The sequence below is a fragment of the Aliidiomarina sp. genome (genome assembly GCF_047920995.1).
In the GTDB taxonomy this organism is placed as follows: domain Bacteria; phylum Pseudomonadota; class Gammaproteobacteria; order Enterobacterales; family Alteromonadaceae; genus Aliidiomarina.
Map to the genome: position 1 here is coordinate 1 of NZ_JBLRWZ010000016.1, position 56939 is coordinate 56939.

Consider the following 56939-nt stretch of genomic DNA (forward strand, 5'->3'; position numbering starts at 1 on the left):
GCTGGTGTAGGCTATGGTGATTACGCTGGGTTTAGTTTGAATGGCTCAATTAGCCAAGAAAACTTCCTGGGCAGTGGTAACCGAGTGGCGTTTACAGTGGATAGCAACCGCTTCCAGCGCAGCGTGCAACTGCAATATATTGATAATTACTTTACCGATGATGGCATAAGCTTGGGTGGTTCAATTTACTACCAAGATTTTGATGCTCGCCAAGCAAATTTACAGCAGTATAACCAGCGTTCATGGGGTATTGCTGGAGACCTCGGTTTCCCAATCAACGAATATAATCGGTTGAACTTTGGGGTTGGTTATTCTAGCAGTGATATTACGCAATTAAATCCTTACGATCAGATACGTGCGTTTTATGACAAATATCGCGACGCTGATGGCAATGGTACGGCACTTAACTTTCAAGCCTTTAACCTTTCTGCGGCATGGCAGCGCGTTACGTTAAACCGTGGTATGTTCCCTACAGCTGGTACTAGCAATCGCTTGAGTGGTAAAATTACGGTTCCGGGTAGTGATTTACAATATTTTAAAATTGATTATCGTTTCCGCCATTATAAGCCGTTAGATAGTGACCATAAGTGGGTACTATTAACACGGGTGAATGCTGGTTATGGTAATGGTTATGGCCGTGATGGCGATCTGGAGTACACCTTACCGTTTTGGGAGAACTTTTACGGTGGTGGTTCGGATAGTTTACGGGGCTTTGAGCAAAACCGTGCTGGACCACGTGGTTTGATTCGCCGTTCGCAATCGATTCAAGGGCCTCCGGATGCTGATGGTAATCCAACAACTATTACCTTGGGCCCAGAGTTTGATCGTATTGAAGTAGCCCGTTTTGCTTCTATTGGTGGTAATGCAACTCTTACGGGTGGCTTGGAATTAATTGTACCTACGCCGCTGGTTGGTGAAGATAGCCGTAATTCGGTGCGCACCAGCCTGTTCTTAGATGTTGGAGCGGTTTGGGATACGGAGTTTAATTACAATGAGTACCGTGATCTACAAACCACCGGTAGCGGTGTGTTGTGGGATTACAGTGATCCAGGGAACTATCAGGCATCTTACGGTGTCTCGGTACAGTGGCTATCGCCTATGGGTGTTTTAACCTTTAGTTTTGGTATTCCATTGAAATCATTGGATTCATCTGCTGAGGATCGATTTACCTTTAATATTGGTGCATCGTTCTAAAGAAAGGATAGCGCTTGCATTCAGTTGAACGCAGCGCTACCGTTATAGGGAGTTTTTAACTAATTTAAACCAGAATAAACAAGTTAGAGGCAACAGCCTTTAATTTGTAAAACCAAAATTTTATGAGAGAGGATATAACTTTGAAAGCAGTAGCTATTACATTTGCAGCGCTTATCGCTTTAGTAGCCAGTGTAGCACCAGCGCAGGCACAAAATGCTTCACCAAAAATTGCCGTTATTGATGTGGCGCGGGTGTTTGCAGAAATGCCAGAGCGTGATGCTATCTCTCAGCGTTTGGAAGAAGAGTTTGCCGAGCCTTTAGCGCAGTTGCAGCAGTTAGAAACTGAGTTTGAACAATTGCGTGAGCGTATGCAACGTGACCAGGCTATAATGACTGAAGAAGAACTAGCCGCTGGCCAAGAAGAGTTGCGCCAACGTGCAGCTGGTTTACAGCGTGGTGGTGAGCAAATCAATCAATACATGCAGCAACGTGAAAGCGAAGAGCGTAATCAGTTGCTAGAGAAAATGTTTGTGGTTGTAGACGCATATGCTGCAGAAAACGGCTATGATTTAATCATGGACAAAGGGCGCATGTTGTTTAGCTCTGCAGCGATGGATATTTCTGACCAAATCATCGAGCGTATCGTTGATTAAAATGGTTGATTAACATTGCTGGATACTCCAGCAATGTGTTTTAGTAACCGAAAGGTAATTATACGAGTGCAGTAAGCGCAGAAGGATAAATAATGACGCTGAATGAGTTAGCGGCAAAAATCGGTGCTGAAGTTCGCGGAAATGGCGAGCTTCAGGTAACCGGGCTAGCCACACTCGCGAATGCCGGCCCTCAACAGGTCGGCTTTCTTGCGAATGAGAAGTACAAATCACATCTTAGCAGCACCCAAGCGGCTGCGGTTATATTACACCCTCAGCATGATGACCCAGCTAAACTAGGCAATGCGTTACTCTCGAGTAACCCGTATCTTGCTTATGCATATGCAGCGCAAGCATTTGATGATGCGCCGAAAGCAACGATTGGCGTAGATGCGAGTGCGAATGTGGCCCCTAGCGCCGTAATTGGCAATAATGTAAGTATTGGGCCATTTGCCGTGATTTCCGAGCGCGCAGAAATTGGTGATGGTGCCATTATTGGCGCCCACTGTTTTGTTGGAGAAGATGCAGTGATTGGCGCTCATACGCGCTTATGGCAGGGTGTTAATATTTACCATAAGGTGCAAATTGGCGAACACTGCACAGTGCATTCTGGTGCCGTAATTGGCGCTGATGGCTTTGGTTGGGCCAGTGAACGTGGAAAATGGGTTAAAATCCCCCAACTGGGTCGAGTTGTGATTGGTAACCATGTAGACATTGGTGCCAATACTACTATCGATCGAGGAGCACTCGACGACACCGTGATCAGTGACAACTGTATTATCGATAATTTGGTAATGATTGCCCATAATGTGCATATTGGCGAAGGCACTGCGATTGCAGGCCAAACCGGTATTGCGGGTAGTGCTAGCATCGGCAAACATTGTTTGATTGGCGGTGCTACCGGAATTAATGGCCATATTGAGATTGCCGATGGGGTACAAATTCACGGCATGACAATGGTTACCAAAAGCCTTGAAAAGGGCGTGTACGCATCTTCATTACCGGTAGTTGATCAATCTACTTGGGCTAAATCTGGCGCTCGTGTGCGTCAGTTGCCGGAGCTGTTTATGCGGGTTCGAGCTATTGAGAAAAAATTGGAAAACCCGAAAGGGTAGTTGGAGGAATTTAGTTTGAACAACACAGCAACCGAAGCCCAAGCGATGCCAGGCTTTGATATTCAAGAAATTCAGAAAATTTTGCCACATCGTTATCCGTTTGCGTTAATTGATCGTGTTATTTCATATGTGCCCGGTAAATCATTGCATGCGATTAAAAATATCACCATGAATGAGCCTGTATTTATGGGGCATTTCCCTGGCAATCCAATCTTTCCTGGTGTTTTGCTGCTGGAAGCTATGGCCCAAGCAACCGGGCTATTGGGTTTCAAAATGATGGAAAATGCAGCAGGCAGCGATGAAATTTATTTGTTTGCGGGCATTGATAATGCACGCTTTAAACGCCAAGTAATTCCCGGCGATCGCGTTGATTTTCATGTGGAATTTGTGAAAGAAAAGCGCGGCATTTGGAAATTTACTGGGCGCGCCGAAGTAGATGGCAAGCTTGCTTGTGCGGCGGAAATTATGTGTGCAAGAAGGACAACCTAATTGATTCACGAAACAGCGATTATTGATAGCAAAGCCCGTATTGGTGCCAATGTAAGTATTGGTGCTTATACGGTGATTGGCCCAAACGTTGAGGTTGGTGATGATTGTATTATCCATTCTCATGTTGTGCTGAAAGGGCCTACGCGAATTGGTAAAGCGAACCATATTTTTCAATTCTGCTCAATTGGTGAAGATTGTCAGGATAAGAAATTTAAGGGCGAGCCAACAGAGTTAGTTATTGGTGATCGCAATGTATTTCGAGAAGCTTGTACTATTCACCGTGGCACAATTCAAGACAACAGCCTAACGCAAATAGGTAGCGATAACTTATTTATGGCGTATGTGCATGTTGCCCATGATTGTATGATTGGCAACCATAATATTTTAGCGAATAACACTACATTGGCCGGCCACGTACATTTGGGCGATTTCGTAATTTTGGGTGGTTTCACCGGTGTGCATCAATTTTGTAAAATTGGTTCCCATTCGTTTGCGGCAGTAAGCTCTGTAGTGGTGCAAGATATACCACCCTATGTGATGGCCCAAGGGCATAATGCCGTACCACGCACTATTAATAGCGAAGGGTTACGTAGACGTGGTTTCACCGCTGAGCAAATTCAGAATATTAAGCGAGCCTACAAACTATTGTATCGGAGCTCGCTTACAACAGCAGAATCTTTACCGCAAATCGCGGCATTAAACGAACCGTTACTAGCTGGCTTTATTGAATTTATTGAGAACTCTGAGCGCGGTATCATTCGCCCTTAAGTTCTTTATGCCGGCCTGTATTAAGGCCTTGATTTAAGACCTTAAGGATTCCCTGCTTCGTAGTTGCACAAGAAGGCACATTTAGGGTGGTAGAATTGCATTCGAACATGAATGAAGCTCAACAAGTTGCGGATAAGGGCGCTTTACAGCGCCCTTTGCTTATTGGCATTGTTGCGGGTGAGGCTTCTGGCGATATTCTTGGTGCTAGTTTAATGGCGGGCTTAAAACAGTTGCAACCGCAAGTGCGCTTTATTGGCGTGGGTGGGCCGCGGATGCAGGAGGAGGGTTTGCAAAGCTTATTTGCAATGGAAACTCTTTCTGTGATGGGTTTTGTAGATGTACTAAAACAACTACCGAGTTTATTACGGGCCCGCAAGCAGGTGGTGAGCCGTATGTTGGCAGAACAGCCTGATGCGTTTATTGGTATTGATGCACCAGATTTTAATCTACCGATAGAGAAAAAATTGAAAAAGGCCGGCATTCGTACACTCCATTATGTTTCGCCATCGGTGTGGGCATGGCGGCCGAAGCGCATTTATGGCATTGCAGAAGCCACTAACATGGTGCTTGGCATTCTGCCATTTGAAGCTGATTTTTATGCTCAGTATCAGGTGCCATACACCTTTGTGGGGCATCCATTGGCAGATAAGTTTCCCCGCGAATCAAGCAAACGAGCTGCGCGCGTGAGCTTGCAGCTGGATGAAACAAAGCAATATGTGGGGATTCTTCCTGGTAGCCGCGGTAGCGAGGTGGGGCATTTGGCCGGGCCTTTTATTGATGCAGCTATTGCTTTGCAAAAACAGTATCCGGAACTACAGTTTTTAGTGCCACTAGTGAACGAGGCGCGCAAGGCGCAGTTTCTAGCAGCTTTAACCGAGCGCAATGCACAGTTGAATTTGCACTTATTCGCCGGCCAAAGCCATGCAGTAATTGCTGCTAGCGATGCTACCATTCTTGCCTCTGGCACAGTAGCGCTGGAAGCCATGTTGATTAAACGGCCAATGGTGGTGTGTTACCGCTTTGGTTGGTTAAATTTTCAACTTATTAAACATTTTGTGAAAGTGCGCTTTTTCTCCTTACCAAACTTACTGCATACTGCTGCATCAGGCGTAGAGCATGGCGAAAAACCTTATCAACAACCATTGGTAAAAGAATTACTGCAAAACGAAGTGAGTGGCGCCAACATTGCCGCAACGGTAGAACAGCTGCTCACTGGCGATAATACTCAACTATACCAACGTTATCAGCAGCTTCACGCGCAACTGCAGCAAGATGCTAGCTCGATATCGGCACAAACGGTGCTCGATACCATTCGTTAGTGTTTTCTGTAAGGTGCTTCAGCGGTAATAAATAGCTGATCAGTGCAGAGTTAGAGCTGCTTACACCTACTGGTTTCTTGTATACATCTTACCACTATTCATTTTTCGATTAATAAAAATTATCGCTATGCACTAAATGAATATGCGCTTTGCAGCCAGCGATTTGTGCCGCCGTTTACATCTTCCTATACTGCACACATTGAAAAAAAGGAGAGCATTATGGGATTATTAGTAGATGGCCAATGGCAAGATAAATGGTATGACACCAGCAAATCAGGTGGCCGCTTTGAGCGCTCTGAAGCACAATTTCGGAACTGGGTAACGGCTGACGGTAGTGCCGGCTCAACCGGTAGCGGTGGCTTCAAGGCTGAATCGGGCAGATATCATTTGTATGTTTCTTTCGCTTGCCCTTGGGCTCACCGAACGCTCATTTTTCGAAAACTTAAGGGTTTAGAGGAGCACATTACTTTCTCCGCTGTGGCCCCGGAAATGTTGGCAAATGGCTGGGAGTTCCGAACGGGAACTGAACTTGCAGATCCGTTATATGATCTTGAGTTCATGTATCAAATTTATACCAAAGCCAACCCAGATTACAGTGGTAGAGTAACCGTGCCGGTGTTGTGGGATAAGCAACAGAAAACCGTTGTAAGTAATGAATCGGCAGATATTATTCGGATGTTGAACAGTGCTTTCAATGAAGTAACTGGCAATCAGGATGATTACTATCCGGAACATCTGCGTACGGCGATTGATGAAGTAAATAACATGGTGTACGACAACGTGAACAACGGTGTATACAAGAGCGGCTTCGCCACCTCGCAAGAGGCTTATGAAGAAGCATTTACCAGTTTATTTGCTGCGCTAGATGAGCTTGAACACACTCTTGCGGGAAGCCGTTATTTAACGGGCAATACCCTTACCGAGGCGGATTGGCGTTTATTTACCACACTGGTTCGTTTTGATGCGGTTTATGTAGGGCACTTTAAATGTAATCAAAAACGTATTGTTGATTACCCCAACTTGTGGGGCTTTGTGCGCGACCTTTATCAAGTTGAGGGGGTAGTGGAAACCGTAAACATGCACCACATTAAAACGCATTATTACGTAAGCCACGACATGATCAACCCTACGGGTGTAGTGCCAAAAGGGCCAGAAATCGATTTTATGGCCCCACATGATAGACAAAAATTCGCTTAATACTTAATAGTTTTCATGATTTATAAAGCGGCTCCTTAACCTTGTTAGTGAGCCGCGCGAGGGTGTATTTATGGCCAGTGCAATTATTAAGCATCGCGTACGTGGCATGCCAGCACAAGATGGTGCGGGTGTTAAGCTAAAGCGCGTTATTAATCAACCAGCGTTTCGCCATCGAGATCCAATTCTGATGCTGGATGAATTTAAATCTGATGACCCCAATGATTATATTGCCGGTTTCCCACCGCATCCACATCGTGGTTTTTGCACACTAACGTACATGTTAGCTGGCAATATGGCGCACGAAGATTCGAAAGGAAACACGGGTGAAATTAGCACGGGTGGGTTACAGTGGATGAAAGCAGCCCGGGGCATGATTCATTCAGAAATGCCAAAACAGAAAGACGGCTTAATGTGGGGCTTTCAACTTTGGCTTAACTTGCCTGCAGCGGAAAAAATGAGTGACCCGGAATATGCGGATATTCCGGGTGACACGGTGCCAGAAGTGGCCGTTGAGGGTGGCATTGTGCGGGTATTAAGTGGTGATTTTAATGGCCGAACTGGGCCAGTAAAAGCGCCAGGTCGTGATTTCCTATATTTGGATTATCGTTTGCCTGGTGGTGTGAGTTTAGTACTGCCCCAACAAGGCCAGCAAACTCGCTTAGTGTATGTATACCAAGGAGCCATTCAAGTGGCGGGTGTAGAAGTACAAGCGGGCGAACTAATTGAGCTTGATGCGGATGCTGAGGTAAGCTTAGTAACGGGTGCAGAAGGGCATTTCTTACTGATGGCAGCCAAGCCTATTGGCGAGCCGATCGCCCAGTATGGTCCATTTGTGATGAACACAGAGGCAGAGTTACGGCAAGCCTTTATGGATTACCAAAGTGGTAAATTAACCGCCTAATGCGTAATGTAGCGCAGTATTTAGGAGCTCATGGATCTCGATCTTTTTCTTGATAAGTTATGGTTGCAGCAGGGTGTAAGTAAACACACCCTGGCTGCTTATCGTTCTGATTTACGCCATTTCGCCGAGTGGTTAGAGCCGCAATCATGTGCGCTTGCCGATGCTAACCGTGAGCATTTGGAAAACTATCTGGCGTATCTGCGCCAATCAGGAAAACACCCCCGCACCCAAGCACGTTTTTTAAGTGCTGCGCGCAAATACTTCGGTTGGTTAATGCAGCAACATGGGCGCACTGATGATCCTTGTGCGCACTTGCAGAGCCCAAAACAACCCGCTTCTTTACCGAAATCACTATCAGAAGACGCGGTAGCAACGCTATTGGCGGCGCCAGATGTGCATACCAGCTTGGGTTTACGCGATAAAGCGATGTTGGAAGTATTGTATGCAACAGGCTTACGGGTTACTGAATTGGTGCAACTGAAGTTGAATGAGCTTAGTGTGCGGCAAGGTTTAGTGCGCGTAGTAGGTAAGGGCAATAAAGAGCGTTTGGTACCTCTGGGTGAAGAAGCATTGCATTGGCTTGGAGAGTACTTACGCCATGGCCGGCCTGATCTACTAAAAACCAATCACGATGTGGTATTTGTATCGAATCGTGGCAAGCAAATGACCCGGCAAACATTTTGGCATCGAATTCGTATTTATGCGCAACAAGCCGGGTTGCCGGAAGGTATATCACCACATCGGTTACGCCATGCATTTGCTACACATTTATTAAACCATGGCGCTGATCTCCGTGCCTTACAAATGCTTTTAGGGCATAGCGATATTGCCACTACACAAATCTACACTGAAGTGGCCAAGGCTCGTTTGAAGCAGTTGCATGAAACACATCATCCACGGGGCTAGTTACCGTGTAGGCAGAAGCCCATGCTAATGCTAGAATGCTCTGTGTTCGTGCGCAATTGCGTAGCTAGTTTTGAATTTCCCGATTGTTCTTCACGGTCGTTGCATATGAGTGAGATACGCAGTGAGCTCTCCGATACAAATTCGCCGGCGTGAGCCGCGCACCACTACTAATTTCCCGAGCCATATTCCGAGCGTTTTGCAGCGCGTGTATGCCAATCGCGGTGTTGAACACGCAGATCAGCTGGATTTATCCGCCAAAGGCCTTGTTCATTATCAACAACTTACGGATTGCGAACGTGCGGCAGCGCGGATTGCTACGGCAATTATGCAGGGCGAAAGTATCTGCATTTGTGGGGATTTTGATGCTGATGGCGCCACCAGTGTTGCGCTGTTAATGAGTTTCTTTCGCGACATACAGCACGCGCGAGCGTTTTATTTAGTGCCGAATCGATTTGCTGATGGTTACGGATTATCGGCAAATCTTGCCGAATATGCGCACAAAGAGGGTGCTAACTTACTGATTACCGTTGATAACGGCATTAGTAGCCATGCTGGTGTGCAACGGGCGAATGATGTAGGCATGAACGTAATTGTTACGGATCATCATTTACCGGGCAAAGAGTTACCAAATGCGTATGCTATCGTGAATCCAAATCGTATTGATTGTAGCTTTCCTTCCAAGCAGCTGGCGGGGGTGGGTGTTGCTTTTTATATTTTACTTGCGCTACGCGCATGGTTTCGCGAACACAACCCCGAGCATCAAGCTGCCCAGATTAATATTGCTGAATATCTTGATTTAGTAGCACTGGGCACTGTTGCCGATGTAGTGCCGCTAGATTACAACAATCGCATTCTAGTGCGCCAAGGATTAGCGCGAATTCGCGAACAGCGATGTCGGCCAGGAATTCTGGCGCTACTGGCGGTGGGCCGCAGAGAAGCACAGCAAATTACCGCTACCGATCTCGGTTTTATTGTGGGGCCACGGATTAACGCGGCGGGGCGGCTGGATGATATTCAACAAGGCATTGAATGTTTGTTAGCACAAGATTATCCACGGGCACAAATGATTGCCTTACGCCTTGATGAGCTGAATCAACAGCGGCGCAGCATTGAAACAGATATGCAAGCGGAAGCGCAACAATGTATTGCGCGATTGCAGCTTAACGAACAAAGTTTGCCGCCAATTCTTACGGTTTATGATGAGCATTTCCATCAAGGCGTAATTGGCATCGTGGCGGGCCGGTTAAAAGAACAATTTTATCGGCCTACGATGGTATTCGCGAAGGGCGAAGATGGCTGCTTTAAAGGATCTTGCCGTTCGGTACAGGGCGTGCATATTCGTGATTTGTTGGAACAAGTAGCTGCGGAAGCTCCTGAGGTGATTAGCAAGTTCGGTGGCCATGCGATGGCGGCAGGTTTAAGTGTTCCGGAACAACACTGGGAAGCCTTTAATCAAGCCTTGCAAAACGTAGCTGCCCGCTGGGTTCCACAAGAAGTATTGGCGCGTGTGGTGTGGAGTGATGGCGAACTTGCGGCACATGAGTTTAATCTTGATGTAGCCACCGCATTACAGCACGGTGGCCCTTGGGGGCAAGGGTTTCCCCAGCCTTTGTTTGACGGGGAGTTTACCATTCTGCAAGAGCGTTGGTTGAAAGAGGTGCATTTGAAACTGGTACTGCAACCACATGGCAGCAGGGAAACCTTCGATGCGATCGCATTCAATGTGCCACGTGCCGGATGGCAATGGCACTCTCCTAGTAGCGCGAGAATGGTATATAGGCTCGATATTAATGAGTTTCGTGGGCATCGGAATGTACAACTATTGATTGAACATGTAGAGGCTTAGGCCTGTTGTTTATGAGCGAAATCCGTTAAACTATCGCGTTAATATGAAGGGTGTCAGAGGCTAGGCCGCTGACACCAATTTGTTCATAGCCATCGAATAATATGTAATTCAGGAAGCGTTAATGTCTGAGAGAATGCTGGAAAGCAACGCCATTGCCCATCAAATAGACGACCTCAAGCAGCGTTCAGCGCAGCTTAGGGGGTATCTTTGACTTAGAGGTGAAAACAGAACGCCTCGAAGAAGTTGAACGTGAGCTTGAAGACCCCGATGTTTGGAACAACCCAGAGAAAGCTCAAGCATTGGGCAAAGAGCGCGCTGCTTTAGAAGCTCTAGTGAATACTATGCGCAATCTCACTCAGGGTTTAGAAGATGCCGAAGGGTTTTTAGAGCTTGCCAGTGAAGAAAGTGACGATGACATGCTCACGGAAGCTGGCGATGAAGTACAACGCCTTACTTCTGATCTGGAAAAGCTCGAGTTTCGCCGTATGTTCTCTGGCCCGAACGATGCCTCAGATTGCTACTTAGATTTGCAATCGGGTTCTGGCGGTACGGAAGCGCAAGATTGGTGCAGCATGTTGTTACGCATGTATTTGCGCTGGGGCGAAGCAAACGGCATGAAAACCGAAATCACCGAACTCTCTGAAGGCGAAGTTGCGGGCATAAAATCTGCTACTATTCGCTTTTCTGGTGAATATGCGTTTGGTTGGTTACGTACAGAAACTGGCGTACATCGCCTAGTTCGTAAATCGCCATTTGATTCCGGTAGCCGGCGGCACACTTCATTTGCTTCGGCATTTGTTTATCCAGAAATTGATGATGATATCGAAATTGATATTAATCCTGCTGATTTACGCGTAGATACCTACCGTGCCTCTGGCGCAGGTGGTCAGCACGTTAACCGAACTGATTCGGCGATTCGTATTACCCACGAGCCTAGCGGAATTGTAGTGCAGTGCCAAAGCGATCGTTCGCAACATAAAAACCGCGATGCAGCAATGAAACAGCTTCGCGCCAAGTTGTATGAAATGGAATTACAGAAGCAGAATGAAGCGAAGCAAGCTCTTGAAGATAGCAAATCAGACATTGGTTGGGGCAGCCAAATACGCTCGTATGTGTTGGATGATTCGCGTATTAAAGATTTACGTACTGGTGTGGAAACACGCAATACGCAGGCCGTACTTGACGGTGATTTGAACAAATTTTTACAGGCCAGTTTGAAATCAGGCTTGTAAGTAAGGTTAATGAATTGCTGGCTCGCGTAATGTGTTAGCACCAACGAATTGAATGAAGGATTTTTTATGAGTGATAAGCAGCCCGAAGTGCAGGATGTAAACCAGCAAATTCGCGAGCGTAAGCAAAAGTTGCAGCAATTACGTGATGCTGGTAATCCGTTCCCAAATGATTTTCGCCGCGAAAATTTAGCGGCTGAATTGCACGAGGCTCACGGCGCCGCTGAAGGTGAAGCGCTAGAAGAGCAGGGTGTACGCGTAAGTGTTGCCGGCCGTATGATGCTGCGCCGTATTATGGGTAAAGCGAGCTTCGCTACCTTGCAGGATATGAGCGGCCAGGTGCAAATTTATGTGGCTCGGGATAACTTGGCTGAAGGCCTGTACAACGATGGCTTCAAAAAGTGGGATCTCGGCGATATCGTTGGCGTTACCGGTACATTGTTTAAAACGCGTACGGGTGAGCTTACCATTCAAGCGGATGAAATTAAGCTATTAACGAAAGCTTTGCGCCCATTACCAGACAAATTTCATGGCTTAGCAGATCAAGAAACCCGTTATCGCCAACGTTACCTTGATTTGATTGTAAACCAACAAGCGCGTGAAACATTTGTGATGCGCAGTAAAGCTATTGAGTATATCCGCCAATTCTTGAATAAAAGAGCGTTTTTAGAAGTAGAAACGCCGATGATGCAAACCATTCCTGGTGGTGCATCAGCGCGGCCATTTGTAACTCATCATAATGCGTTGGATATGGATTTGTATTTGCGAATAGCGCCAGAGCTTTACCTTAAGCGGCTGGTAGTAGGCGGTTTTGAAAAAGTATTCGAAATAAACCGCAACTTCCGTAATGAAGGGCTTTCTACGCGCCATAACCCAGAGTTCACCATGCTTGAGTTCTATTGGGGCTATGCTGATTACCACGATTTGATGAACCTTACGGAAGAAATGATTCGTGGTTTGTGTTCTGAGCTACTCGGCACCACTTCGGTAAATTACCAAGGTGAGCAGTTTGATTTTGGCCAACCGTTTGCGCGTTTATCTGTTGTTGATGCGATTTTGCAGTATAACCCTGAGCTAACAGAAGCCGATGTGAACGATATGGCAACTGCTTCTGCTTACGCTGAAAAACTCGGTATTAAAGTTCAAAAAAGCTGGGGTTTGGGCAAAGTACAAATTGAGATTTTCGAAGAAACAGCGGAACACAAACTGCTGCAGCCAACGTTTATAACGGCTTACCCTGCAGAGGTTTCGCCTTTAGCGCGGCGTAATAACGATAATCCATTTGTTACTGATAGATTTGAGTTTTTTGTGGGTGGCAGAGAAATCGCTAATGGCTTCTCTGAGTTGAATGATGCGGAAGATCAGGCAGCTCGCTTCCAAGAACAAATGCAGCAAAAAGAGGCCGGGGATGCTGAGGCCATGTTCTATGATGCGGATTATGTAACTGCGTTGGAGTATGGTTTGCCGCCAACGGCGGGTGAGGGAATCGGTATTGATCGGTTAGTAATGTTATTAACAGATTCACCTTCCATTCGTGACGTGCTGCTGTTTCCACATATGCGGCCACAGAAGCAAGAGAGTTAATCTCTAATTGCCCACAACAACCCTCAAATAGCTACGCTGTTTGGGGGTTTTTATTTTCTGCAACCCAAGTACATAGTTCGGCAATAGTTAACGGCCTACTAATTTGAAACCCTTGAATGATATCAAACCCTAATTCAGCAACCGTATTGAGTGTGGCGATATCTTCAATTCCTTCGGCGGTAACCAAAACACCGGTTTGATGCGCGAGGCGCATTACTGCTTTGGCTAAGAATTCCGCTTCTTTCGAGCTGTGAATATTGGCAATAACAGAAATATCCACTTTTATTTGATGCAGGTGCATTTGCGCTAGTGTGGTTGCGGTGGCATCAGCGGTGCCAAAATCATCGAGTGCTACTTTAAAGCCTGCTTTGCGGAATTTCTCGAGCAGCCCAATGAAATGATTAATTTGATTGAATACAACAGACTCAGGGAATTCTAAAATTAACTGGTTCGGATGAATGCCATGCTGCTTACATTGTTCGATAAGTACCGTTAAGAAGCTTGGATGTTGAAAGGATGCTGGGCTTACGTTCACCGATAAGCTTAAATTTGCATCATGCTCACACAGTAATTTAAACTCTGGTAAGGCTTGCTGCAAAATGCGTACGGTGAGTTCATCAATAATGCCGCGTTCTTCTGCTAGTTCGATTAATTCTGGTGCACTCAGTTCGCCGTAGTGTGGATGTGACCAGCGCGCAAATATCTCCACACCAATAAAGCGACGAGAATTCACCAACTGCATGGGTTGGTAGGCAACCGAGCAATGTTCTAGCAATAGCTGATTGGCAATGCTTTGCTTGTTGCGCGGTAAGTGTATAACTCCATTTGTAGACTCTGCCATTTCCTATTTGCTACCTTGGTTTACTGTACTGTTAGAACACTTCGAGTTGTTGATTACATTTTGGTCTAAAATACTCAATAGTGCAATTACTACTAGGTTAGGATAAACGCAAGTTTTTAGCGCTATTTGTGCGCTTTGCATAAAGCTAGAAGGTAAGTTTAGAAAATTCCATTGGCATAGGGATAGATAAAAAAGAGCCGCAATCATCAGATTGCGGCTCTTTTTAACATTTTACAGAATAACGTTTCACACAGTAGTGTTGCAGGTTTATCTGATGGAATCAGATTTCCCGATTGCAGTGCTTAGTGATCAACGCCGCCCGGACCATGCACATGGCCATGGTCAAGCTCTTCTGCAGTGGCTTCGCGCACATCGATAACCTTCACTTCAAAGCTTAAATCAACGCCCGCAAGTGGGTGGTTGCCGTCTACAGTTACTTCAGTATCAGTAACTTCTACAACCATTACTGATTGCTCACCATGATCGGTAGTTGCACGAAATTGCATGCCAGGGTTTACATCCTGGTCACCAAATAGGTTCCGCGGAACTGTTTGTACTAGACCATCATGGCGTTCACCGTAAGCATCTGCCGCAGTGATATCTGCATTAAGCTCTTCGCCAGCAGTTTTACCTTCTAACACCTTCTCAAGGCCAGGAATTAACATGCCACGGCCGAAAATGAAGGCGAGAGGACGCTCTTCAGAAGATTGGTCCAAGGTTACACCTTCACCATTTTTTACGGTGTAGTGGATGGTTACTGCTTTGTCTTGACTGATGGTTTCACTCATTGATTGATTCCGTTTCGTCTGGTTTTTGGCAGGGGGTGAATTTGCTGTCGTCCTGCCCTTTAATGCGCAATTGGGCAGTAGCTTCGATATCGCTTGGAAGCACTGCCTGAATTGCAATGACATCGTTATCATAACGCACTGCGCTGATAACTGCACCTGCGCGGCGCCAATTTTCGCCCAGTTTTACTTCTAACTGGTTTGTTGGCGTCGGCGTAGATTTCGCTAACCCGGTAAGCTGAAACAACCGGCGCTTGTTCATTCCTTTGTAGTGCATTCGCGCTACGGTTTCTTGGCCGATATAGCAACCTTTCTTAAAGCTAATCGCACCTAACGTATCTAGATTAAGCATCTGTGGAATAAATGTTTCTTGGTGCACATCTTCCATAATAGGCCAATCGTGTTCTATTTGCAGAGCCTGCCAATAGCGCTCGTTTTGGCTAGGCTCGGGCGAGGCTATGTTGTTCGGTTGTACCAGTAAGTATGCGTTTTCTGTAAGCGCAAACACACTGGTTTGCTGTTGGTAGTGATAAGGCTCTTCAATGGTAAAACCAAGTTGCGCAGCTACAGCAGATTTGGCATTAGCGCCTACTACAACAGAGGTACTGAACTGCTCGCTTACATCAGTAAAGTTAACTTGGCTGAACACCGAAAATTTCTGCAGTTGAGCTAAGCTTTTTGCTAGCGTACTGCGGTTTTGCATGAGTATGAAGCCTGCTTCATTACGCGCGATACGCGATACACTCCAAAGCTTGCCCTTCGCATCGCAATGGCCACAAAGCTGCCAGTTATTTTGCGTGAGTTGCTTTAAATCGCAGGTAAGCTGGCCCTGTAAGAACGGCTCTGCATCGCTACCTGATACCTGTATCACCGCCAAACTCTGCACGGCAATGTTCGTAGTGGTAGGCGATGTGGTTAACGTGTTTGGCAATAACGACACAAAGGCTCCTGAGCAGTAATTTATTTGCATAATTAACAGTGGGGATTCGTAGGTGATTTTTCAAGGTTTACGATTAGGGTTCTTAATGAAAAACATCAGCTAAAGCGCTTTTTAATAGAATCAATTGGGTTCAGTGATGCCTTACTGATAAAATGCGCGTATATCTAGGTGAGTATAATTGATAGGCATAGCCCATGGCCGTTCGGCGGGCCTCACTATGTACTGTGCGCAGTGCGGCTTAATGCGGTACTATTACATTCAGTGCAAGCGAGCGCAGTGTTAGTAAACTGTGGTAGTTAATAAGAGTGGAGTAGTTATGAGTTTTCCAAGGCAATCAGAAGAAGCGTTAAAAGATAAACGAAGAATGCGTTGGGCTTGTCGGCGCGGAATGTTGGAATTAGATGTTTTATTTGCGCCCTTCGTGGAAGAAGCATATGACGATTTGAATGATCAACAACAAGCCGTATTCAGACGTTTACTAACGTGCGATGACCCTGATTTATTTGCTTGGTTTATGGGCCATGAAAAGTGCGCAGATGCAGAGCTTGCAGAAATGGTTGCATTAATGCTGCGCCGCGTAAAAGTGTAACGGTTATATTCTAAAAAGAGCCTTGGTTTTACCGGGCTCTGCTCGCATGAGGCTACGGATGGCCACCTACTTGTTCAAATTCCGAGCATCGGCAATTAGCCAGCAGTTGCTTAACACCGGCTATCTAGCCTGCAGTTTACTTGCTGTTTTCACTGTGTTGGTTGATCTTTTAATCCTCTGTAGTGCGATAACGCTATGGTGGGTATTACGTGAGCTAGAAAAGCGCACACCTGCAGAAGGTTTCAGTTGTAATGAAGTGGGTGAGGGGAGTTACCAAGGTGATGAGGTTGCCATACAAGCTGGAGTAATTCTAACACCTTGGCTAATGATCTTGCAGTTTAAGCGAATAGCTAGGTTGGCTCCATATTCTCTTCGTACCGCCTACATCAGGCGAACTATTTTCGTAGATCAAGTGAGCGCCCAAGATTGGGCGCGTTTGCAACGTATTGGCCTAACCTTGAATGCCCGGCGGCGCTAATTTTTCGGGGTTGGCGTTAGAATAGTTGGCCCGGAATTAGGCAGAAGACCCGGGTAATCCAAGGTATAGTGTAAGCCACGGCTTTCTTTTCTGAGCATCGCACTTTCGATAATCAATTGGGCTACTTGCGCAAGATTTCGTAGCTCTAATAAGTTATTCGTTACCCGGAAGTTGGCGTAGTAATCATGAATCTCCTGCTGCAGTAACTCTACTCTTCGTAAGGCACGTTCTAGGCGTTTGGTAGTGCGAACAATACCAACGTAATCCCACATAAATAAACGTAGCTCATGCCAGTTATGCTGAATAATTACTTCTTCATCGGAATCGGCTACTTGGCTTTCATCCCAAGGTCGAATATCAGTACACAAGTGCGTATTTGCCATTTTTGCCGTGATATCTGCGGCTGCAGCGCGGGCAAACACTACACATTCAAGCAACGAGTTACTGGCCATGCGATTAGCCCCATGCAGGCCGGTGTAAGCCACTTCGCCAATCGCATATAGATTCGCTACATCAGTAGCAGCGTTTTCATTGGTAACAACGCCACCACAGGTGTAATGAGCGGCTGGCACAATTGGCATGGCTTCCTTGGTGATATCGATACCTAAGCCTAAGCACTTTTCATAGATGGTAGGAAAGTGCTGCATGATAAATTCAGCTGGCTTATGGGAGATATCTAAGAACATGCAATCTGCTCCCAAGCGCTTCATTTCATAATCGATTGCACGGGCCACTACATCTCGTGGTGCGAGCTCTGCACGTTCATGAAAATCGGGCATAAAGCGGCTGCCATCAGGACGTTTCAAGAAAGCACCTTCACCACGCAAGGCTTCAGAGATGAGAAAGTTGCGGGCGTTTGGGTGAAATAAGCAGGTAGGATGGAACTGATTAAATTCCATATTGCCTACCCGGCAACCAGCGCGCCAGGCCATCGCGATACCATCGCCGCTGGCGATATCAGGATTCGATGTATATTGATATACTTTACTCGCACCACCAGTGCACAAGGCGGTAAATTTTGCCGCTACGGTTATTACCTTCTCTTCACTGCGGCTCCACACATAAGCACCCACGCAACGGGGGCCACTGGCATCATATTCGTTTACCAAATCAACAGCATTACAGTGCTCCAATACCTGAATACTCGGGTGGGATAGGGCTTGGCTGGTTAGTGTGCTTTGTACCGCTCTGCCGGTGGCATCGGCAGCATGCAGGATGCGCCGATGGCTGTGGCCACCTTCGCGGGTTAAATGGTAGCGAGTTTCGCCATTGTGATCGGCTTCGCGATCAAAATCGACGCCAAGCTCTATCAGCCAATTCAAACTTTCTTTGGCCCGCTCAGCGGTGTAACGAACAATATTACTATCGCAAATACCACCACCAGCGATTAGTGTGTCATTAATGTGAGATTCAATACTGTCGTTTTCATCAAATACGGCGGCGATGCCACCTTGTGCATAATAAGTAGAACCTTCAGCTAGTGGACCTTTACTTAAAACCACTACCTGATATTCTTTGGCAAGTTGTAGAGCGAGTGATAAGCCGGCGGCACCGCTCCCAATAATAAGTATATCGCATGCAATCGTGGCGCTTGAAGTCATGATCATTTATCGTAGTTAAAAGTTATTTTTGAATTTTACCTTTGTTCCGATCATTTTTCCGAACTTTTTACACAAAGCTGGGTCTAGTAAGTAGATGATGATACGAGCCCAGATGAAAATACGCGGCAACAAGGGTTGATAAGAGAGTGGGCTCGAATGAGCGAACAAGAAATTGATCAACAGCTGGTAGAACGAGTGCAGCAGGGTGATCAACGGGCTTTTGATGTTTTGGTAAAGAAATACCAGCATAAAATCATGAGCTTAGTGTCACGGTATGTGAAGCACCCCGGTGATGTTCCGGATGTAGCGCAAGAAGCTTTTATTAAAGCGTATCGAGCATTACCGAACTTTCGTGGTGAAAGTGCGTTCTATACATGGCTATATAGAATTGCTGTAAATACAGCAAAAAATTATTTAGTAGCGAAAGGGCGCAAGCCCCCAGCTTCTGATGTAGATGTAGAAGATGCTGAGTTTTTAGATGCAGGACATGGTTTGCGTGATATCGCCTCTCCGGAGCGTATGTTGTTATCCGATGAACTGAAGCGAACTGTGATGGATACCATTGCCGCATTGCCAGACGATTTAAAACAAGCAATTACATTGCGTGAATTAGATGGTTTAGGTTATGAGGAAATAGCAATCACAATGGATTGTCCAATAGGTACGGTAAGATCAAGGATATTTCGGGCACGGGAAGCAATAGATAAAGCAATACAACCTTTGCTCGATGACAATTAAGGCAACTGAGGATACATGCGAATGACGATACACCAGAGAGAAAAACTATCAGCACTGCTCGATGGCCATATTGAAGGCAACGAGATAGTGATGGAGCTGGTGGACAATGCAACTGAGCGCGAACGTTGGTTTCGTTACCAGCTGGCGGGCGCAGTAATGCGTGGCGAAGCAACTACGCAACAGCCGTTTGATATTTCTGCGCAAGTAGCAGCACAAGTAGCTAGTGAAGCAGTTTACTCGCAATCCGGTTCAGCTGCGCAGCAACAATCAGTGTGGTTACGTGTACAACGTTGGCTACAGAATGGTTGGGTGCGCCCAGCCGCGAATGTTGCGGTTGCCGCTGGTGTAGCAATTGTAGCCATTGTTGGGGTGCAAAACTTCCAGCGAGTAGATGATGGTACGGTAGTAAACAACCCAGTTGCCGCCTCTGCCTCGAGCTCGTTACAAGGATTTGAAACCATGCCACTAGGTGGGGTGATTAATCCGGTGAGCTTTAATACCGTGCATCCACAAGCAGAAGTTCAGGATAGCGATCAAGAACGCCGCTTATTACAATCATTTTTTGTTGATCACCATCAGCAGCAGCAGTTAAGTGATCAAGAAAGTGCAGAGAATGAAGACCCAGTAAAGGAAATTGATTAAACACTATGTACGGCCAAAGGTTTTTGCTGGCGAGCGCGGTAATCGCCAGCATGCTAGCAAGTTCTTCCGCGTTTGCTTCTGCACAGCCGCTGGCCTCAGCAAACTTCGCGTCTGCCGCAGCTAATTCCACCCTTTCTTCTGTTGCTAATGACGAACAGCGCGCCCTAGTTGAGGGTGAGCGCTGGTTCGATTTTATGCAAGAGGCGTTGAATAACTACAATTTTAGCGCTTCGTTAGTGCATGTGCAGGGGCAACGGGTAGAGCTATTTCGTTGGTTACGTGGCAGCACTGCGGATAATGAATCATTAGAGTTGTTGCGCAGTTTAAATGGTCCGGAAGTGCAAATTGTGCGCCGCAACCAACATGTTTCCTACTTTCATTCTATGGCTACCCCTTATAGCCTGCGTTCAAATTCAATGTTTGGACCAATTCCAACCGCATTATTTAATGAATTTTCAGCAATTTCCGCAAGTTATTATGCGGTGCCTATGGGCGGCGCACGAGTGTTGGAAAGGCCAACCATTCATTTGCGATTACTTCCCCATGAACAAGATCGTTTTGGCTATTCGCTCTGGATTGATAGAGAATCGGGCTTACCACTGCGCATTGCTACGGTAACCTTGGAAGGTGAAGTGCTTGAACAAGTGCAGGTTACCTCACTAGAAGTGAGTGCCGAACCGCATTCAGATTTAGAACAAATTTTGGAATTAAATCCGCCGCCAGTTGTTACTGATAACCAAGCGCGCGCGCAGCTCGTACATAATTGGCAAATTAACTCGCTGCCAGCAGGCTTTACCCAAATCCGCGCTAATCATCACCGTTTACCTATTACCGGTATCGCGGCAGATTATTATCTGTATACCGATGGTATTACGCGCGTTTCTGTATATGTAACAGAAGACCCTCGCACCAACACGAACCTGCGCTACGATGGCTTAGAATCGCTGTACACCCACGCTTATCGTGATTACAGCGTTACCGTAGTAGGGCGTTTGCCAATGGCAACATTGCAACGCATTGCGATGTCGGTGCGCAGATGATTCGAGAAATTGGCGAAGTTACCGCAGTAAATGAAAATTGGGTAACCATCACTACCCAATTACAGCAAGGCTGCGGTGGTTGTAAGCAGCAAAACCATTGCGGTGCTGGCATTTTAAGCAAAGCATTGCCAAATCGGCGTGGTGAAGTAGAAATTTGGCTGGCGAATCCACCAGCCTTGGGTAGCAACGTAGAGCTCTGGTTACCAGAAAAAGCAATGCTGAAATTTTCGCTATTACTCTATTTATTGCCAATTTTAAGTTTATTAGTAGGTGCATTTTTGGGCCAAGGTATTTTCCCAAATAATGAAGGTTTAGTGATATTGCTCGCATTTGCGAGTTTTGGGTTCAGTTTTTATGGCTTAAAACGTTGGTTACAGCGCCGAGATTTGCAGGTTCGTGAATTAATGCAGATTAATATCCTCCCTTCGAACCAACCTTGATTGTTTATCTGCGCCAAAGACAGTAAAATTCGCCCCATTAAATACGGTGAGGAATTACGGCGTTTTGCCGGCTAACCGGATATGAGGTGTACATGAGCCAAACTGGCATTGCTAAAAAGAATATTCGTAACTTCTCTGTGATCGCGCATATCGATCATGGTAAATCAACGCTTTCAGATCGTTTAATTCAAACCTGTGGTGGTTTAGCCCAGCGAGAAATGTCTGAGCAGGTGCTAGATTCCATGGATATCGAGCGTGAGCGCGGTATTACTATTAAAGCGCAAAGTGTAACCTTGTATTACGATGCGAACGATGGTGAGCGTTATCAGTTAAACTTCATTGATACCCCGGGGCATGTAGATTTCTCCTATGAAGTATCGCGCAGCCTTGCCGGTTGTGAAGGGGCCTTGTTAGTAGTGGATGCGGCTCAAGGCGTAGAAGCGCAAACCTTGGCGAACTGCTACACCGCAATCGACATGGATTTAGAAGTTGTTCCAGTTCTGAATAAAATTGATTTACCTTCTGCTGAGCCAGAGCGAGTAGCGCAAGAAATTGAAGATATCGTGGGCATTCAAGCTCACGATGCGGTGCGTTGTTCGGCGAAAACGGGCATTGGCATTGATGAAGTACTTGAGCGGATCGTGTTGCAAATACCATCACCAGAAGGGGATGCAGACGATGAGGCGCCATTACAAGCGTTGATTATCGATTCGTGGTTCGATAACTATCAAGGTGTTGTTTCGCTGGTACGAATTAAAAAAGGTGTGTTGCGCGCTGGCGATAAAATGAAAGTGATGTCTACGGGCCATGATCATATCGTTGATAAAGTGGGTATTTTTACCCCGAAGCAAACAGAAACCGGCATTCTTCGTGCAGGTGAAGTAGGGTATGTAATTGCAGGTATTAAGGAAATCCACGGCGCCCCTGTTGGTGATACCTTAACCCATGCTAAACGCCCAGCCGATAAGATGTTGCCTGGTTTCAAAAAGGTGCAGCCGCAAGTATATGCGGGTATGTTCCCAATTAGCTCTGATGATTATGAGAACTTCCGCGATGCGCTCGATAAGTTAAGCTTGAACGATGCATCGTTGTTCTTTGAACCAGAAAACTCGGGTGCATTAGGCTTTGGTTTCCGTTGTGGCTTCTTAGGCATGCTGCATATGGAAATTATCCAAGAGCGGCTAGAGCGTGAATATGATATCGATCTGATTACCACCGCACCAACGGTTGTTTACAAAGTAGAAACAACCAAGGGTGAAATAAAAATGGTAGATAACCCAGCATATTTGCCGCCGGTAAATGATATTAAAGCGATTTATGAGCCTATCGTAGAAGCAAATATACTCGTGCCACAAGAGCATGTGGGCAACGTAATTACGTTGTGTGTAGAGCGCCGCGGCATGCAAACGAATATGGTGTATCACGGTAATCAAGTGGCCCTTACCTACGAATTGCCGATGGCAGAAGTGGTAATGGATTTCTTTGATCGCTTGAAATCAACCAGCCGTGGTTACGCATCGCTTGATTACCAGTTTAAGCGCTTCGATGAATCGGATATGGTGCGGGTAGATATCCTGATTAATGCCGAACGAGTAGATGCGCTAGCCATGATTCTACATCGCAGCCAAGCGCAATATCGTGGCCGCGATGTGGTAGATAAAATGCGCGAGCTGATTCCGCGGCAGATGTTTGATATTGCCATTCAAGCAACTATTGGCAATCATGTTATTGCCCGTAGCACGGTAAAACAACTGCGTAAAAACGTAACGGCGAAATGTTACGGGGGCGATGTAAGCCGGAAGAAGAAACTATTGCAGAAGCAGAAAGAAGGTAAGAAACGGATGAAGCAATTGGGGAACGTGGAAGTTCCTCAAGAGGCGTTCTTAGCGGTATTGAAAACCGGTAAGTAATGCACCTTTACAGTTAATCAGGAACGTTTTGCATGAATACATATTATTTTTCGCTATTGCTTGTAATCGGTACCTTTGTAACAGGGATTATATGGGCAATCGACCACTTTGTTTGGAAGCCAAAGCGAGATGAGAAAATTCGTGCAGCTGAGGCGCAAGCTGGTGTAGCGTTGGAACCTGAGCAAGCAGATCAAATTGCACCGCAATCTGGCTTGGCGGATTTTGCACAAGCTGCGTTCCCGGTGCTGTTTGTTATTTTAATTCTGCGTTCATTTATTTACGAACCCTTTCGAATTCCTTCTGGCTCAATGCTGCCTACTTTGCTGGTGGGTGATTTCATTCTGGTAGAGAAATTCCGCTATGGATTACGTGAGCCAGTATCAAGAAAGGAGTTTTTCCGCACCGGCCGGCCTGATCGCGGTGACATTGCGGTATTTAAATATCCCGTAGAGCCAGACCTTGATTACATTAAGCGAGTGATTGGTTTGCCGGGTGACAGAATTACTTATCAAGACAAAACATTTTTCATTCAACCAGGCTGTTTAGCAGATTGCGCTGATGTAGAACCGATAGAGTTAACCCGTGATCTGCAAGCCGTTGGCGAGTACCAACAACAGCGTATGCCGTTGCACCGTTACCATGAACAGTACAATGAATTGGAATATAATGTTTTAGTGAACCCTCGGGTGAATTCCACGAATAATGCGATGGTTTGGGATGTACCTGCTGAGCACTACTTCTTTATCGGCGACAATCGTGATAATTCGGTGGATAGCCGCTATTGGGGCTTTGTACACGAAGATTTGTTAGTGGGGCGTGCTGTGTTTGTTTGGTTAAGCCTCGAGTTTGAGCGTGATGTGAACAGTTGGTTACCGAACTGGGTACCTAGCAAAATCCGCTTTAACCGTTTAGGGAGAATTAAGTGAGTTTACCACCTATCCAGTTGCGGGAATTAGAACGCCGGCTAGGCTACAAGTTTAACAATCATGATTTGTTATATCAGGCACTTACTCACCGAAGTGCCAGTGAAATCCATTATGAGCGCCTTGAGTTTCTGGGCGATTCAATTTTAAGTGTGGTAATTGCCGAAGAGCTCTACCACCGCTTCCCAAAATCACCGGAAGGCGATTTAAGCCGCATGCGCGCAACTCTTGTGTGTGGCACCATGTTAGCGAAAGTAGCCCGAGCATTTGATTTGGGCAAATTCTTAAAGTTAGGTCCCGGTGAGTTAAAAAGTGGTGGCTTTCGCCGCGATTCAATTCTTTCAGATGCGGTAGAAGCCATTATTGGTGCAATCTTTTTAGACAGCGATGTTGTTACAGCGCAGCAAATTGTTCGCGATTGGTATCAACCGTTATTGAATGAAATTAAGCCTGGTGATAATCAAAAAGACCCGAAAACCCGTTTGCAGGAGTTCTTGCAAGGGCGGCAGTTTGATTTACCAGCATATGAAGTTGAAGCTACAGAGGGCCAAGCGCATAACCAGCGCTTCACGATAAGCTGTAAAGTAGCGCTTTTAAATGAACCTGTAATTGCCACCGGAACAAGCCGCCGCAAGGCTGAGCAAAGCGCAGCTGCAAAAGCAATTGCGCTGCTTGCAGAACTACCGGAAGGCAAGGAATTAAAATGAATTTAGACGAATTTTTCGCAAAAGAAGCAGATGATAAGCCAGCAGGTGAAACCTTCAATGGCTTTGTGGCTATTGTGGGTAGGCCGAACGTAGGTAAATCAACGCTGTTGAATCAATTACTAGGCCAAAAGGTGAGTATCACCTCGAAGAAAGCGCAAACCACTCGCCATCGGATTTTAGGTATCGATACGGAAGGCCCATACCAAACCATTTATGTAGATACTCCTGGTTTGCATAAAGACGAAAAGCGCGCCATTAATCGATTAATGAACAGAGCTGCGAGCTCTTCGATTGGTGATGTAGATTTGGTGCTGTTTATTGTGGAAGGCACGCACTGGACCGAAGATGACAAAATGGTGCTTGGTAAAATTAAACGTGCTAATCGTCCAGCGATGTTGATTATTAATAAAATTGACCAAGTAAAAGATAAAGGCTCGCTGTTGCCGCATATTCAAATGATTACCAGTGAGTACGAGTTTAAAGAAGTGGTGCCATTAAGTGCGTTATCACCTGAGCAAATGCCTATGTTGAAAGCGCTAGTAAGGCCTCATATGAGCGCTGGTATCCACTTTTATCCGGCAGATCACGTTACCGATCGTTCGGTGCGCTTTATGGCTGCGGAAACCATTCGTGAGAAGCTAATGCGCTTTACCGGAGAAGAGCTACCTTACTCAACTACAGTAGAAATCGAGAAGTATGAAACTGCCGAAAATGGCATGGTACATATTCATGCTCTCATTCTAGTAGAGCGAGAGGGGCAGAAGCGCATGGTGATTGGCAATAAAGGTAGCCGATTAAAAACCATTGGTTCAGAAGCGCGTAGAGATATTGAACATATGCTCGATGCTCGCGTGAACTTGCAGCTATGGGTAAAAGTTAAATCCGGTTGGGCCGATGATGAGCGAGCGTTACGCAGCTTAGGCTACGGAGAAGAATAATGCCTCGGGCCGTGGTTTTGCACCGTTGGCCCTGGCAAGAACACGGCCTGTTACTCGATGTATTTAGTGAGCAGCATGGCCGTTTTCGCGCTATAGCAAAGTATGCTCGTAGCCGCCGCTCAAATCTACGTGCGGCATTGGAGCCTTTTACCGTAATTGATATTGAGCTAAGTGGCCGTGGCGAGGTGAAAACTTTGCGGCGCGCAGATGTTCAAGCTACTTATTCATTGCAGCGTGTACGCCTTTACAGCGCGTTGTATATCAATGAGCTACTACAGCGCTTATTACCTGAGCATACCGAAATGCCAGGCCTGTTTGCCGATTACCTCGCAAGTTTAGAGTTGCTAGCAAGTGATACCTTGCTTGAACCTATTTTACGTCAATTTGAATATCGCCTGCTTTGCCACCTTGATTTAGGCTTTTCTTTTACGCATGATGCAGAGCAGGGCAACGCTATTTTGCCTGCACAAGCGTATCGCTTTCAGGCCGGCTCTCATGAGCAAAATGGCGGTTTTGTTCCGAGTAGCCTAACAATCTCTCGAGTTGCCGATACGTTGATTATCGATGGTGCAGAAATAGCTCGGCTTGCTGCTTTCGATGTAGAAAATCCACAAGTTTTGCAACAATTTAAGCGCTTGATGCGTATTGCATATGCACCCTTGTTGGGTTCTAAGCCGCTACGAAGTAGAGAATTATTACTCGCTTCATTAGGCGCCCAGCAACGAGCTGAGTAATTTATGAAGTAACAGTTTTGCAGCATAATTTACTCAGCATAATCAACGATACGAATTGAACAATTTAGGAGTACTCATGCCTGCACCATTACTAGGGATCAATATTGACCATATCGCCACGCTGCGCAATGCCCGCGGTGTTGCTTATCCAGAGCCCGTTCAGGCTGCCGCGATAGCGGAGCAAGCCGGAGCTGATGGTATTACGGTGCATTTACGTGAAGATCGCCGCCATATTACCGATCGCGATGTACGGATACTTGCGGAAACTATTCAAACTCGTATGAATTTAGAAATGGCAATGACCGATGAAATGGTGGCCATTGCTATTGCAACAAAACCAGCATACGTGTGTTTGGTTCCGGAAAAGCGCGAAGAATTAACCACCGAGGGCGGCTTAGATGTAGCTGGGCAAATTGAGCGTAGCCGCGATGTGGTAGCACGCTTAAGTGCAGCCGGTATTTTAGTTTCTTTATTTATTGATGCCGATAAGCAACAAATTGAGGCGGCAAAAACAGTAGGCGCGCCCTATATTGAATTACATACTGGGCATTACGCGGAAACCACTGGCAGCGAGCAACAGCAAGCACTGGCACAGATCCAGGAAGGCGCCCGCTATGCCCATGAGCTCGGCTTGGTAGTAAATGCGGGCCATGGTTTGCATTACCATAACACCCAAGCTATTGCTGCTATTCCAGAAATTTACGAGCTTAATATTGGCCATGCGATTATTGGCCGCGCTGTTTTTAGTGGGCTATATCAAGCGGTGGCGGATATGAAACGCATTTTAGAGCAGGCTCGGTAGCAATGGCGATAGCTGGTATTGGTACTGATATTGTTGAAATTGCGCGTATCGAGAAAGCTGTTGCTCGACAACCGCGCTTGGTTACGCGGCTGCTTACAGAAGCCGAGCAGCAGGCATATGCTGTGGCCACGCATCCTGTGCGTTATTTGGCCAAGCGCTTTGCAGCCAAAGAAGCCGCACTAAAAGCCCTTGGTACTGGCTTGCAAAATGGTTTAAGTTGGCAGCATATTGAGATTAGTAATACCCCATTGGGCCAACCAAGGCTAACCTTTACAGGCGTTGCGGGGCAACGTGCAAAAGAGTTGCAGGTGCATGCTATTCATCTATCGTTAAGTGATGAAGCAAATTATGCGCAAGCCATGGTGGTATTAGAAAGCGCCTAACACGTTGCAGCAGGAGGCAGCATGGTTAAAATTCGTAATATTCACAGCCAAAACCGCGATGCACAGGATGATCGCTGGTTAAACCATGTTCAAAGCTCGGCTGAGCAAGATGCACTTCTGCATACACTAGAACAACTGCAAACCATTAACCCCACGTTTACTGGTAATGCTGAGCTTGCTCTAAAAGGTGAGGAGATGGTGGAAATCCTCTCTAGTTTGAAGCTCGATGAAGAAAGCTTACAAGCTGCATTATGCGTGCCTTTTTTCGAAGCCGGTATGGTTACTCGAGATTGGATTGGCGAGCAACTAACCCCCGCTACAGCCACGCTTGTTGCCACCGTACAGCAAATGAATAGCATTAGTGATTTACAGCACTTTCGCCATGGTAAACCGGGGGAAGCACAAGTTGATGCGGTTCGGCGCATGTTGCTGGCCATGGTTGAAGATGTGCGGGCGGTATTGATTAAACTTGCTGAGCGTATTTGTTATTTGCGGGAAGTGAAGAATCTTGATGAGGAAACGCGAGTACTTAGCGCTAAAGAGTGCAGTGAAATATATGCGCCTTTGGCAAATCGACTAGGTGTAGGACAAATTAAGTGGGAGCTAGAGGATTTATCTTTCCGCTATTTGAATCCGGATATCTACATGTCGATTGCCAAGCATTTGCGAGAGAATAGGCGGCAACGAGAAACCTACATTGATGCCTTTGTTGCTGGCTTGCAGGCCGATTTAACGGAACAAGGTATTGTTGCTAATGTGTATGGTAGGCCGAAACATATCTTCAGTATTTGGAAAAAAATGCAGAAAAAAAATCTGCAGTTTGATGAGCTGTTTGATATTCGAGCCGTTCGAGTTGTTACCCAAAGCTTGAAAGATTGTTATGCGGCACTCGGTATTGTGCATAGCCGCTGGCGGCATATTGCTAGTGAGTTTGATGATTATGTGGCAACGCCGAAGCCGAACGGTTATCAATCGATTCATACCGTAGTGATTGGCCCTGAACAAAAGAATGTAGAGATACAAATTCGCTCTGAGCAAATGCACGATGATGCTGAACTCGGGGTTGCTGCCCATTGGGTATACAAAGAAGGGCCTGCTACCGGCCGCTCGCAAGGGTATGAAGATAAGATTGCTTGGCTACGGAAGTTGTTAGCTTGGCATGAAGATATGGCCGAGAACGAAGATTTGGTGCAAGAAATACGCAGCCAAGTATTCGAAGACCGAGTGTATGTGTTCACCCCTAAAGGAGATGTGATCGATTTGCCCTTTGGTTCTACACCATTAGATTTTGCTTATTACATTCATTCGCAAATTGGCCATCGTTGTATCGGTGTAAAGGTAGATGGGCGTATCGTGCCATTCACTTATGTGCTGCAAAATGGCGAACGGGTAGAAGTGCTTACCCAGAAAGAGCCGAACCCCAAACGTGATTGGATTAACCCAGCGCTTGGCTATTTAAAATCTGCTCGTGCGCGGAGCAAAGTGCACGCCTATTTTAAGAAGCTCGATCGTGAGCAAAACTTAATTACTGGGCGAGAAATTCTAGAAACGGAATTAGCCAAGCATAAGTTAACGATGCATGATGTGGCACCAGCGGTAGAACGCTTTAATATGCTGCACTTAGATGATCTATTAGCGGCGATTGGTGCCGGTGATGTGCGTTTGAATCAGGTAGTAAACTTCTTGAAAGGGCCACAGCAAGAAGACGAGCTTGATGAATTAGAGAAATTAGCCACCCGCAAACGCGCCAGTAAGCGCGGCAAGCCAGAAGATGGGGTGAAAGTTGCTGGTATCGGTAATTTATTGATGAGCTTTGCGCGCTGTTGCCAGCCACTACCGGGCGATCCTATTATGGGCTATGTTACCCAAGGGCGGGGTGTATCGATTCACCATCAGGATTGTGAGAACTTGGCGCAGTTGTTGCAACAAAGCCCTGGGCGCGGCATTGAAGTTGCGTGGGAAGCTCAGCAGCAGCATCGATACGCAGCTCGCATCACAGTAACCGCTGAAGATCGTGCAGGCTTATTGCATGATATTACGAGCATTTTGAGCCACGAAAAAGTGAATGTAAATAGCGTGAATACCCGCCACGATCACGATCGGCAACAGGTACAGATAGAGTTGGAAATTATGGTGCGAGATAATGCTGAGATTACCCGCTTACTGGCGCGTATTCAGCAGGTAAGCCACGTACGCACAGCAAAACGGAAATAACTTCTAATACCAACAGGCAAACAGGATAAAACATGGCTGAACAGGCGCAACTGCAACATGTAAATCGCTTGCTAGAGATTATGGCGCAACTTAGAAATCCTGATGGCGGTTGCCCTTGGGATTTAAAGCAAACAATGGCAAGCCTTATCCCTTATACGATTGAGGAAGCGTATGAAGTTGCTGCGGCGATTCATACCGGCAATCCACTAGCGATAAAAGATGAACTTGGTGATTTGTTATTTCAGGTGGTGTTTTATGCGCAGGTTGCCAATGAGCAAGGGGATTTTAGTTTTGATGAAGTAGCGGAGGCTGTGGCTGATAAATTGATTCGTAGGCACCCACATGTGTTTGCCAACGGCAGTGTTGCCGATGCCGAGGATGCGAAGCGACAATGGGAGCGAATTAAGCAGCACGAGCGTGCTGGAAAACCCGGTGATGATAGTGTACTCGCAGATATTCCCAGCAACCTGCCGGGTTTGTTACAGGCGCTAAAAATTCAAAAGCGCTGCGCAGCGGTTGGCTTTGATTGGGATAACCCGAGCCAAGTAATGGCGAAAGTACGGGAAGAAACGGATGAAATTGCTGCAGAACTCTCGGTACCTGATGAGCAGCTGCAACAGGATCGGATAGCCGAAGAAATCGGTGATTTATTATTTACCACGGTAAACTTAGCGCGCCACTGTAAAGTAAACCCAGAAACAGCATTGCAGCATGCGAATGAAAAATTTATGCAGCGCTTTCGTTTGGTAGAAAGGTTAGCAAAGGAAAACGATGTGGCTATTGCTAGCGCAGAATTGAATGCATTAGAAGCACTTTGGCAACAGGCTAAAAAAATTACCACATGATTTTGTGTAAGAGATTGTTGGCGAGGCGATGCTCGGGTATACTGTTTTCCCGTCTTTACATCCTTTTCCTTGATTCATTTTCCTGAAGCAGCAGGTTTTGCATGGCGACTAAATATATTTTTGTAACCGGCGGTGTAGTTTCTTCGCTGGGGAAAGGTATTGCGGCGGCTTCGTTGGCTTCTATATTAGAAGCTCGCGGACTCAATGTAACTATCATGAAGCTCGACCCGTATATTAACGTGGACCCGGGTACAATGAGCCCCATCCAGCATGGCGAAGTATTCGTTACCTGCGATGGCGCTGAAACTGATCTCGATCTTGGCCATTATGAGCGATTTATTCGCACCCGCATGACCAAGAAAAATAACTTCACTACCGGCCGTGTATACGAAGATGTGATTCGTAGAGAACGCCGTGGTGATTTCCTAGGCGCTACCATTCAGGTAATTCCGCATATCACCAACGAAATCAAACGCCGCGTAATAGACGGCGCTGAGGGCTATGATATTGCCCTGATTGAAATTGGCGGTACTGTTGGTGATATTGAATCGCAACCATTCTTGGAAGCTATTCGTCAGCTTGCTACTGAGGTAGGGCGCCACCGCACGTTGTTTATTCATCTTACCTTAGTGCCGTTTTTGGGTGCAGCTGGTGAGGTGAAAACCAAGCCTACGCAGCATTCTGTAAAAGAACTGCGTTCCCTTGGTATTCAACCTGATGTGCTAATTTGCCGCTCGGATCGCATCGTACCAGCGAACGAACGAGCTAAAATCGCGCTATTTACCAACGTACCAGAACGAGCGGTAATCTCGCTAAAAGACGTACCAAGTATCTACAAAATCCCTGCGATTCTGAAATCACAAGGGTTGGATGAATTCGTGCTTGAGCGTTTTGGTGTTGAGGTTCCAGAGGCTGATCTAACTGAATGGGAGAAGGTTCTATACTTAGAATCGAATCCAGGCGGTGAAGTAACGGTTGGTTTTGTTGGTAAATACGTAGAATTACCAGATGCTTATAAATCAGTGAATGAAGCGCTTGCGCATGCGGGTTTGCATAACCGCCTTACGGTAAATATTCGCTATATTGATTCCCAAGATGTGGAAAGCAAAGGTGTGAGTAAATTAGCCGATGTAGACGCAATTTTGGTTCCTGGTGGCTTCGGTGGCCGTGGTATTGAAGGCAAAATCATGGCGGCTCAATATGCTCGTGAAAACAATATTCCTTATTTGGGGATTTGTTTAGGGATGCAAATCGCACTCATTGAGTTCGCTCGCAATGTAGCAGGATTAGCCGGTGCCAATAGCACCGAGTTTGATGAGCATACGGCGCATCCAGTGGTTGGCTTAATCACTGAATGGATGGATGAAAGTGGCCAGCAGGAAATTCGCGATTCGGGTTCCGATTTAGGTGGCACAATGCGTTTAGGTGCTCAGCAGTGCCATTTACTGCCGGGTACGAAAGCGCATGATATATACGGCAGCGATACCATTGAAGAGCGCCATCGCCATCGCTATGAAGTGAATAACAATTACCGTGAACAGCTGGAAGCTGTGGGTATGCGTTTTAGTGGCTTGTCGGCTGATAAGCGCTTGGTGGAAGTAATTGAGCTTCCAGATCACCCATGGTTTGTGGCTGCTCAATTCCATCCTGAGTTCACTTCAACACCACGTGATGGCCATAGATTATTTGAGAGCTTTATTGCAGCGGCGCAAGAGTATCAACATCGCAATCGCTAGTTGCTTTACATACGAATTGAAGGATTATTTTTATGAGTAAGATTGTAAAAATCATGGGTCGCGAAATCATGGATTCGCGCGGTAACCCAACGGTTGAAGCAGATGTGGTGTTAGCTGATGGCAGCATGGGCCGGGCAGCCGCTCCAAGTGGCGCTTCAACGGGCAGCCGAGAAGCCTTAGAGCTGCGTGATGGTGATGCGGGTCGTTACTTGGGCAAAGGTGTATTAACTGCAGTAGCCAACATTAATGGCGCGATTGCGGAAACCTTGCAAGGAATGGATGCCTTAAACCAAGCCGCTATCGATAATGCGATGCTGAAGTTGGATGGCACAGAAAACAAAGAAAAGCTTGGCGCAAATGCAATTTTGGCGGTTTCACTTGCCGTGGCAAAAGCGGCAGCAATCAGCAAAGGGGTAGAGTTGTTCGCTCATATCGCTGATTTAAATGGCACTTCCGGCAAGTACAGCATGCCTTTGCCAATGATGAATATCCTCAATGGCGGCGAACATGCTGATAATAATGTTGATATTCAAGAATTCATGGTGCAGCCAGTAGGTGCGAAAAATTTTGCTGAAGGGCTTCGTGTTGGCGCAGAGATTTTTCATGCCTTGAAAGCAGTGCTGAAAGCCCGCGGATTGAGCACATCGGTTGGTGATGAAGGTGGCTTTGCCCCTAACTTAGCTTCAAATGAAGAAGCCTTAGCGGTTATTTCTGAAGCCGTGGCGAACGCCGGCTATGAGCTTGGTAAAGATGTTACATTAGCCTTGGATTGCGCAGCTTCCGAGTTCTATCGTGATGGTAAATATCATTTAAGTGGTGAAGGTAAGAGCTTTACTGCTGCAGAGTTTGCCGATTACCTTGCTGATTTAAGTGCGCGTTATCCAATTGTTTCGATCGAAGATGGTTTAGATGAAAGCGATTGGGAAGGCTGGAAAATTCTTACTGACAAGCTCGGCAGCAAGGTACAGTTAGTAGGTGATGATTTATTCGTAACTAACACTAAGATTTTGCAGCGGGGTATTAGTGAAGGTATCGGTAATTCAATTTTGATTAAATTTAATCAAATTGGTAGCTTAACTGAAACTTTAGCTGCCATTCGTATGGCGCAAGAAGCTGGCTTTACCGCAGTAATTTCCCATCGTTCAGGTGAAACAGAAGATGCCACAATTGCCGATTTAGCGGTAGGTACGGCTGCGGGACAAATTAAAACCGGTAGCTTGTGCCGTTCTGATCGAGTGGCGAAATACAACCAGCTGTTGCGTATCGAAGCAGCCCTTGGTGACGTAGCCTATAACGGCCGCGCTGAAATCAAAGCGGCGCAGTAAGGCTGTATTTGCTGTATGGCAAACGCATCGGAACAAACCGAAATATTTAATCTGCCGGGGCAGAGCAGCGAGTTTGCAGAATTGTGCAATGCACTCTATGCACAACAACTGCAAGAACTTAGCCAGGTAGATTCGTTGGGCGTTAACCATGCCAATGATATTCGGTTGTTGCGGCGCAGATTAGCAAGTTTAAGTGGGCATGTGCAGCGAACTGCACATGCCTTACTTTTTGCCGCCAGGGAATTACAGCGCGGCGGCTTTGAGCACGAACTTAGCCTAGATATTCATGCCGCTTGTTGGCTGGCAAAACAAACCCAGAAACCACCTCGAGCACTTACCACAAGCGCGCAGAATAAACTTGCCGGCTGGTTAGAACGCTACGCATGTTTAGCGTTAGTAATGCCAGTTCTGTATTGCCACCAGGGTATAACGCAAATCTACCTCGATAGTATTGATGAGATCAGCATGCAGGAAGGCCGCATTCACCTTAATCAATGGGGTTGGTTCGATGTATCTGGTACTACTCTGGATAGCGTAGGGCAAGATGAGAACAGGCAACTGCAATTATTAAAACCGGATAAAGCTACCATTAAAGCCGCTTGCTGTGGGCACCGGTGGGGGCCTTCTGGCCGCATGCAGCCAATGAGCCTAAGTTTGCGTACCTTACTACTAACCAGCACATTGGTTTGGCCGAAGTTTACTGAAGTGCGCAAGTTGCCCTTTTAACCATGCAGTGGCAGTGGTAGATTAAACTAACTTTGGCTCCAAGATGAGGATCTTATGCGCTTACTTACGGTAATTATTATTGGCCTTGTGCTGGTATTACAGTATCGCATTTGGTTTGGCCAACAAGGCATGCAAGATTTTCGTGAATTGCAAAGCGATGTAGCCCGCCAACAAGCAGCTAACGAAAGCTTAGAGCAACGCAATCAGTTAATTGCCGCCGATATTGATGATCTGCGCAACGCTCTAGAGGCAGTAGAAGAGCGTGCTCGTAATGAATTAGGATTGGTGCGGCCGGAAGAAACATTCTTTCGTTTGATTAGTATTGAAGAACAGGAACCGGATGCATGATTGCAGTAATTCCTGCAGCTGGTATTGGCCAACGAATGGGCTCTGCAATTCCGAAACAATATTTGCAGTGCGCTGGGGCTAGCATACTAGATCATGCGATTGCGGCACTGCTAGTTGAACCGCGAATTGAGCATGTGTTTGTGGCGCTACAGCCCGATGATGGCTGGTTTGCTAACAGCCAATATGCATCTCACCCCCAAGTAGTTCGGGTAGCGGGTGGCGCCACACGGGCCGAATCGGTACTTAATGGCGTTGCTACAGCCCTTGAATCGTATGATAAGCATATATTAGTGGCAGTGCATGATGCTGCACGTCCCTGTTTACCGTTGGAGCTTCTCGCAACGTTACTTGATACCGCAAGCAAGTATCCTCATCTCGGGGCGATCTTAGCGCTGCCAGCGCGGGATACGATTAAGCAGGCGGATGCTCAAGGGGCGATACCTCATATTCGCAGCACGCTCGATAGAGAAACGATTTGGTTAGCGCAAACACCACAGGTTTTTCGCTTGGGTGATTTACAGCATGCGCTGCAGAATGCAATAGCACAGGGCTTACCCATCACGGATGAAGCATCTGCTATCGAAGCCGATGGTGGCCAGCCCATTCTGGTGCCCAGTAGCCGGCAGGTAATGAAGGTAACTGATCCAGAAGATTTACCGTTAGCAGAATTTTATTTACAGAACCTGATTCACAGAACTTAGTTCGTAATACCCGTAAGGAGTAAGTATAAGTGCGAATTGGCCAAGGCTTTGATGTGCATAAATTTGGTGGCGCCGGGCCAGTGCGGTTAGCCGGTACGGATATTCCTTGTGACCAAGGGCTGCTGGCCCACTCCGATGGTGATGTTGTATTACACGCCATTTGTGATGCATTACTAGGCGCCATCGGCGAAGGCGATATTGGCGTTTGGTTCCCAGATAACGATCCAACTTTTAAAGGCGCCAATAGCGCAGATTTATTAACTAAGGTTTGGCAGGCGGTTACTGCTCAGCAATACACCATTGCCAACCTTGACGTTACCGTAATCTGCCAGAAACCAAAAATTAATCCACACCGAGAAGCAATGCGAGAACGAATTGCTGCGATCCTGCAGTTAGAACCAACGCGCGTGAATGTGAAGGCAACCACCACTGAAGGGCTTGGTTTCACCGGCCGTAGTGAGGGAATAGCCAGCATGGCGGTGGTTTTGCTTGCGCCCAAGTAAGCTAAATATGGTACCCATAATGAATAGTAGTGAGAGTAGTAATGGCACAACTCATGATACAGAAACGAATGATACAGAAACGAATGATACAGATTGGCAAACCCAGTGGCTGCGCTTGTTAGCTGGCCCTGTACCTACTGGTACATTTAAGAATGTGCATGCTGATTTTGTGGTACATGAAGTATTAGGCTTTGCCCCAGAACCAATAGAAAAGGGCCAACACCATTGGTTGCATATAGAAAAAGCGGGTGTAAATACGGCGCAAGTGGCGAAAAACATTGCTCGTTTTTTAGATATTCCAGCGCGCAACATTAGCTTTTCAGGAATGAAAGACCGCTTTGGCATTACCCGCCAATGGTTCTCTGTTGAGTTACCAGCCTTAGCCGAACCCGATTGGCAAGAGTGTATGCAAACAAGCTTTGCCGACGGCCAAGTGGCATTACTTGAACACGTGCGCAGCCACCGAAAACTGCGGCGTGGAGTGCATAAAGCCAATAACTTTAATATTGTATTGCGTGATATCAGCGATATGGCGCTCGCAGAAGAGCGTTTAGCCCTAGTAGCGCAATCAGTTGCTAATTATTTTGGTGAGCAACGGTTTGGTATTGATCGCCAGAATTTACCGCAAGCAATTGATATGTTTGCAGGTAAGCGCATTAAAAACCGTGATTTACGAGGCATTTTACTTTCTTCGGCGCGCTCTTGGTTATTCAATGAATATTTGTGTGCACGTATAGCGCAGCATGGTGCTGCTCTGATACCCGGCGATGTATTTATTCTTAGCGGTAGCCACTCCTTTTTTACTGCGGAGGAAATCACCCCAGAGCTTGAGCAACGCGTGGCGGAAGGGGATGTGGCAGTGAGTGGGCCACTATTTGGCGATGGCGAGAGTTTAGCAACCGGGCAATCGGCAGAATTTGAGCGCAACGTATTAGGCAACTGGCCAAAGTTGCAAGATGGTTTACGTAAAGCGCGGTTACAGCAAGAGCGCAGGCCACTATTTATTCAGCCCGCAAACTTTGCTTGGCAGCAACTTGATGCAACTTCGTTAGAGCTTACGTTTACATTACCAACGGGTAGTTTTGCCACTACTGTACTGGCCGAGTTAGGCGATTTTAATAGCCGCGAACGTGCCCAGTTTGAACACCGAAGCTAAGGTAACAGCGGTATCAATCACTGTATGAATGGCCAAGAATAAATAATCAGCGTACCAGCAACGAGGAACCACATGCGAATTTTGCTAAGTAATGATGATGGCGTAAGAGCGCCTGGATTAGCGGCATTGTATAAAGCGTTATCAAAGCTTGCTGAGGTAACGGTTATCGCCCCTGACCGTAATTGTTCTGGTGCGAGTAACTCGTTAACGTTACACAACCCGTTGCGGGTTGAGCAGCTAGAAAATGGCTTCTTTTCGGTGAACGGCACGCCAACAGATTGTGTGCATATTGGCACCAACTCGCCTTTGGGCGATGCACCTGATTTAGTGGTTTCGGGAATTAATGATGCGCCGAATATGGGTGATGATGTTATCTATTCGGGCACTGTAGCCGCGGCAACGGAAGGGCGCTTTGTGGGCTTGCCCGCAATCGCGGTTTCAATGGGTGAACATGGCCATGATCATTACGAAACAGCTGCGCAAGTTGTAGCAGATTTGATTGTGAAGCTACAAAAGCAGCCGTTAGAATCTGATTTCGTATTGAATGTAAATGTACCCTATTTACCGTATAGCGAGCTGAAAGGCACTGTGCTTACCCGGCTAGGGCGGCGTCATCGTGCTGAACATATGGTGCGTGGTAGTGATCCTTGGGGTAGAGAAATATTCTGGTATGGCCCAGTTGGGCCGCAGCGAGATGATGGCCCAGGTACTGATTTTGCAGCGGTACGCGACGGCTATGTATCGATAACACCGTTAACTGTTGATATGACAGCTAACGATGATCAACAACGTGTGCAAGAGTGGTTAGATATACCGAAATGAGAGTGAATAATTTCCAAGGGATGGCGCGCCGTTTGGTGCAGCGATTACGTAGTTTAGGCATTACCGATGAAAAAGTTTTAGCGGTAATGGAGCAATTGCCAAGACACGAATTTATGCCGGAATCGCTAGCACACCAAGCATATGAGAATAATGCCTTGCCGATTGGCAATGGCCAAACGATTTCGCAGCCCTATATGGTAGCCAGAATGACCAGTAGGTTGCTGGAATCTTCTCCACAAACCGTATTAGAAATAGGCACAGGCTCTGGATATCAAACTGCAGTATTGGCGCATTTAGTACCGCAAGTATTTTCTGTGGAGCGGATAAGTGCTTTACAATACCAAGCAAAGCGCCGGTTACAGCGAATGGACCTGCATAATGTTGCGATGCGCCATGGTGATGGTTGGCAAGGCTGGCCGAGTAAAGCGCCATTCGATGCCATTATCGTAACCGCTGCGGCAGCGCAAATTCCCAATGATTTACTGGAACAATTAAGCGCTAACGGGGGGCGGTTAGTTATTCCCGTGGGCCAGAGAGAACAACAGTTATTGCTAATTGAGAGAAACGGTGATGAGTACAAAAAACGCAATGAGGGAGCGGTGCGTTTTGTACCTTTACTGAAAGGGGACTTAGCGTAAAACACTAAGAACCTAGGAGGGGACATGGTAGCAGGTTGGTTACGTAAGTTTGGAGTGCTGTTAGTGGCTGCAGGGATTGTTGGCTGCAGCGCTCCACATGAACCTGCGCCGGTAGAAAATGTTTACCGCGGCCCCACGTTTCACGATTATGAACGCGCCTCACTTAGTGGTGATGTATATGAAGTTCAGCGTGGCGACACGCTATACACCATTGCCTTTCGCGCCAATCAAGATTTGCGCGATATTGCGCAAATCAACAACCTTTCTGCACCCTATACCATTCTAGTTGGCCAAAAGCTGCGCTTATCACCACAGGCCGAAAATGGCTCTATGGCAAATTACCGCAATAACAACTCTATTACAAATAATACAAATGTTATACAAAAGGGTGTTGCGTCCCCTCAATCTAGAGAGTATGGTAATACTACAGAAGCAGTAAAACCTGAAGTAAAACAACCGCCTGCTCCAGCGCCAAGGGTGGTTTCGCGGCCAGTAGCAGAACCGCAGCGGCATATAGCAAATGATGAAGTGCGTTGGCAGTGGCCGCATCGAGGTACGTTGGTTAGGCGCTTCTCAAACCATGAAGTAGGTGGGAAAGGGATCGAGTTTAATGGCAATCGGGGAGACCCAGTGGTTGCCGCAGCTGCAGGGCGGGTTGTTTACGTAGGTAGCGCGCTACGAGGATATGGTCGATTAATCATATTGAAACATAATGATGATTTCATAACCGCGTATGGGCATAACGATGATCTGCTAGTACAGGAACAGCAATGGGTTGAAGCGGGTCAACAAATCGCCACTATGGGAAGTAGTGGTAGAGATGATGTGCGGTTAAGGTTTGAATTGCGATTTCGAGGTAACTCGGTGAACCCGGAAAATTATTTACCGCGAAATCGTTAGCATGGAGCAATTAGCAAGCAGTATATGGGAGTGTGGTGCATGCGTGATAAAGAAGAGCAATCAATGAGTACTGAAAATGTTGCTGAAGACACTGAGGACCTAGAATTCTCAGGGGATGAAACAACATTGGCGGATAAAGATCGAGAAGAAATTGATGCTGAACTTGAGGAAGCGCTGGCTTCGAAAGTAAAGTATCAACGTAAGCTTGATGCCACCCAGATGTACTTAAATGAAATTGGTTTTTCGCCTCTACTAACTGCTGAAGAGGAAGTTTTTTTCTCGCGTAAAGCCTTAAAAGGGGATGTAAAGGCACGTCAGCGCATGATTGAAAGTAATCTGCGCCTAGTGGTAAAAATTGCCCGCCGCTATAACAATCGTGGCCTTGCTCTTCTTGATTTAATTGAAGAAGGTAATTTAGGCCTCATACGCGCAGTAGAGAAGTTCGATCCAGAACGTGGTTTTCGTTTTTCTACCTACGCAACGTGGTGGATTCGGCAAACCATAGAGCGCGCCATTATGAACCAAACCCGCACCATTCGTTTACCAATTCATGTGGTGAAAGAATTAAATATCTATTTGCGCGCGGCTCGTGAGCTAGCGCAAAAGTTAGAGCATGAACCTACCGCTGAAGATATTGCCCACAGCCTGAATTTACCCGTAGAAGATGTGCATAAAATGCTGCGTTTAAATGAACGCATTGCTTCGGTAGATACGCCATTAGCAGGTGATGGTGAAAAAGGTTTACTCGATATCATTGCCGATGAAACTGCCGGTGGCCCAGAGGGTATCTTGCAAAACGATGATTTGCGGGAGCGCTTGCTAGGTTGGCTTGATGCGCTGAATGCAAAGCAAAAAGAGGTGTTAGCCCGCCGTTTCGGCTTACTAGGCTATGAACCTGCAACACTGGAAGATGTAGGCAAGGAAATCGGCCTTACCCGCGAACGAGTAAGGCAAATTCAAGTAGAAGCATTGCGGCGCTTGCGCGAAGTAATGATGCAAGAAGGCTTAAGCACCGATTCAGTGTTTTCAGACGATTAGTGTTGTTTACTAAGCCGGTAAAGTAGCTCCAACGCTTGTTTGGGGCTTAGCTCATCTGGATTGAGTTCATTTAATAGCGCAATGCGCGGATCAACTGATGCCGCTGCAGGGCTTGGCTCAATAGCTAGCGGCTCAAGGGCTAAGCTGGCCTGTTGTGCTACCGGTGCGCTAGCCACAGCAACGCCATCATTCTTTTCTAAGTTCGCCAAACACTCTTTAGCCCGCGATAATACCGTTTCCGGCACCCCAGCAAGGCGCGCAACTTGAATACCAAAGCTGCGGCTCGCGGCGCCTTCTTTCACATGATACAAAAAGGCGATGGTGTCGCCGTGTTCAACTGCATCTACGTGCATATTCACGGTATTTTCGAGTTGCTCCGCAAGCTGAGTTAATTCGAAGTAATGGGTGGCAAATAAGCACATCGCACCACTGCGGCTTAATGCTTCTGCACTGGCCCAAGCCAACGACAAACCATCGTAGGTAGATGTTCCCCGGCCAATTTCATCCATCAACACCAACGAATGCGCGGTAGCATTGTGCAAAATATTTGCCGTTTCGGTCATTTCTACCATAAAGGTTGAACGGCCTGAGGCTAATTCGTCGGCGGCACCAATACGAGTGAAAATCCGATCAACCGGGCCAATACGTGCAGAACGAGCGGGCACGAAACAGCCAGTATGGGCCATTAACGTAATCAACGCGGTTTGCCGCATATAAGTAGATTTACCACCCATGTTCGGTCCGGTAATGATATGTAATCGGCGTTGTTGATCAAACTGCACGGCATTGGCAATAAATGGTGTATCTGCAAACGCTTCAACTACCGGATGGCGGCCGTTTTCGATATACAATTCGTTTGCATTGGTGAACTGGGGCTGGCTGTAATTTAAAGTTATTGCGCGTTCAGCGAAGCAGCAGAACACATCGAGTTCGGCAAGTTGATATGCGCAAGCTTGGAGTTCCCCTAAAGGCTGCTGCAGTTCATCCAGAATTGCTTGATACAACAGCTTTTCTAATGCTAAAGCTTTACTTTGGCTCTGTAACACCTGATCTTCAAAAGTTTTCAATTCAGGGATAATGTAGCGTTCGGCGTTCTTCAGAGTTTGCCGGCGCTGGTATTCTGGCGGCACTTTATCCGCAGCAAGGCGGCTTAACTCGATATAAAAGCCATGTACTTTGTTATAGCCAATTTTTAAATTAGCAATGCCAGTGCGTTGCCGCTCGCGCTCAGCAAGAGCTTCTAATTGTGCCGTACCACCCGCGCTAAGCTCACGAAATGCATCGAGGTCGGCGTTATAGCCTGATCGAATCACATTACCATCGCGAATCAACACCGGCGGGTTGTCGTCTATGCTTTGGCAGAGCAGGTGGTGATAATCACTAAACTCACTAAATTCCGGCACGTGTGCGGTTAATTTAAACTCGCGAAGGTGTTGGTTGATGTTGGGTAATAATGCTAACGCTGCTCGTAGGCGCGTTAAATCACGCGGTCGAGCGGTTTGTAATGCTACTCGTGAAAGGATCCGCTCGAGATCGCCAATGTCGCGTAAACATAATTGTAGTGCCGACCAAGCTTCTGAATTTTTTAATAACGCAACGGTATCTAAGCGCTTCTGTAACCGTTTGGTGTCACGCAATGGCCGATGTAACCAACGTTTCAATAGGCGGCTGCCCATCGCCGTTTTAGTGTAATCAAGTACTGCCGCCAAGGTATGGTTTTCACCGCCTTGTAGATTGGTGGTTAATTCGAGATTACGGCGCGTAGCGCTATCCAAGTGAATAGCATCTCGGGAAAATTCCTGCTGAATGTTCTGTAAATGGGGCAGGGCTGAGCGTTGGGTATCTTTAATGTACTGTAAAACACAACCTGCAGCGCCAATGCCAGGATGCTGTTTATCAAGGCCAAACCCGGATAAATCGTGGGTGGCAAACTGGCGGAGTAAACTTTGCTCAGCACTATCACTACTAAATTCCCACTCCGGTCGTCGGCGTAATCCTTTAATCGTTTTTGCTGGTGCTGGTAGTTGCAGTGATTCGGGGTAAAGTAATTCTGCGGGCTGTAATCGTTCGAGCTCACTTAGTAATGCATCTGTATTGGCAAGTGCAGCTACAAAGAATCGCCCACTACTGATGTCTGCCCCTGCTAAGCCCCAGCGTTCATCGGCATGCTGGCAAATAGCCACTAGTAAGTTTTCGCGGGCGGGCTCTAGTAACGCTTCATCGCTCACGGTGCCAGGAGTTACAATACGCACTACTTTGCGATCTACGGGCCCTTTACTGGTAGCTGGATCGCCAACTTGCTCGCAAATGGCAACAGATTCGCCAAGTTTGATTAATCGTGCAAGGTAGCCCTCTACTGCATGATAAGGTACGCCGGCCATAGGGATAGGATTACCGCCAGAGCTGCCGCGCTGAGTTAGGGTTATATCGAGAAGATCTGCCGCGCGTTGTGCATCATCATAAAACAACTCATAAAAATCACCCATGCGATAAAACAACAGAATGTTTGGATGCTCAGCTTTGAGCGCCAAATACTGTTGCATCATTGGCGTGTGTTGAGGTGTTGGTTGTGGCATTCGTTTTGGCGTCCTTTTCGGTATTCTTAGCGGCAGTCTGCGAAAACACAGTGCCCTTGTTTTTCGTTATAATTTTATTAGCTATGGCAATTTCGCCATGTTGTTACTACATGATCCAGTTTTCAGCTACAAATGCCAAGTATAAATTAGCAATCATTATGAACCTTAGATATTCTTAAATGACATGAGTGCGTAAGTAGGGAGTGATTTATGGAAGCAAACGCAGTACACGGCTCGGCAATCGAGAGCTTAGTACAAAAATTGGCCTCGCTATTAACTACAAAACAGTTTCGTTTAGCTACTGCAGAATCGTGCAGTGGTGGTGGCATTGCTAGTGCTTGCACCGATTTATCAGGAAGCTCGGTATGGTTTGCAGGCGGAATTGTGAGCTATAGCAACCAAGTAAAACAACAACTGCTACAAGTGCCCGAGAGCGTTATCACTAGCTATGGTGCGGTATCAGCCGAATGCGCAGCAGCAATGGCTGCAGGTGCGATGTACGCACTTGGCACCGATATTGCCGTGAGTACTACAGGTATCGCAGGGCCTACCGGTGGCTCGAGCGAGAAACCAGTTGGCATGGTGTGTTTCGGTATTGCTACTGCGAATAACACATGGACCGATATCCAGTACTTTAGCGGTGATCGTTATCAAGTACGGCAGCAAACCATTGCTCATGCACTCACTTTACTAGTTAATCAACTTAATGATTTATAAGAACTTTATAAAATAAATCGGTTTTTTTTGTAAGAAATTGCCAAAGTCACTTGATACTGTATGTATCCACAGTATACTACTGATTATCAACTGCAAAGAATTTGGAGCTAAGCATGAGTGTTAATGAAAACAAGCAAAAAGCGTTAACCGCAGCCCTAGGGCAAATCGAGCGTCAATTTGGTAAAGGCGCAATTATGCGGTTAGGCGATAACCGGGCAATGGATATTGAAGCCATTTCAACAGGCTCGTTAAGCCTTGATATCGCACTTGGCATTGGTGGTTTACCTTGTGGTCGGGTAATTGAAGTATATGGCCCAGAATCAAGTGGTAAAACAACATTAACGTTACAGGTTATTGCTGAAGCGCAACGCATGGGTAAAACCTGTGCCTTCGTTGATGCGGAACATGCACTAGACCCTATTTATGCAGAAAAACTTGGCGTTAATATTAACGATCTATTAGTTTCTCAGCCTGATACCGGTGAACAAGCGCTAGAAATTTGCGATATGTTAGTTCGCTCAGCAGCAGTAGATGTAATTGTTGTCGATTCCGTTGCAGCACTTACTCCAAAAGCGGAAATTGAAGGCGAGATGGGTGATTCTCATATGGGCTTACAAGCACGCTTAATGTCACAAGCATTACGTAAGCTTACAGCGAATATTAAAAAATCAAATACCATGTGTATTTTCATTAACCAAATTCGAATGAAGATTGGGGTAATGTTCGGTAACCCTGAAACCACTACTGGTGGTAATGCACTGAAGTTCTACGCCTCGGTTCGTTTAGACATTCGCCGCACTGGCGCGCTTAAAGAGGGTGATGAGATTGTTGGTAATGAAACCCGTGTGAAAGTGGTGAAGAACAAGGTTGCACCACCATTCAAGCAAGCAGACTTCCAGATTATGTATGGTAGTGGCATTTCGAAAGAGGGTGAGCTGATAGATCTTGGTGTAAAACATAAAATTGTTGAGAAAGCTGGTGCGTGGTACAGCTATAAAGGCGATAAGATTGGCCAAGGTAAAGCAAATTCAATGAGTTATTTGCGTGAAAATAAAAATATCTCTGCAGAAATTGAAAAAATCCTCCGTGATATGTTGTTACTTAAACCGGTGCCAGCTGAAGATGATCCAGCGCTTACAACTCCGGCAGAAATTGAAGAGTAACCTTACGTTTTAAACAGAGTATTTCGCTTGAAAACCGCTTTTATAGCTTAGTTGCTGTAGGGCGGTTTTTTTATTTCTGTACAATATGCTAAGTGCTAGATGCGAGCTGCTGTTTATGCCATTCTTTGTAGTTATCAATTTATTATTTTTACGTTAGGTGAAATAACCATGAAAAGTGTTTGCAGTTCTTCCCTAGGTGGGTTTCAAGCCATGCTTATCGGTATGCTCTCGATTTTGTTTGTTGCGGCGTGCACTCCGCAATCCACGCAACCGAGTGAACGCCAGGTTGCACAGTGGGTTGAACAGTTAAATACAATTTATGATGAATACTTTCAGGCAAATTTAGAACTTGAGCCCCTAGGTGCTACATATCTAGGCGAGCACAAATACAATAACCTGCTCCCGGATACTCTTAGTAGCGAACACCGTGAACGGGTGCGAATGCTTGAAGAGGAATACCTCGCTAGCGTGCAACGATTCGCATTTGCATACTTGCCGGAAGATGCGCAATTGAGCTATCAGATTTTTGTTCGCGATCGGGAAATGGCGCTCATGGCATTAGAGCATCCTGCTCACTTAATGCCGCTCAATCAGTTTTACAATATTGCTAATCAACTCGCTATTTTAGGGTCTGGTACCTCTGCGCAACCATTTCAAACCGCCCAAGATTACAGTATGTGGGCTGAGCGTATGCGAGCGATACCAAACGTGATTGATGGTGTGATTCGGAATATGGAAGAGGGCATGGCGCAAGAAGTGGTGCAGCCACGGGTACTTATGGAGCGAGCACTAGATCAAATAGCCGCGCATTTGGTAGATGATTTAACCGATAGCTTATTCTATCAGCCGATTCATACCATGCCGGAAGCATTTAGTGAGCAAGAGGTACTGTACTTCAGTGAATTATACGCAAACTTGATCACCGAAACTGTATTACCCGCCTATCAAGCCCTGTATGATTTTGTACGTGATGAATACATGCCAGCGGCTCGCGTAGATAGTTATGGTATTGGCGCACTTCCTGGGGGCCAAGAATGGTATGCCTATAACGTACGCTGGCGCACTACTACGGATTTAACAGCGGCAGAAATCCATGCTATTGGCGAACGGGAAGTAGCGCGTATTCAAGATAACATTAGAACGGTGATGCACGAGGTTGGTTTTACTGGCACTTTGGATGAATTTTTCGCGTTCACTCGTGATGATGAGCAATTTCATTATGCTAGCCGCGAGGAAATGTTGCAGGATTATCGCGCCTTCGCTCGTGCGGTAGAAGAAACAAGCGAGCTGTTATTTTTCCCAGAGATGTTACCGAAAGCTGATTATGAAATTCGTGCAGTGGAAGAGTTTAGAGAACGTAGCGCCAGTTCGGGAAGCTATTCTGTGCCATCTGAAGACGGCTCAAGACCCGGGATATTTTACCTCAACACCTATAATCTGGCAGCCCGACCTACCTGGGCGAAAGCCGCTTTAACCCTACATGAAGCGGTACCAGGGCATCATTACCAACTAGCATTGCAGCGAGAAATGGATTCACTGCCGCCGTTTCGCAAGTTTGGCGGCGAAACGGCATTCATTGAAGGTTGGGGATTATATGCGGAATCACTTGGTGATGAACTTGGTGTGTATGGCCCATATGATAGGTACGGTGCGAATATTGCTGAGTTGTGGCGCGCTATTCGTTTAGTAGTGGATACAGGGATTCATGCCAAGGGCTGGAGCCGCCAGCAAGTGCTTGATTACATGTACGCCAATGCGCCCGTAGCAGAAGCTCGCGCAGTTTCCGAGGCGGAGCGTTTTATGGCGTTGCCGGGCCAAGCTTTAGCTTACAAAATTGGCCAGTTAAAGATTCGTGAGTTGCGTAATTACGCAGAGTACGAACTGGGCGATAATTTTGATGTGAGAGAGTTTCATCGCCAAGTGTTGCGGCATGGTTCCTTGCCGCTTTCAGTGTTAGAAACGCAGATTCACCAGTGGGTTGCCCAGCAAGGTTAGCGTATATCGAGGATAACGATAGATGAATGATTTAGTAGTTGGTGTTGCATTAGGCTCTGGAGCAGCGCGGGGCTGGGCGCATATAGGCGTGCTTAAAGCACTTGAGGATATGGGCATCAAGATTAATGTTATTGCTGGAACATCCATTGGTTCATTAATTGGTGGTGCTTATGCTGCAGGTAAGCTTGACGAGCTAGAAGAATGGGTACGAGGTATGGATCGTTGGGCAGTATTCAACCTCCTAGACATCGGTTTTTCAAGCGGAGGAATGGTTGCGGGGGAGCGCGTTTTCAACCATGCCCGTGAGCGTTTTGGTAAAATGCGGGTGGAGAATTTAAAGCGCCGATACGCTGCTGTTGCTACTGATTTGTATACCGGCAAGGAGATTTGGTTACGCGATGGTGATTTATTCGATGTTGCGCGCGCAAGTTGTGCGATGCCTGGAGTGCTTTCACCGAAATCATTACACGGACGTTGGTTAGTAGATGGTGCGTTAGTGAATCCGGTGCCGGTATCCCTAGCACGCGCTCTGGAAGCCGATTTTGTGATTGCGGTGCATTTAAACTCTCAGGTGCACGTTGATCCAGATGAACCTGCCCACAATTTGTCTCCAGAAGCAGAGGATGAGGGTGCCGCTAGCGCAGCGAAGCGATATCTTGACGAGGATGATGAAGAACAAGGTTTATTTCAGAACTTTTTAGCCCGTAGCCAAAACTACATGGACCAGATGCGTACAAAATTTGTTCGCACACCAAAATCTCCGAGTATGTTGGGAGTAATGGCCGGCTCTATCGATATTATGCAAGAAAGGATTACTAAAGCACGGATGGCGGGTGATCCTCCTGATATTTTGGTGCAACCTAAACTTGGTGATATCGGTTTATTGGAATTTGATCGTGGTTCACATGCGATTGATTTGGGTTATGAAACAACGATGCGTATGAAAGATGTAATTTTAGATGAGTTGCGTATTATGAAAAAGCGCCGCAACGGTGGGCCACAGTAAAATGAATAGGGCCAGAATCGAACTTTGCAGTGGCCTAACATTAAAAAAGGCACCAACTTCATAAGTTGGTGCCTTTGCTTTATGGGCGTATTATTATTTTATTATTCGGCGTTGCGAACCATTTCAGTTTGCATGTCGTCAAATTGCCCTTGCACATCACTGTGTGGGTCTTGAGTAAGCCGCGAAACCACTACAATGGCTAATGTTGCAAGCAATACACCTGGAACCATTTCATATAAATGAGTAGTTAATGGCGCCCCAGCTATAGGTACATAAATCCAGAATAGTACGGTTATTGAACCCACGAGCATACCTGCAAGCGCTCCCCAACGGTTCATTTTCTTCCAGTACAGGCTAAGAATGATCAGTGGGCCAAATGCCGAGCCAAACCCTGCCCAGGCGTTTCCAACTAAGCCCAGAATTGTATCGCGCGGTACCCAACTTAAGCCAATCGCAACGATGGCAACGAGCAATACTGAGAGGCGGCCAACAGTAACTTGAACTTTATCGCTGGCGTCTTTCTGCAGAAAACTCTTGTAGAAATCTTGGGTTAACGCACTAGAGGTTACTAACAACTGCGAAGAAATGGTGCTCATAATCGCAGCAAGAATCGCAGCGAGTAAGAAGCCGCCCACGAGTGGATGGAAGAGGATTTGCGAGAGTACTATGAAAATAGTTTCTGCGTTGGCAAGAGAGCCATCGTTATTCATGTACACGTTACCTACCAGCGATGCACCTTCCATTTGTACATATGCAGCACCAGCGATACCGGTAAGCATTGCACCAATGATAGCGACGATCATCCAGGTCATACCGATGCGCCGTGCTACTTTGAAATCGCGAACTGAGCGAATCGCCATAAAGCGAACGATAATGTGAGGCTGGCCGAAGTAGCCTAATCCCCACGCCATTAACGAAACCACACCAAGGAAGGTGGCGCCATAAAATGGATTCAGCATAGCTGGGCTCAGAGCACTTACTTGCGTGGTTACTTCACCTACGCCACCTAGCACCATAAATGCAGCCACTGGCACCATTACCAAAGCAACAAACATGATACAGCCCTGCACAAAATCGGTCATGCTTACAGCAAGGAAGCCGCCAATGAGAGTGTAGGCCACTACCACACTTGCGGTTAATAATAATCCCCAATGGTAATCCATACCGAATGCGTTTTCGAACAATGTACCGCCAGCCACTAAGCCTGATGAGGTGTACAAGGTGAAGAAAATGATAATTACGATGGCAGATACCAAGCGCAGTACGCGGGAGTTATCTGCGAAGCGGTTCTCAAAGAAATCCGGAATCGTAATAGAATCTTTGGCCATGTAGGTGTACACCCGCAAGCGTGGGGCCACTACACGATAATTAACATAGGCACCGATTACCAAACCAATTGCCAACCATACCTCGGAAAACCCGGCTACGTAGAATGCCCCGGGCAAGCCCATCAACATCCAGCCGCTCATATCTGATGCGCCCGCGGAGAGCGCAGTAACACCTGGCCCTAAGCGGCGTCCGCCGAGCATGTAATCCGATAAATCACTGGTTGATTTGAAGTAGCCATATACCCCGATGGCAAGCATGGCAATAAAATACAGCGCTAACGATATTAGCGTTCCTGTTTCCACAATAAGGCTCCTGTTTAAAATTTACGTGCTGTGTTGTTGGTATAATTATTCACGGGCAAACTTTTAGTACAGATTACGTGCACACCATTTTCGCGTAACCTCGTACTCACATACATAACCGAGTTACAACAGTGCAATACGAATGGAATAATACGCTAACAAAATGTTTACTATTTCTCAAGGGAAGCGATATCTACCTTGCTTCCCGTAGGGTTGTTACTAAGTTCCGAGCGCAGTAGCTTCTGGGTATAATCTTGCTGAGGATTGCTAAATACATCTGCTACTGTTCCGCGTTCAATTACATCACCATCCTGCATAATTAGTACCTCATCTGCCATATGTTTCACGATTTCTGGGCTTTGCGATATAAAGATGTAGGCGATTCCTAGTTTACTTTGTAAATCTAGCAGCAGGTTTATAATCTGTGCGCGCACCGAGGAATCAAGGGTTGCAAGGGCTTCATCCGCAACTAGTATATCGGGCTTAAGAATAATAGCGCGGGCGATACTAGCGCGCTGCTTTTGTCCGGTAGACATCATTTGCGGGTAAAACACCATATGCTCACCCAGCAAGCCAACTTGCTGGAGCGTGGCAATAATGCGCTCGCGGCGTTGGTTGCTATTTAAACTCGTGTTAAACAGCAGTGGCTCTTCGAGCTGTTTACCGATGGTTAAATGCGGATTAAGGGATGCACCCGCATCTTGAAAAACCATGCGGATATGTTTTGCGCGTTGTTGGTAATCACCAGTAATTAGGCGTTCACCGGCGAAAAAGATCTCGCCCGATGAAGGTGTTGCTGCGCCACTGATAAGCGCGGCAAGGGTCGATTTACCAGAACCGTTGGCGCCCATGATTGCTAAGGTACGCGCTTTCTCCAAGGTGAAGCTGGTAGGGTTTAACGCGTGAAACAACCGAGTTCTAAAGAATCCAACACGCTGTGGGTAGCTTTTTGCTAGGTTCTTTACTTCCAAAAGAATGCTCATGATTCATCTTCCTCAATACGCAACGGGAAGTGGCAGGCATATTGAGTGCCGCGATACTTTTGCAAGGCTGGCGTTTTTACGCATGCAGGCCGAGCATAACTGCAACGAGGGCCTAAGCGGCAACCTACAGGGAGGTGTTGTAAAGTGGGCTCAGCGCCGGCGAGAGTTGGTAAATGGTTACGAGGCTGCATTTTCGCGTGCCGATACAACGAGGTATCTAACAATGCTTCTGTATAGGGGTGCTGCGGTGCGTGTAATAATTGTTCGGCACTGCCATTCTCCATCACTTGGCCGCTGTAAATCATGGTTAAACGTTCAGTTTGTTGCATAATCGCGCCAAGATCTTGGCTGATCATCAGAATAGACATTCCGTAGCGTGCATGAAACTGGGCTAGTAGCCGATAAATTTGCTGCCGCGTTGCTGGCTCCATGGTGCTAGTGGGCTCATCGGCGATTAATAATTTTGGTCGATGCGCAATGGCGCTTGCGATCATAATCTTTTGCGCCGCGCCCTCGGAAAGCTCGTAGGAATAACTATTGAGGATCGCATCATGCTCTTTAATACCAACGCGATGCAGTAACGACTCTACTTTTTGTTGGCGTTCTTTACGGCGTTGCCAAAAAGAACCACTTAAATCTTGGTCTAATACGGCTTGTTTTAACTGTTCGCCAATAGTGAGATTCGGATCAAGATAGCTTTTCGCATCTTGGAATATCATGGCAATATCCACACCAATAATCTCGCGCCGCTGTTTAGGTGTTAAATTTAGTAAATCAGTATCTTCGAACCATAATCGATCGGCTTGCACATGCCAGCGGTTGCTTAAAAAACCCATAATGGCCCGAGCAATTAAACTTTTTCCAGACCCAGATTCACCCACTAGCGTGTGGATCTCTCCCTCACTAATTTGTAGGTTTACTTTATCTAGCACACTTACTTTGCCGTTCGCTGTTTCGGTGGAAATCGTTAAGTTACGAATATCAAGTAGCATAATCTTAACGCTCCAACTGTTTTTGAATGGCAATGCGGAGTGTATCACCAACCAAATTTACACTTACGAGAACTAGAAAAAGAGCAATGCCGGGAAGAGCCATTACCCAAGGGCTAACGTATGCCACCTCCAGGCTTTGCGCTAGCATAGAGCCCCATTCTGGTGTGGGTGATTGCGCACCTAAACGCAAAAATCCAAGTGCGGCGATATCCAAAATGGCAATCGATAAGCCGATTGTTAACTGCACCACCAATACTTTTACGATATTGGGAAAAAACACCATGGTAAGTAAGTAAAAATCGTTCACACCATTCAATTTACTTGCAGTTACGTAGGGTTTGCGTTGTTCATCATAAATTGCGTTGCGGGTAACGTGTAAGAATTGTGGAATGAGCACTAGCCCAATCGCAAGAAGCGCGTTTTCTAATCCGGGCCCGGTAATGGCAATAATAATAAGGGCCAGTAAAAGTGATGGAATAGACATAATTACATCGAGCAAATGCTTTAAAGTAGAGCTTTTCACGCCCGCGGTCATGGCGGCAATACCGCCAAGTAGCATACCAATTGAGGCCGACGCCAGAACAACTAGGAACGGGTAAGCAAAGGTGTACCGTGCGCCGTAAATAATACGGGTTACCATATCTCGGCCAAGTTCATCGGTGCCAAGAAGAAAACGAATATCGCCGTTTTCAGACCAAGCAGGGGGCAGTGATATGGCATCGGCTATTTGTTGGTTCGGGCCATAGGGCGTTAGCCATGGGCCGAAAATACTAATAAATACGATGCCAATCAGGATATATAGCCCGCCCATCGCGAGAGGATTACGGCGAAACTCCAACCATACCCGCTCTAAAGGCGATGGGGTGCGTTCTTCATAATATAGGTTAGGCCGCGGCATAGAGATCCTTCCTTACTTGCGGATAACGCCAGGCGTGAAATAGATTAAGCAGTACATGCACACTGAGTATTAGTGCGGCGATAAGCAGAAGCCCACCTTGAATTACCGGGAAATCCCGCTCATAAATACTGCGAATAAGCCAATTGCCGAGCCCAGGCCAAGAGAATATCACTTCTATAATCATGGTGTTAGTAATTAGCAGGCTGAGTAAGCTACCAAGTTCTCGAACTACATTCTGCATGGCGTTTGGAATCGCATGCTGCCAAATAACCCGTGGGGTTGAGAGGCCCTTTGCATAGCCAGAAATAATGTAATTCTTATCCAATACATCGAGCATACTGTTGCGCATTAAGCGGGTGAGAAGCACAGTGGGCATAATCGCGAGCACCAATACAGGTAGGGTAATATGCCGTAGCGCACTGCGAAACGCCGCGCCTGCCTGTTCGGGCTGGCTGAGAGCGATATCAATAAGTATTGAACCGGTAATCGGTTGAATCGCATACAAGGGGTTGATTTGGCCCGCGATAGGCAAGGCTCCCCAGTGTACGGAAACAACCAAGATGGCGATTTGCGCAAACCAAAACACCGGAATCGAATAGCCGGAAAGGCTGAGCCCGAGAATAATATTATCAGCGGCTTTGCGAAAATTTAATGCAGCGATTACACCTAACGATAAGCCGGGAACAAAAGCGATCAGCATGGCGAGTATGGCGATTTCTAAGGTAGCGCCAAAGCGCAGTTGTAGTTGCTTAAAAACGGGATCGGCATCAAGCAAAGATACTCCCCAATCACCGCGAAATAGATGTTGCAGATAATGCCAATATTGCACCAACGCATTACTCTCAAAGCCCCGTGCTTTAGCAATTTCTTGATAACGTGGGTCGTCTAAAAATATTCCGGCACTATTGGTTACCGGATCGCCGGGAAACCAGTAACTTAAGCAAAATGCGAAAATCGTGAGCAGTAGCAAAGTAATTAGCAGCAAAGCGAGTTGGCGAGCAATATAACGTGGCATAGTTATTCCTCCTCGTTTTGCTGTTCAGCGGGCGCATTATGCACGCGCTTCGCGTTGCGTAATTGAATGCCGCCATAAGGCTCTAGTAGCAACCCTTGAATGTTCGACCGCGCTGCCTGAAAACGAATAGAGTGGGCAATGGGTACTAATGGAACTTCTTGTGCTAGATGTTGTTGCGCTTGTTCATAATAGATTTTTCGTACTTTTGGATCGTTACTCGCAATTGCAGCACTGAGCAGTTCATCAAATAACGGATCGCACCATTGGGCGCGATTATTTCCCGAAGCTTTAGCCGCACAACTTAATAACGGCCGGAAAAAATTATCTGGATCGGCATGGTCGGCAGACCAGCCAATTAATACACTATCGTGCTCACCAGCAACTAAGCGCCGGCGAAAGGTGCTCCATTCATAAGAAACAATGTTTGCTTGCACGCCAATGTGCGCTAAATCCGCTTGAATTCGTTCTGCCATTAAGCGTGCGTTAGGATTGTATGCGCGTTGCACGGGCAGGGCCCAGATTTGCATCGTAAAGCCATTGGGAAATCCAGCTTCTTGCAGCAGTTCCCGGGCTAGTTCTGGATCATAACGGTATGCGCTGGGGGTACCGTGATGAGCCCATGATGTGTTGGGCAAAATAGAATCGGCACGAACTGCATGATCAAAGTAAACCGTACTAACAATAGCGTTACGGTTAACTCCATGAGCTAATGCTTGGCGCACCAAAGGGTCATCAAAAGGCGGACGATCGGTATTAAAGGCCCAAAATCCAGTATTAGGGCTAATAGTGTCTTGCAGGTCTATTTGCGGTTGCTGCCGTAACCAAGCTACATCACGTGCCGGTGGAAAAGGCGAAATATCACAATCTTGAGTAAGTAGCATCAGCATGCGCTTGTGATCGCTTTGCGTAATACGAAATACAATTTGGCTTGAGGCTGCGAGTGTGCGCCAATATTGCGGATGGCGGTAATAGCGCACCAAAACATCTTTGCGGAACTCGGCAAATTGAAATGGACCAGTGCCAATAGGCTGATAATCAATAAGCTCTGGCGAGCCTGCTGCGAGTAGTTGTTCGCCATACTCTGCCGATAGAATGATGGCAAAATCGGAGGCTAAATTGGCAAGGAATGAACTATCTTGTTGGCTTAGCCGGATTTCAACCTCATGGCTACTAATTGCAGTTACTGATTCAATTAAATCACTTAAACCAGCGGCATAGAAAAATGGAAAACCGCGATTGGAAACTGCATGAAATGGATGTTCTGGGTTTAACCAACGCTGAAACGTGAAGGCAACATCGTGGGCATTTAGTGTTCTGCTGGGGGTAAACCAAGCGGTTGTGTGAAACTCAACATCGTTACGTAACTGAAAACGATAGCTTAAACCATCGTTAGCAACATGCCACTCAGTGGCTAATGAGGGTTCAAAATCCTGCGCTTCGGCATTGTATTCAATTAAGCGGTCATAAAGTTGTGCTGCGGTGATATCTAATGTGGTGCCAGAAGTAACTAGTTGTGGATTAAAAGTTTCTGGATTGCCTTCGGCGCAATACATTAAGCCATCAATATCTGTAGAGGTTTCCGGAATGGATTCACGCGCAGGGCTGCAGGCCACCAAAAAATACAGCGCGCTGGCTAAAACGGCTGATATTTGTACACCAGAAACTAGGCTATGCAGTGTAGGGCTGCAAGTTTTATTCATCACGTGCGCCTTCCAACAATTGATACTTTTTTAAATACCCTCTTAACTGATGGTAGCTAAGACCCAATAACTCTGCAGTTTTTTTCTGATTATACTGACAATGGCTTAACGCATTACTCAGTATTTGTATTTCGAAATCTTGAGAAAGCTCTTTGAAATCGAATGGTTCATCTTGGCTTGGTAAAGGAAAACTATTGCCATTAGCCGGTATAACCGTTTCGAGATGCTCGATTGGCGCACTTGTTTCAGGCGCACTTGCTCGTGGCTCTTCTGTAGCATGCTGGTAACCATTAGTTTTTGCCACTGGCCGCCAGGGGCTGGCAAAGGGGTTAAAAATAATGCTATCAAGAGGTTCTGCTATGGCGTTGGAGCGGTATAAGCTGCGCTCTACCACATTCTTTAATTCCCGCACGTTACCTGGCCAAGCATAGGTGCTAAGTTGCTCCATGGCTTGTTTGGTGAAGCCGGGGAAGCACTCGAGCTCGAGTTCGCGGGCCATTTGAATGGCGAAGTGCTCGGCGAGAATCAAAATATCTTCTTGGCGCTCACGTAAGGGTGGCAAAGTAATCACATCAAACGCCAATCGATCGAGCAAATCGGCGCGAAACTTGTTGTTGGCCACAAGGCTGGGTAAATCCTCGTTGGTAGCTGCAATCAAACGAACATCTACACGTACGGGTTTATTACCACCAACCCGCTCAAATTCACCATACTCGATAACACGCAATAGTTTTTCTTGCACCAAAGACGAGGTGTTGGCAAGTTCATCAAGAAATAGGGTGCCGGTGTGAGCGCGCTCAAAACGGCCCTCATGTTTCTTGCTGGCGCCGGTAAAGGCACCTGATTCATGGCCAAAAAGTTCACTTTCTAAGAGATTTTCGTTCAGCGCCGCACAATTCATTTGGATATAGGGCTGCTGCCAACGGGTAGAGAGATAATGCAGGCGAGCGGCAATCAACTCTTTCCCTGTACCGCGCTCTCCTATAATAAGAACCGGCTTATCTAGTGATGCTGCGCGCGAAACATGCTCGAGCACTTCAACAAAGTTATTGGATTGGCCGATAAGATTATCAGTATCGCGAAACCGTGACATGGTCGCTTTTCCCTAATGATGTTGGCTAATTTCACTATTTATTAGTGTAATTATTTAACTTTAACATTGCACGTATTGATTGTATCGTAATTAAAATTAAAAAAGCCATTAAATTCATGTGTTTGCTTTATTTTGGAAAGTTGGCACGCTATTTGTATGTACTTTAAGTGGTTGGATAATTAATAAGTACATTACTTAATGAGGTAATTGTTATGGGTATTTTTTCTCGTTTCACTGACATTATAAATGCAAACTTGAATGCATTACTTGATAAGGCAGAAGATCCGCAAAAAATGGTGCGCCTGATTATTCAAGAAATGGAAGATACTTTGGTTGAAGTGCGCTCGGTGTCGGCGAAAACGCTTTCCGAGAAAAAGGAACTGATTCGCCAGCTTACTCGCCTAGAAAATGAAGTGATTGAGTGGGAGCAGCGAGCGGAACTCGCATTGAGCAAAGATCGCGAAGATTTGGCTCGCCAAGCATTGCTTGAGAAGAGCAAACTGAACGATACCATTGATGCATTACAAGC

55 protein-coding genes are annotated in these 56939 nt (G+C 46.5%); 43 read left to right on the forward strand and 12 right to left on the reverse strand.

The genetic code is table 11. From position 1 onward, the window contains the following. From bamA to lysS, 12 genes are all read left to right on the forward strand, one after another. A partial coding sequence (bamA, locus tag ACNA7P_RS05825) for an outer membrane protein assembly factor BamA (RefSeq protein WP_416257677.1) occupies positions 1 to 1194 on the forward strand: 1194 nt, incomplete at its 5' end. A 140-nt stretch (positions 1195 to 1334) separates the two neighbouring features. Beyond that, positions 1335 to 1847 carry an OmpH family outer membrane protein gene (locus ACNA7P_RS05830; protein WP_416257678.1) on the forward strand — a complete coding sequence of 171 codons (513 nt, stop codon included), beginning with the start codon at positions 1335 to 1337 and terminating at the stop codon, positions 1845 to 1847. 92 nt (positions 1848 to 1939) lie between these two features. Further along, complete coding sequence (lpxD, locus tag ACNA7P_RS05835; protein WP_416257679.1) at positions 1940 to 2959, forward strand: UDP-3-O-(3-hydroxymyristoyl)glucosamine N-acyltransferase; 1020 nt, start codon at positions 1940 to 1942, stop codon at positions 2957 to 2959. Positions 2960 to 3004: 45 nt separating this feature from the next. After that, positions 3005 to 3448 (forward strand): 3-hydroxyacyl-ACP dehydratase FabZ, encoded by a 444-nt coding sequence (fabZ, locus tag ACNA7P_RS05840; RefSeq protein ID WP_416257730.1) that lies wholly within the window; start codon positions 3005 to 3007, stop codon positions 3446 to 3448. Beyond that, the gene (gene lpxA, locus ACNA7P_RS05845) at positions 3449 to 4216 is read left to right on the forward strand and encodes an acyl-ACP--UDP-N-acetylglucosamine O-acyltransferase (protein WP_416257680.1); all 768 of its coding nucleotides are present in this window, start codon (positions 3449 to 3451) and stop codon (positions 4214 to 4216) included. 107 nt (positions 4217 to 4323) lie between these two features. After that, entirely contained in the window at positions 4324 to 5535 is a 1212-nt protein-coding gene (lpxB, locus tag ACNA7P_RS05850; protein ID WP_416257681.1) for a lipid-A-disaccharide synthase, read from the forward strand. 219 nt (positions 5536 to 5754) lie between these two features. Next, positions 5755 to 6732 (forward strand): glutathione S-transferase family protein, encoded by a 978-nt coding sequence (locus tag ACNA7P_RS05855; RefSeq protein ID WP_416257682.1) that lies wholly within the window; start codon positions 5755 to 5757, stop codon positions 6730 to 6732. 70 nt (positions 6733 to 6802) lie between these two features. After that, complete coding sequence (locus tag ACNA7P_RS05860) at positions 6803 to 7633, forward strand: pirin family protein (protein ID WP_416257683.1); 831 nt, start codon at positions 6803 to 6805, stop codon at positions 7631 to 7633. A 30-nt stretch (positions 7634 to 7663) separates the two neighbouring features. Next, positions 7664 to 8539, forward strand: coding sequence for a site-specific tyrosine recombinase XerD (gene xerD / locus ACNA7P_RS05865; protein ID WP_416257684.1), 876 nt, complete (start codon positions 7664 to 7666; stop codon positions 8537 to 8539). Positions 8540 to 8660: 121 nt separating this feature from the next. After that, on the forward strand, positions 8661 to 10385 hold the full coding sequence (gene recJ / locus ACNA7P_RS05870; RefSeq protein WP_416257685.1) for a single-stranded-DNA-specific exonuclease RecJ: 1725 nt from the start codon (positions 8661 to 8663) through the stop codon (positions 10383 to 10385). A 133-nt stretch (positions 10386 to 10518) separates the two neighbouring features. Continuing rightward, positions 10519 to 11617, forward strand: a protein-coding gene (gene prfB / locus ACNA7P_RS05875; protein WP_416257731.1) for a peptide chain release factor 2 whose coding sequence is annotated in 2 segments (ribosomal slippage) — positions 10519 to 10593 and positions 10595 to 11617 — 1098 coding nt in all. Because the reading frame shifts where the segments join, the coding sequence is not laid out codon by codon here. A 66-nt stretch (positions 11618 to 11683) separates the two neighbouring features. Further along, positions 11684 to 13198, forward strand: a complete 1515-nt coding sequence (gene lysS / locus ACNA7P_RS05880; protein WP_416257686.1) for a lysine--tRNA ligase — start codon at positions 11684 to 11686, stop codon at positions 13196 to 13198. Positions 13199 to 13229: 31 nt separating this feature from the next. On the opposite strand, the gene ACNA7P_RS05885 is transcribed toward lysS, so the two are convergent. The 3 genes from ACNA7P_RS05885 to ygfZ all read right to left on the reverse strand — a co-directional run bounded on the left by ACNA7P_RS05885 (position 13230) and on the right by ygfZ (position 15764). Further along, positions 13230 to 14039 carry an EAL domain-containing protein gene (locus ACNA7P_RS05885; protein ID WP_416257687.1) on the reverse strand — a complete coding sequence of 270 codons (810 nt, stop codon included), beginning with the start codon at positions 14037 to 14039 and terminating at the stop codon, positions 13230 to 13232. A gap of 302 nt (positions 14040 to 14341) precedes the next feature. After that, positions 14342 to 14827, reverse strand: coding sequence for an FKBP-type peptidyl-prolyl cis-trans isomerase (locus ACNA7P_RS05890; protein ID WP_416257688.1), 486 nt, complete (start codon positions 14825 to 14827; stop codon positions 14342 to 14344). Further along, positions 14820 to 15764, reverse strand: coding sequence for a tRNA-modifying protein YgfZ (ygfZ, locus tag ACNA7P_RS05895; protein ID WP_416257689.1), 945 nt, complete (start codon positions 15762 to 15764; stop codon positions 14820 to 14822). The genes ACNA7P_RS05890 and ygfZ overlap by 8 nt, the downstream gene beginning before the upstream one ends. Positions 15765 to 16080: 316 nt before the next feature. Here ygfZ and ACNA7P_RS05900 point away from each other — a divergent pair, with 316 nt between their 5' ends. Further along, positions 16081 to 16353 carry a succinate dehydrogenase assembly factor 2 gene (locus ACNA7P_RS05900; protein WP_416257690.1) on the forward strand — a complete coding sequence of 91 codons (273 nt, stop codon included), beginning with the start codon at positions 16081 to 16083 and terminating at the stop codon, positions 16351 to 16353. A 58-nt stretch (positions 16354 to 16411) separates the two neighbouring features. Then, positions 16412 to 16831 (forward strand): protein YgfX, encoded by a 420-nt coding sequence (locus ACNA7P_RS05905; RefSeq protein WP_416257691.1) that lies wholly within the window; start codon positions 16412 to 16414, stop codon positions 16829 to 16831. Here the strand turns inward: ACNA7P_RS05905 and nadB are convergent. Beyond that, a complete protein-coding gene (gene nadB, locus ACNA7P_RS05910; protein ID WP_416257692.1) occupies positions 16828 to 18432 on the reverse strand; it encodes an L-aspartate oxidase in 1605 nt (534 codons plus the stop codon). The genes ACNA7P_RS05905 and nadB overlap by 4 nt on opposite strands. A gap of 156 nt (positions 18433 to 18588) precedes the next feature. On the opposite strand from nadB, the gene rpoE reads away from it, so the two are divergent. From rpoE to rpoS, 24 genes are all read left to right on the forward strand, one after another. Next, on the forward strand, positions 18589 to 19170 hold the full coding sequence (gene rpoE, locus ACNA7P_RS05915) for an RNA polymerase sigma factor RpoE (RefSeq protein WP_416257693.1): 582 nt from the start codon (positions 18589 to 18591) through the stop codon (positions 19168 to 19170). Between the two features lie 21 nt (positions 19171 to 19191). Continuing rightward, positions 19192 to 19812 carry a sigma-E factor negative regulatory protein gene (locus ACNA7P_RS05920; RefSeq protein ID WP_416257694.1) on the forward strand — a complete coding sequence of 207 codons (621 nt, stop codon included), beginning with the start codon at positions 19192 to 19194 and terminating at the stop codon, positions 19810 to 19812. Positions 19813 to 19817: 5 nt separating this feature from the next. Next, positions 19818 to 20852, forward strand: a complete 1035-nt coding sequence (locus ACNA7P_RS05925; protein WP_416257695.1) for a MucB/RseB C-terminal domain-containing protein — start codon at positions 19818 to 19820, stop codon at positions 20850 to 20852. Beyond that, entirely contained in the window at positions 20849 to 21292 is a 444-nt protein-coding gene (locus tag ACNA7P_RS05930; protein WP_416257696.1) for a SoxR reducing system RseC family protein, read from the forward strand. Before ACNA7P_RS05925 ends, ACNA7P_RS05930 begins: the two co-directional genes overlap by 4 nt. 92 nt (positions 21293 to 21384) lie before the next feature. Then, a complete protein-coding gene (gene lepA / locus ACNA7P_RS05935) occupies positions 21385 to 23202 on the forward strand; it encodes a translation elongation factor 4 (RefSeq protein ID WP_416257697.1) in 1818 nt (605 codons plus the stop codon). Between the two features lie 32 nt (positions 23203 to 23234). Continuing rightward, positions 23235 to 24128, forward strand: coding sequence for a signal peptidase I (gene lepB, locus ACNA7P_RS05940; RefSeq protein ID WP_416257698.1), 894 nt, complete (start codon positions 23235 to 23237; stop codon positions 24126 to 24128). After that, positions 24125 to 24832, forward strand: a complete 708-nt coding sequence (rnc, locus tag ACNA7P_RS05945) for a ribonuclease III (protein WP_416257699.1) — start codon at positions 24125 to 24127, stop codon at positions 24830 to 24832. Before lepB ends, rnc begins: the two co-directional genes overlap by 4 nt. After that, the gene (era, locus tag ACNA7P_RS05950; protein ID WP_416257700.1) at positions 24829 to 25770 is read left to right on the forward strand and encodes a GTPase Era; all 942 of its coding nucleotides are present in this window, start codon (positions 24829 to 24831) and stop codon (positions 25768 to 25770) included. Before rnc ends, era begins: the two co-directional genes overlap by 4 nt. Then, the gene (gene recO / locus ACNA7P_RS05955; RefSeq protein WP_416257701.1) at positions 25770 to 26504 is read left to right on the forward strand and encodes a DNA repair protein RecO; all 735 of its coding nucleotides are present in this window, start codon (positions 25770 to 25772) and stop codon (positions 26502 to 26504) included. Before era ends, recO begins: the two co-directional genes overlap by 1 nt. A 76-nt stretch (positions 26505 to 26580) precedes the next feature. Further along, on the forward strand, positions 26581 to 27306 hold the full coding sequence (gene pdxJ, locus ACNA7P_RS05960) for a pyridoxine 5'-phosphate synthase (protein ID WP_416257702.1): 726 nt from the start codon (positions 26581 to 26583) through the stop codon (positions 27304 to 27306). A 2-nt stretch (positions 27307 to 27308) separates the two neighbouring features. After that, the gene (gene acpS, locus ACNA7P_RS05965) at positions 27309 to 27689 is read left to right on the forward strand and encodes a holo-ACP synthase (protein ID WP_416257703.1); all 381 of its coding nucleotides are present in this window, start codon (positions 27309 to 27311) and stop codon (positions 27687 to 27689) included. A 21-nt stretch (positions 27690 to 27710) separates the two neighbouring features. Beyond that, positions 27711 to 29903 (forward strand): GTP diphosphokinase, encoded by a 2193-nt coding sequence (gene relA / locus ACNA7P_RS05970; protein ID WP_416257704.1) that lies wholly within the window; start codon positions 27711 to 27713, stop codon positions 29901 to 29903. Positions 29904 to 29935: 32 nt separating this feature from the next. Next, positions 29936 to 30748, forward strand: coding sequence for a nucleoside triphosphate pyrophosphohydrolase (gene mazG, locus ACNA7P_RS05975; RefSeq protein ID WP_416257705.1), 813 nt, complete (start codon positions 29936 to 29938; stop codon positions 30746 to 30748). Positions 30749 to 30849: 101 nt separating this feature from the next. Then, complete coding sequence (locus ACNA7P_RS05980; RefSeq protein ID WP_416257706.1) at positions 30850 to 32484, forward strand: CTP synthase; 1635 nt, start codon at positions 30850 to 30852, stop codon at positions 32482 to 32484. A gap of 32 nt (positions 32485 to 32516) precedes the next feature. After that, complete coding sequence (gene eno, locus ACNA7P_RS05985) at positions 32517 to 33809, forward strand: phosphopyruvate hydratase (RefSeq protein ID WP_416257707.1); 1293 nt, start codon at positions 32517 to 32519, stop codon at positions 33807 to 33809. Positions 33810 to 33824: 15 nt separating this feature from the next. Continuing rightward, positions 33825 to 34535: a hypothetical protein gene (locus tag ACNA7P_RS05990; protein ID WP_416257708.1), complete on the forward strand. Its 711-nt coding sequence runs from the start codon at positions 33825 to 33827 to the stop codon at positions 34533 to 34535. A 54-nt stretch (positions 34536 to 34589) separates the two neighbouring features. Further along, entirely contained in the window at positions 34590 to 34883 is a 294-nt protein-coding gene (gene ftsB, locus ACNA7P_RS05995; protein ID WP_416257709.1) for a cell division protein FtsB, read from the forward strand. Next, positions 34880 to 35584, forward strand: a complete 705-nt coding sequence (gene ispD, locus ACNA7P_RS06000) for a 2-C-methyl-D-erythritol 4-phosphate cytidylyltransferase (protein ID WP_416257710.1) — start codon at positions 34880 to 34882, stop codon at positions 35582 to 35584. The genes ftsB and ispD overlap by 4 nt, the downstream gene beginning before the upstream one ends. Positions 35585 to 35613: 29 nt before the next feature. Then, positions 35614 to 36087 (forward strand): 2-C-methyl-D-erythritol 2,4-cyclodiphosphate synthase, encoded by a 474-nt coding sequence (gene ispF / locus ACNA7P_RS06005; RefSeq protein ID WP_416257711.1) that lies wholly within the window; start codon positions 35614 to 35616, stop codon positions 36085 to 36087. A gap of 19 nt (positions 36088 to 36106) precedes the next feature. Further along, a complete protein-coding gene (truD, locus tag ACNA7P_RS06010; RefSeq protein ID WP_416257712.1) occupies positions 36107 to 37243 on the forward strand; it encodes a tRNA pseudouridine(13) synthase TruD in 1137 nt (378 codons plus the stop codon). 72 nt (positions 37244 to 37315) lie between these two features. Continuing rightward, positions 37316 to 38065: a 5'/3'-nucleotidase SurE gene (gene surE, locus ACNA7P_RS06015; RefSeq protein WP_416257713.1), complete on the forward strand. Its 750-nt coding sequence runs from the start codon at positions 37316 to 37318 to the stop codon at positions 38063 to 38065. Then, positions 38062 to 38703: a protein-L-isoaspartate(D-aspartate) O-methyltransferase gene (locus tag ACNA7P_RS06020; RefSeq protein WP_416257714.1), complete on the forward strand. Its 642-nt coding sequence runs from the start codon at positions 38062 to 38064 to the stop codon at positions 38701 to 38703. Before surE ends, ACNA7P_RS06020 begins: the two co-directional genes overlap by 4 nt. A 24-nt stretch (positions 38704 to 38727) precedes the next feature. Then, entirely contained in the window at positions 38728 to 39603 is an 876-nt protein-coding gene (locus ACNA7P_RS06025; protein WP_416257715.1) for a peptidoglycan DD-metalloendopeptidase family protein, read from the forward strand. Positions 39604 to 39642: 39 nt separating this feature from the next. Then, positions 39643 to 40641 carry an RNA polymerase sigma factor RpoS gene (gene rpoS, locus ACNA7P_RS06030; RefSeq protein ID WP_416257716.1) on the forward strand — a complete coding sequence of 333 codons (999 nt, stop codon included), beginning with the start codon at positions 39643 to 39645 and terminating at the stop codon, positions 40639 to 40641. Here the strand turns inward: rpoS and mutS are convergent. After that, entirely contained in the window at positions 40638 to 43217 is a 2580-nt protein-coding gene (gene mutS / locus ACNA7P_RS06035) for a DNA mismatch repair protein MutS (RefSeq protein ID WP_416257717.1), read from the reverse strand. The genes rpoS and mutS overlap by 4 nt on opposite strands. 210 nt (positions 43218 to 43427) lie before the next feature. Between mutS and ACNA7P_RS06040 the strand changes: the two genes are divergently transcribed. The 4 genes from ACNA7P_RS06040 (at position 43428) to rssA (ending at position 48098) form a co-directional block, all read left to right on the forward strand. Beyond that, a complete protein-coding gene (locus ACNA7P_RS06040) occupies positions 43428 to 43934 on the forward strand; it encodes a CinA family protein (RefSeq protein WP_416257718.1) in 507 nt (168 codons plus the stop codon). A 113-nt stretch (positions 43935 to 44047) separates the two neighbouring features. Then, positions 44048 to 45097, forward strand: coding sequence for a recombinase RecA (gene recA / locus ACNA7P_RS06045; RefSeq protein ID WP_416257719.1), 1050 nt, complete (start codon positions 44048 to 44050; stop codon positions 45095 to 45097). A gap of 168 nt (positions 45098 to 45265) precedes the next feature. After that, the gene (locus ACNA7P_RS06050) at positions 45266 to 47092 is read left to right on the forward strand and encodes a DUF885 domain-containing protein (protein ID WP_416257720.1); all 1827 of its coding nucleotides are present in this window, start codon (positions 45266 to 45268) and stop codon (positions 47090 to 47092) included. A 22-nt stretch (positions 47093 to 47114) separates the two neighbouring features. Next, positions 47115 to 48098 (forward strand): patatin-like phospholipase RssA, encoded by a 984-nt coding sequence (gene rssA / locus ACNA7P_RS06055; protein ID WP_416257721.1) that lies wholly within the window; start codon positions 47115 to 47117, stop codon positions 48096 to 48098. A gap of 101 nt (positions 48099 to 48199) precedes the next feature. Here rssA and putP read toward each other — a convergent pair whose 3' ends face one another. The 7 genes from putP to pspF form a co-directional block, all read right to left on the reverse strand. Then, entirely contained in the window at positions 48200 to 49729 is a 1530-nt protein-coding gene (putP, locus tag ACNA7P_RS06060) for a sodium/proline symporter PutP (RefSeq protein WP_416257722.1), read from the reverse strand. Positions 49730 to 49899: 170 nt separating this feature from the next. Further along, entirely contained in the window at positions 49900 to 50712 is an 813-nt protein-coding gene (locus ACNA7P_RS06065) for an ATP-binding cassette domain-containing protein (protein ID WP_416257723.1), read from the reverse strand. Continuing rightward, positions 50709 to 51704: an oligopeptide/dipeptide ABC transporter ATP-binding protein gene (locus ACNA7P_RS06070; protein WP_416257724.1), complete on the reverse strand. Its 996-nt coding sequence runs from the start codon at positions 51702 to 51704 to the stop codon at positions 50709 to 50711. The genes ACNA7P_RS06065 and ACNA7P_RS06070 overlap by 4 nt, the downstream gene beginning before the upstream one ends. 4 nt (positions 51705 to 51708) lie before the next feature. Beyond that, positions 51709 to 52602, reverse strand: a complete 894-nt coding sequence (locus ACNA7P_RS06075) for an ABC transporter permease subunit (protein WP_416257725.1) — start codon at positions 52600 to 52602, stop codon at positions 51709 to 51711. Further along, positions 52589 to 53617: an ABC transporter permease subunit gene (locus ACNA7P_RS06080; protein ID WP_416257726.1), complete on the reverse strand. Its 1029-nt coding sequence runs from the start codon at positions 53615 to 53617 to the stop codon at positions 52589 to 52591. The genes ACNA7P_RS06075 and ACNA7P_RS06080 overlap by 14 nt, the downstream gene beginning before the upstream one ends. A gap of 2 nt (positions 53618 to 53619) precedes the next feature. Further along, entirely contained in the window at positions 53620 to 55317 is a 1698-nt protein-coding gene (locus tag ACNA7P_RS06085; RefSeq protein WP_416257727.1) for an ABC transporter substrate-binding protein, read from the reverse strand. Next, positions 55310 to 56410, reverse strand: coding sequence for a phage shock protein operon transcriptional activator (gene pspF, locus ACNA7P_RS06090; protein WP_416257728.1), 1101 nt, complete (start codon positions 56408 to 56410; stop codon positions 55310 to 55312). Before pspF ends, ACNA7P_RS06085 begins: the two co-directional genes overlap by 8 nt. A 212-nt stretch (positions 56411 to 56622) precedes the next feature. Between pspF and ACNA7P_RS06095 the strand changes: the two genes are divergently transcribed. Further along, positions 56623 to 56939: PspA/IM30 family protein (locus ACNA7P_RS06095; protein ID WP_416257729.1), on the forward strand; the 317-nt coding region annotated here is incomplete at its 3' end.

Coding starts and splice junctions, on each gene's coding strand:
- era (WP_416257700.1), top strand. CDS start 24,829: ATGAATTTAGACGAATTTTTCGCAAAAGAAGCAGATGATAAGCCAGCA.
- ACNA7P_RS05925 (WP_416257695.1), top strand. CDS start 19,818: ATGTACGGCCAAAGGTTTTTGCTGGCGAGCGCGGTAATCGCCAGCATG.
- ACNA7P_RS06075 (WP_416257725.1), bottom strand. CDS start 52,602: ATGCCGCGGCCTAACCTATATTATGAAGAACGCACCCCATCGCCTTTA.
- lepA (WP_416257697.1), top strand. CDS start 21,385: ATGAGCCAAACTGGCATTGCTAAAAAGAATATTCGTAACTTCTCTGTG.
- ACNA7P_RS05920 (WP_416257694.1), top strand. CDS start 19,192: ATGACGATACACCAGAGAGAAAAACTATCAGCACTGCTCGATGGCCAT.
- ACNA7P_RS06080 (WP_416257726.1), bottom strand. CDS start 53,617: ATGCCACGTTATATTGCTCGCCAACTCGCTTTGCTGCTAATTACTTTG.
- nadB (WP_416257692.1), bottom strand. CDS start 18,432: ATGACTTCAAGCGCCACGATTGCATGCGATATACTTATTATTGGGAGC.
- lepB (WP_416257698.1), top strand. CDS start 23,235: ATGAATACATATTATTTTTCGCTATTGCTTGTAATCGGTACCTTTGTA.
- rssA (WP_416257721.1), top strand. CDS start 47,115: ATGAATGATTTAGTAGTTGGTGTTGCATTAGGCTCTGGAGCAGCGCGG.
- surE (WP_416257713.1), top strand. CDS start 37,316: ATGCGAATTTTGCTAAGTAATGATGATGGCGTAAGAGCGCCTGGATTA.
- pdxJ (WP_416257702.1), top strand. CDS start 26,581: ATGCCTGCACCATTACTAGGGATCAATATTGACCATATCGCCACGCTG.
- ACNA7P_RS06050 (WP_416257720.1), top strand. CDS start 45,266: ATGAAAAGTGTTTGCAGTTCTTCCCTAGGTGGGTTTCAAGCCATGCTT.
- ACNA7P_RS05930 (WP_416257696.1), top strand. CDS start 20,849: ATGATTCGAGAAATTGGCGAAGTTACCGCAGTAAATGAAAATTGGGTA.
- ACNA7P_RS05980 (WP_416257706.1), top strand. CDS start 30,850: ATGGCGACTAAATATATTTTTGTAACCGGCGGTGTAGTTTCTTCGCTG.
- ACNA7P_RS05905 (WP_416257691.1), top strand. CDS start 16,412: ATGGCCACCTACTTGTTCAAATTCCGAGCATCGGCAATTAGCCAGCAG.
- rpoS (WP_416257716.1), top strand. CDS start 39,643: ATGCGTGATAAAGAAGAGCAATCAATGAGTACTGAAAATGTTGCTGAA.
- acpS (WP_416257703.1), top strand. CDS start 27,309: ATGGCGATAGCTGGTATTGGTACTGATATTGTTGAAATTGCGCGTATC.
- ACNA7P_RS05855 (WP_416257682.1), top strand. CDS start 5,755: ATGGGATTATTAGTAGATGGCCAATGGCAAGATAAATGGTATGACACC.
- ACNA7P_RS06065 (WP_416257723.1), bottom strand. CDS start 50,712: ATGAGCATTCTTTTGGAAGTAAAGAACCTAGCAAAAAGCTACCCACAG.
- ftsB (WP_416257709.1), top strand. CDS start 34,590: ATGCGCTTACTTACGGTAATTATTATTGGCCTTGTGCTGGTATTACAG.
- eno (WP_416257707.1), top strand. CDS start 32,517: ATGAGTAAGATTGTAAAAATCATGGGTCGCGAAATCATGGATTCGCGC.
- mutS (WP_416257717.1), bottom strand. CDS start 43,217: ATGCCACAACCAACACCTCAACACACGCCAATGATGCAACAGTATTTG.
- ACNA7P_RS05885 (WP_416257687.1), bottom strand. CDS start 14,039: ATGGCAGAGTCTACAAATGGAGTTATACACTTACCGCGCAACAAGCAA.
- ACNA7P_RS06020 (WP_416257714.1), top strand. CDS start 38,062: ATGAGAGTGAATAATTTCCAAGGGATGGCGCGCCGTTTGGTGCAGCGA.
- recA (WP_416257719.1), top strand. CDS start 44,048: ATGAGTGTTAATGAAAACAAGCAAAAAGCGTTAACCGCAGCCCTAGGG.
- ACNA7P_RS06070 (WP_416257724.1), bottom strand. CDS start 51,704: ATGCTACTTGATATTCGTAACTTAACGATTTCCACCGAAACAGCGAAC.
- truD (WP_416257712.1), top strand. CDS start 36,107: ATGAATAGTAGTGAGAGTAGTAATGGCACAACTCATGATACAGAAACG.
- lpxD (WP_416257679.1), top strand. CDS start 1,940: ATGACGCTGAATGAGTTAGCGGCAAAAATCGGTGCTGAAGTTCGCGGA.
- relA (WP_416257704.1), top strand. CDS start 27,711: ATGGTTAAAATTCGTAATATTCACAGCCAAAACCGCGATGCACAGGAT.
- lpxB (WP_416257681.1), top strand. CDS start 4,324: ATGAATGAAGCTCAACAAGTTGCGGATAAGGGCGCTTTACAGCGCCCT.
- ACNA7P_RS06040 (WP_416257718.1), top strand. CDS start 43,428: ATGGAAGCAAACGCAGTACACGGCTCGGCAATCGAGAGCTTAGTACAA.
- ACNA7P_RS05990 (WP_416257708.1), top strand. CDS start 33,825: ATGGCAAACGCATCGGAACAAACCGAAATATTTAATCTGCCGGGGCAG.
- recO (WP_416257701.1), top strand. CDS start 25,770: ATGCCTCGGGCCGTGGTTTTGCACCGTTGGCCCTGGCAAGAACACGGC.
- fabZ (WP_416257730.1), top strand. CDS start 3,005: ATGCCAGGCTTTGATATTCAAGAAATTCAGAAAATTTTGCCACATCGT.
- ispD (WP_416257710.1), top strand. CDS start 34,880: ATGATTGCAGTAATTCCTGCAGCTGGTATTGGCCAACGAATGGGCTCT.
- ACNA7P_RS05860 (WP_416257683.1), top strand. CDS start 6,803: ATGGCCAGTGCAATTATTAAGCATCGCGTACGTGGCATGCCAGCACAA.
- pspF (WP_416257728.1), bottom strand. CDS start 56,410: ATGTCACGGTTTCGCGATACTGATAATCTTATCGGCCAATCCAATAAC.
- ACNA7P_RS06085 (WP_416257727.1), bottom strand. CDS start 55,317: ATGAATAAAACTTGCAGCCCTACACTGCATAGCCTAGTTTCTGGTGTA.
- ACNA7P_RS06025 (WP_416257715.1), top strand. CDS start 38,728: ATGGTAGCAGGTTGGTTACGTAAGTTTGGAGTGCTGTTAGTGGCTGCA.
- mazG (WP_416257705.1), top strand. CDS start 29,936: ATGGCTGAACAGGCGCAACTGCAACATGTAAATCGCTTGCTAGAGATT.
- ACNA7P_RS05900 (WP_416257690.1), top strand. CDS start 16,081: ATGAGTTTTCCAAGGCAATCAGAAGAAGCGTTAAAAGATAAACGAAGA.
- ACNA7P_RS05890 (WP_416257688.1), bottom strand. CDS start 14,827: ATGAGTGAAACCATCAGTCAAGACAAAGCAGTAACCATCCACTACACC.
- rpoE (WP_416257693.1), top strand. CDS start 18,589: ATGAGCGAACAAGAAATTGATCAACAGCTGGTAGAACGAGTGCAGCAG.
- lysS (WP_416257686.1), top strand. CDS start 11,684: ATGAGTGATAAGCAGCCCGAAGTGCAGGATGTAAACCAGCAAATTCGC.
- xerD (WP_416257684.1), top strand. CDS start 7,664: ATGGATCTCGATCTTTTTCTTGATAAGTTATGGTTGCAGCAGGGTGTA.